Annotated in this window: 52 protein-coding genes and 1 tRNA gene (1 of these 53 running past the window's edge); 23 read left to right on the forward strand and 30 right to left on the reverse strand. The window is 70.5% G+C overall.

Features of this window, described 5'->3' with window-relative positions; genetic code table 11:
- The first annotated feature begins 1 nt into the window (after window position 1).
- The 5 genes from rfbB to MKK58_RS15580 all read left to right on the forward strand — a co-directional run bounded on the left by rfbB (window position 2) and on the right by MKK58_RS15580 (window position 3,583).
- Entirely contained in the window at window positions 2-1,057 is a 1,056-nt protein-coding gene (gene rfbB, locus MKK58_RS15560) for a dTDP-glucose 4,6-dehydratase (RefSeq protein WP_243912910.1), read from the forward strand.
- A 19-nt stretch (window positions 1,058-1,076) separates the two neighbouring features.
- Window positions 1,077-1,985, forward strand: a complete 909-nt coding sequence (gene rfbD, locus MKK58_RS15565; RefSeq protein ID WP_243912911.1) for a dTDP-4-dehydrorhamnose reductase — start codon at window positions 1,077-1,079, stop codon at window positions 1,983-1,985.
- Window positions 1,982-2,872 (forward strand): glucose-1-phosphate thymidylyltransferase RfbA, encoded by an 891-nt coding sequence (gene rfbA, locus MKK58_RS15570; RefSeq protein ID WP_238275829.1) that lies wholly within the window; start codon window positions 1,982-1,984, stop codon window positions 2,870-2,872. Before rfbD ends, rfbA begins: the two co-directional genes overlap by 4 nt.
- Before the next feature lie 126 nt (window positions 2,873-2,998).
- Window positions 2,999-3,316, forward strand: coding sequence for a hypothetical protein (locus MKK58_RS15575; protein WP_243912912.1), 318 nt, complete (start codon window positions 2,999-3,001; stop codon window positions 3,314-3,316).
- 193 nt (window positions 3,317-3,509) lie between these two features.
- Window positions 3,510-3,583, forward strand: a tRNA-Gln gene (locus tag MKK58_RS15580).
- 800 nt (window positions 3,584-4,383) lie between these two features.
- Here the strand turns inward: MKK58_RS15580 and MKK58_RS15585 are convergent.
- Both MKK58_RS15585 and MKK58_RS15590 read right to left on the reverse strand, forming a co-directional pair.
- Window positions 4,384-6,600, reverse strand: a complete 2,217-nt coding sequence (locus tag MKK58_RS15585; RefSeq protein ID WP_243912913.1) for a DUF4214 domain-containing protein — start codon at window positions 6,598-6,600, stop codon at window positions 4,384-4,386.
- A gap of 236 nt (window positions 6,601-6,836) precedes the next feature.
- On the reverse strand, window positions 6,837-7,088 hold the full coding sequence (locus MKK58_RS15590; RefSeq protein ID WP_243912914.1) for a hypothetical protein: 252 nt from the start codon (window positions 7,086-7,088) through the stop codon (window positions 6,837-6,839).
- Between the two features lie 399 nt (window positions 7,089-7,487).
- Between MKK58_RS15590 and MKK58_RS15595 the strand changes: the two genes are divergently transcribed.
- Window positions 7,488-9,350 (forward strand): tetratricopeptide repeat protein, encoded by a 1,863-nt coding sequence (locus tag MKK58_RS15595; protein WP_243912915.1) that lies wholly within the window; start codon window positions 7,488-7,490, stop codon window positions 9,348-9,350.
- Between the two features lie 9 nt (window positions 9,351-9,359).
- Here MKK58_RS15595 and MKK58_RS15600 read toward each other — a convergent pair whose 3' ends face one another.
- The 7 genes from MKK58_RS15600 to MKK58_RS15630 all read right to left on the reverse strand — a co-directional run bounded on the left by MKK58_RS15600 (window position 9,360) and on the right by MKK58_RS15630 (window position 15,992).
- Window positions 9,360-10,523: an AGE family epimerase/isomerase gene (locus tag MKK58_RS15600; protein ID WP_243912916.1), complete on the reverse strand. Its 1,164-nt coding sequence runs from the start codon at window positions 10,521-10,523 to the stop codon at window positions 9,360-9,362.
- Window positions 10,516-11,130, reverse strand: coding sequence for a D-glycero-alpha-D-manno-heptose-1,7-bisphosphate 7-phosphatase (locus MKK58_RS15605; RefSeq protein ID WP_243912917.1), 615 nt, complete (start codon window positions 11,128-11,130; stop codon window positions 10,516-10,518). The genes MKK58_RS15600 and MKK58_RS15605 overlap by 8 nt, the downstream gene beginning before the upstream one ends.
- Before the next feature lie 15 nt (window positions 11,131-11,145).
- Window positions 11,146-12,615 carry a PfkB family carbohydrate kinase gene (locus tag MKK58_RS15610; RefSeq protein WP_279578402.1) on the reverse strand — a complete coding sequence of 490 codons (1,470 nt, stop codon included), beginning with the start codon at window positions 12,613-12,615 and terminating at the stop codon, window positions 11,146-11,148.
- 533 nt (window positions 12,616-13,148) lie between these two features.
- Window positions 13,149-14,621 (reverse strand): radical SAM family RiPP maturation amino acid epimerase, encoded by a 1,473-nt coding sequence (locus tag MKK58_RS15615; protein WP_243912919.1) that lies wholly within the window; start codon window positions 14,619-14,621, stop codon window positions 13,149-13,151.
- Between the two features lie 35 nt (window positions 14,622-14,656).
- A complete protein-coding gene (locus tag MKK58_RS15620) occupies window positions 14,657-14,932 on the reverse strand; it encodes a Nif11-like leader peptide family RiPP precursor (protein ID WP_243912920.1) in 276 nt (91 codons plus the stop codon).
- 254 nt (window positions 14,933-15,186) lie between these two features.
- The gene (locus MKK58_RS15625; RefSeq protein ID WP_243912921.1) at window positions 15,187-15,462 is read right to left on the reverse strand and encodes a Nif11-like leader peptide family RiPP precursor; all 276 of its coding nucleotides are present in this window, start codon (window positions 15,460-15,462) and stop codon (window positions 15,187-15,189) included.
- Window positions 15,463-15,716: 254 nt separating this feature from the next.
- Entirely contained in the window at window positions 15,717-15,992 is a 276-nt protein-coding gene (locus tag MKK58_RS15630) for a Nif11-like leader peptide family RiPP precursor (protein ID WP_243912922.1), read from the reverse strand.
- Window positions 15,993-16,285: 293 nt separating this feature from the next.
- Here MKK58_RS15630 and MKK58_RS15635 point away from each other — a divergent pair, with 293 nt between their 5' ends.
- The 3 genes from MKK58_RS15635 to MKK58_RS15645 all read left to right on the forward strand — a co-directional run bounded on the left by MKK58_RS15635 (window position 16,286) and on the right by MKK58_RS15645 (window position 21,761).
- Window positions 16,286-18,454 carry an NHLP family bacteriocin export ABC transporter peptidase/permease/ATPase subunit gene (locus MKK58_RS15635; RefSeq protein ID WP_313899290.1) on the forward strand — a complete coding sequence of 723 codons (2,169 nt, stop codon included), beginning with the start codon at window positions 16,286-16,288 and terminating at the stop codon, window positions 18,452-18,454.
- On the forward strand, window positions 18,451-21,417 hold the full coding sequence (locus MKK58_RS15640; RefSeq protein ID WP_243912923.1) for an NHLP bacteriocin export ABC transporter permease/ATPase subunit: 2,967 nt from the start codon (window positions 18,451-18,453) through the stop codon (window positions 21,415-21,417). Before MKK58_RS15635 ends, MKK58_RS15640 begins: the two co-directional genes overlap by 4 nt.
- 152 nt (window positions 21,418-21,569) lie before the next feature.
- A complete protein-coding gene (locus MKK58_RS15645) occupies window positions 21,570-21,761 on the forward strand; it encodes a hypothetical protein (protein ID WP_243912924.1) in 192 nt (63 codons plus the stop codon).
- A 114-nt stretch (window positions 21,762-21,875) separates the two neighbouring features.
- Here the strand turns inward: MKK58_RS15645 and MKK58_RS15650 are convergent, their stop codons facing one another.
- Together MKK58_RS15650 and MKK58_RS15655 are read right to left on the reverse strand one after the other, a co-directional pair.
- Window positions 21,876-22,409, reverse strand: a complete 534-nt coding sequence (locus MKK58_RS15650) for a cyclic nucleotide-binding domain-containing protein (protein WP_243912925.1) — start codon at window positions 22,407-22,409, stop codon at window positions 21,876-21,878.
- Window positions 22,410-22,512: 103 nt separating this feature from the next.
- Entirely contained in the window at window positions 22,513-23,781 is a 1,269-nt protein-coding gene (locus MKK58_RS15655; protein ID WP_243912926.1) for an NHLP bacteriocin system secretion protein, read from the reverse strand.
- A gap of 490 nt (window positions 23,782-24,271) precedes the next feature.
- On the opposite strand from MKK58_RS15655, the gene MKK58_RS15660 reads away from it, so the two are divergent.
- From MKK58_RS15660 to glpD, 3 genes are all read left to right on the forward strand, one after another.
- Entirely contained in the window at window positions 24,272-24,721 is a 450-nt protein-coding gene (locus tag MKK58_RS15660; RefSeq protein WP_243912927.1) for a hypothetical protein, read from the forward strand.
- Window positions 24,722-24,873: 152 nt separating this feature from the next.
- Window positions 24,874-26,139, forward strand: coding sequence for a glutamate carboxypeptidase (locus MKK58_RS15665; RefSeq protein WP_243912928.1), 1,266 nt, complete (start codon window positions 24,874-24,876; stop codon window positions 26,137-26,139).
- A gap of 95 nt (window positions 26,140-26,234) precedes the next feature.
- Window positions 26,235-27,716 (forward strand): glycerol-3-phosphate dehydrogenase, encoded by a 1,482-nt coding sequence (glpD, locus tag MKK58_RS15670; RefSeq protein WP_243912929.1) that lies wholly within the window; start codon window positions 26,235-26,237, stop codon window positions 27,714-27,716.
- On the opposite strand, the gene MKK58_RS15675 is transcribed toward glpD, so the two are convergent.
- Window positions 27,713-28,159 carry an Rrf2 family transcriptional regulator gene (locus MKK58_RS15675; RefSeq protein WP_243912930.1) on the reverse strand — a complete coding sequence of 149 codons (447 nt, stop codon included), beginning with the start codon at window positions 28,157-28,159 and terminating at the stop codon, window positions 27,713-27,715. The two genes, glpD and MKK58_RS15675, sit on opposite strands and share 4 nt — an antisense overlap.
- A gap of 86 nt (window positions 28,160-28,245) precedes the next feature.
- Here MKK58_RS15675 and MKK58_RS15680 point away from each other — a divergent pair, with 86 nt between their 5' ends.
- From MKK58_RS15680 to MKK58_RS15690, 3 genes are all read left to right on the forward strand, one after another.
- The gene (locus MKK58_RS15680) at window positions 28,246-29,025 is read left to right on the forward strand and encodes a class I SAM-dependent methyltransferase (protein ID WP_243912931.1); all 780 of its coding nucleotides are present in this window, start codon (window positions 28,246-28,248) and stop codon (window positions 29,023-29,025) included.
- A gap of 172 nt (window positions 29,026-29,197) precedes the next feature.
- The gene (locus MKK58_RS15685) at window positions 29,198-30,508 is read left to right on the forward strand and encodes an MFS transporter (protein ID WP_243912962.1); all 1,311 of its coding nucleotides are present in this window, start codon (window positions 29,198-29,200) and stop codon (window positions 30,506-30,508) included.
- Between the two features lie 15 nt (window positions 30,509-30,523).
- Window positions 30,524-31,510 (forward strand): threonine/serine dehydratase, encoded by a 987-nt coding sequence (locus MKK58_RS15690; RefSeq protein WP_243912932.1) that lies wholly within the window; start codon window positions 30,524-30,526, stop codon window positions 31,508-31,510.
- Between the two features lie 9 nt (window positions 31,511-31,519).
- Here the strand turns inward: MKK58_RS15690 and MKK58_RS15695 are convergent, their stop codons facing one another.
- Window positions 31,520-32,194: a class I SAM-dependent methyltransferase gene (locus MKK58_RS15695; protein WP_243912933.1), complete on the reverse strand. Its 675-nt coding sequence runs from the start codon at window positions 32,192-32,194 to the stop codon at window positions 31,520-31,522.
- Window positions 32,195-32,568: 374 nt separating this feature from the next.
- Here MKK58_RS15695 and MKK58_RS15700 point away from each other — a divergent pair, with 374 nt between their 5' ends.
- Window positions 32,569-34,278: an IlvD/Edd family dehydratase gene (locus MKK58_RS15700; RefSeq protein ID WP_243912934.1), complete on the forward strand. Its 1,710-nt coding sequence runs from the start codon at window positions 32,569-32,571 to the stop codon at window positions 34,276-34,278.
- Between the two features lie 35 nt (window positions 34,279-34,313).
- Here MKK58_RS15700 and MKK58_RS15705 read toward each other — a convergent pair whose 3' ends face one another.
- The 8 genes from MKK58_RS15705 to MKK58_RS15735 form a co-directional block, all read right to left on the reverse strand.
- The gene (locus MKK58_RS15705; protein ID WP_243912935.1) at window positions 34,314-34,466 is read right to left on the reverse strand and encodes a hypothetical protein; all 153 of its coding nucleotides are present in this window, start codon (window positions 34,464-34,466) and stop codon (window positions 34,314-34,316) included.
- 208 nt (window positions 34,467-34,674) lie between these two features.
- The gene (locus tag MKK58_RS15710) at window positions 34,675-34,977 is read right to left on the reverse strand and encodes a hypothetical protein (RefSeq protein WP_243912964.1); all 303 of its coding nucleotides are present in this window, start codon (window positions 34,975-34,977) and stop codon (window positions 34,675-34,677) included.
- 69 nt (window positions 34,978-35,046) lie between these two features.
- Complete coding sequence (locus tag MKK58_RS15715) at window positions 35,047-37,359, reverse strand: TonB-dependent receptor family protein (RefSeq protein ID WP_243912936.1); 2,313 nt, start codon at window positions 37,357-37,359, stop codon at window positions 35,047-35,049.
- 44 nt (window positions 37,360-37,403) lie between these two features.
- Entirely contained in the window at window positions 37,404-37,778 is a 375-nt protein-coding gene (locus tag MKK58_RS15720) for a hypothetical protein (RefSeq protein ID WP_243912937.1), read from the reverse strand.
- Between the two features lie 121 nt (window positions 37,779-37,899).
- Window positions 37,900-39,321 (reverse strand): chromate efflux transporter, encoded by a 1,422-nt coding sequence (gene chrA / locus MKK58_RS15725; RefSeq protein ID WP_243912938.1) that lies wholly within the window; start codon window positions 39,319-39,321, stop codon window positions 37,900-37,902.
- 94 nt (window positions 39,322-39,415) lie between these two features.
- Entirely contained in the window at window positions 39,416-39,628 is a 213-nt protein-coding gene (locus MKK58_RS15730; protein ID WP_243912939.1) for a hypothetical protein, read from the reverse strand.
- Complete coding sequence (locus MKK58_RS26860) at window positions 39,628-39,759, reverse strand: hypothetical protein (RefSeq protein ID WP_279578403.1); 132 nt, start codon at window positions 39,757-39,759, stop codon at window positions 39,628-39,630. The genes MKK58_RS15730 and MKK58_RS26860 overlap by 1 nt, the downstream gene beginning before the upstream one ends.
- 127 nt (window positions 39,760-39,886) lie before the next feature.
- Window positions 39,887-40,336, reverse strand: coding sequence for a hypothetical protein (locus MKK58_RS15735; protein ID WP_243912940.1), 450 nt, complete (start codon window positions 40,334-40,336; stop codon window positions 39,887-39,889).
- Between the two features lie 104 nt (window positions 40,337-40,440).
- On the opposite strand from MKK58_RS15735, the gene MKK58_RS15740 reads away from it, so the two are divergent.
- The gene (locus MKK58_RS15740; protein WP_243912941.1) at window positions 40,441-41,541 is read left to right on the forward strand and encodes a UV damage endonuclease UvsE; all 1,101 of its coding nucleotides are present in this window, start codon (window positions 40,441-40,443) and stop codon (window positions 41,539-41,541) included.
- Between the two features lie 153 nt (window positions 41,542-41,694).
- On the opposite strand, the gene MKK58_RS15745 is transcribed toward MKK58_RS15740, so the two are convergent.
- The 3 genes from MKK58_RS15745 to MKK58_RS15755 all read right to left on the reverse strand — a co-directional run bounded on the left by MKK58_RS15745 (window position 41,695) and on the right by MKK58_RS15755 (window position 44,127).
- Window positions 41,695-42,168, reverse strand: coding sequence for a GNAT family N-acetyltransferase (locus tag MKK58_RS15745; protein ID WP_243912942.1), 474 nt, complete (start codon window positions 42,166-42,168; stop codon window positions 41,695-41,697).
- Window positions 42,169-42,403: 235 nt separating this feature from the next.
- Window positions 42,404-43,075 carry an aldolase gene (locus MKK58_RS15750; protein WP_243912943.1) on the reverse strand — a complete coding sequence of 224 codons (672 nt, stop codon included), beginning with the start codon at window positions 43,073-43,075 and terminating at the stop codon, window positions 42,404-42,406.
- Window positions 43,076-43,110: 35 nt separating this feature from the next.
- Window positions 43,111-44,127 (reverse strand): LacI family DNA-binding transcriptional regulator, encoded by a 1,017-nt coding sequence (locus MKK58_RS15755; protein WP_279578404.1) that lies wholly within the window; start codon window positions 44,125-44,127, stop codon window positions 43,111-43,113.
- 234 nt (window positions 44,128-44,361) lie between these two features.
- Between MKK58_RS15755 and MKK58_RS15760 the strand changes: the two genes are divergently transcribed.
- The 6 genes from MKK58_RS15760 (at window position 44,362) to MKK58_RS15785 (ending at window position 50,570) form a co-directional block, all read left to right on the forward strand.
- Window positions 44,362-45,678, forward strand: coding sequence for an MFS transporter (locus MKK58_RS15760; RefSeq protein ID WP_243912944.1), 1,317 nt, complete (start codon window positions 44,362-44,364; stop codon window positions 45,676-45,678).
- A 62-nt stretch (window positions 45,679-45,740) separates the two neighbouring features.
- A complete protein-coding gene (gene ltnD, locus MKK58_RS15765) occupies window positions 45,741-46,658 on the forward strand; it encodes an L-threonate dehydrogenase (protein ID WP_243912945.1) in 918 nt (305 codons plus the stop codon).
- Between the two features lie 11 nt (window positions 46,659-46,669).
- Window positions 46,670-47,467, forward strand: a complete 798-nt coding sequence (otnI, locus tag MKK58_RS15770) for a 2-oxo-tetronate isomerase (RefSeq protein ID WP_243912946.1) — start codon at window positions 46,670-46,672, stop codon at window positions 47,465-47,467.
- On the forward strand, window positions 47,464-48,753 hold the full coding sequence (gene otnK, locus MKK58_RS15775) for a 3-oxo-tetronate kinase (RefSeq protein ID WP_243912947.1): 1,290 nt from the start codon (window positions 47,464-47,466) through the stop codon (window positions 48,751-48,753). The genes otnI and otnK overlap by 4 nt, the downstream gene beginning before the upstream one ends.
- Before the next feature lie 26 nt (window positions 48,754-48,779).
- Entirely contained in the window at window positions 48,780-49,739 is a 960-nt protein-coding gene (denD, locus tag MKK58_RS15780) for a D-erythronate dehydrogenase (protein WP_243912948.1), read from the forward strand.
- A gap of 345 nt (window positions 49,740-50,084) precedes the next feature.
- Window positions 50,085-50,570 carry a hypothetical protein gene (locus tag MKK58_RS15785; RefSeq protein ID WP_238280557.1) on the forward strand — a complete coding sequence of 162 codons (486 nt, stop codon included), beginning with the start codon at window positions 50,085-50,087 and terminating at the stop codon, window positions 50,568-50,570.
- A 220-nt stretch (window positions 50,571-50,790) separates the two neighbouring features.
- Here the strand turns inward: MKK58_RS15785 and MKK58_RS15790 are convergent, their stop codons facing one another.
- The 6 genes in view from MKK58_RS15790 to MKK58_RS15815 are tightly spaced (at most 23 nt apart) and all read right to left on the reverse strand, a layout consistent with a single transcriptional unit that may run on beyond the window.
- Window positions 50,791-51,795 carry an aldo/keto reductase gene (locus MKK58_RS15790; protein ID WP_243912949.1) on the reverse strand — a complete coding sequence of 335 codons (1,005 nt, stop codon included), beginning with the start codon at window positions 51,793-51,795 and terminating at the stop codon, window positions 50,791-50,793.
- Window positions 51,796-51,818: 23 nt separating this feature from the next.
- Window positions 51,819-52,742 (reverse strand): acyltransferase domain-containing protein, encoded by a 924-nt coding sequence (locus tag MKK58_RS15795; protein ID WP_243912950.1) that lies wholly within the window; start codon window positions 52,740-52,742, stop codon window positions 51,819-51,821.
- Window positions 52,743-52,755: 13 nt separating this feature from the next.
- Entirely contained in the window at window positions 52,756-53,634 is an 879-nt protein-coding gene (mdcB, locus tag MKK58_RS15800; protein ID WP_243912951.1) for a triphosphoribosyl-dephospho-CoA synthase MdcB, read from the reverse strand.
- Window positions 53,635-53,637: 3 nt separating this feature from the next.
- Window positions 53,638-54,291 carry a malonate decarboxylase holo-[acyl-carrier-protein] synthase gene (gene mdcG / locus MKK58_RS15805; RefSeq protein WP_243912952.1) on the reverse strand — a complete coding sequence of 218 codons (654 nt, stop codon included), beginning with the start codon at window positions 54,289-54,291 and terminating at the stop codon, window positions 53,638-53,640.
- Entirely contained in the window at window positions 54,284-55,036 is a 753-nt protein-coding gene (gene mdcE, locus MKK58_RS15810) for a biotin-independent malonate decarboxylase subunit gamma (protein WP_243912953.1), read from the reverse strand. The genes mdcG and mdcE overlap by 8 nt, the downstream gene beginning before the upstream one ends.
- On the reverse strand, window positions 55,026-55,607 hold the 3' portion of the coding sequence (locus MKK58_RS15815) for a biotin-independent malonate decarboxylase subunit beta (protein ID WP_243912954.1). Its footprint extends 351 nt past the window's final position; the window shows 582 of its 933 coding nt (coding positions 352-933); its start codon lies off the right edge, out of view; it ends in the stop codon at window positions 55,026-55,028. Before MKK58_RS15815 ends, mdcE begins: the two co-directional genes overlap by 11 nt.

Genomic DNA, 55,607 nt, shown 5'->3' on the forward strand with positions numbered 1-55,607 from the left:
CTTGGTCACCGGCGGCTGCGGCTTCATCGGATCGGCACTGGTCCTGCACCTGGTGCAGGACCTCGGACACGAGGTGGCGACGCTGGACGCGCTGACCTACGCGGCCAACCCGATCTCGCTCCAGCCGCTGGCCGGCAACCCGAAGCACCGACTGGTCGAGGCCGACATCTGCGATCCGGGAGCCGTGCACGCCCTCTACGCCGCGTTCCGGCCCGACGCGGTGATGCACCTGGCCGCCGAGAGCCACGTCGACCGCTCGATCACCGATCCGGGCGCCTTCATCCGCACCAACGTGGTGGGCACCCAGGTGATGCTCGACGGGGCCCGCACCCACTGGGACGGGCTGACCGGCGAGGCCAAGGCGGGTTTTCGCTTCCTGCACGTCTCCACCGACGAGGTCTACGGCTCGCTGCCGCCGGACGGGTTCTTCACCGAGGAGAGCCGCTACGACCCGCGCTCGCCCTACTCGGCCTCGAAGGCGGCCTCCGACCACCTCGCCCGGGCCTGGCACGAGACCTACGGCCTGCCGGTGCTGGTGACGAACTGCTCGAACAATTACGGCCCGCGCCACTTCCCCGAAAAGCTCATCCCGCTGATGATCCTCAACGCGCTGGAGGGCAAGGCTCTGCCCGTCTACGGCGACGGCCTGAACGAGCGCGACTGGATCCATGTCGAGGACCACGCCCGCGGCCTCGTGGCGGTGCTGGAGAAGGGGCGGGTCGGCGAGACCTACCTCCTCGGCGGGCGCTCGGTGCGCAACAACCTCGCGGTGGTCAAGGCGCTCTGCGCCGCCTTCGACCGGTTGCGCCCCGAGCAGGCGCCGCACGACCGCCTGATCACCTACGTCACCGACCGGCCCGGCCACGACCGGCGCTACGCCATCGATCCCGGCAAGGCCGAGGCCGAGGTCGGCTGGCACCCGACCAAGGACTTCGAGCGGGCGCTGGAGGAGACGGTGCGCTGGTACCTCGACAACGAGGCCTGGTGGCGTCCGATCCGCGAGGGTCGCTACACCGGCGAGCGCCTCGGCCTCGGCCTAGCCCCCAAGGAGGCCTGAACCGCGGATGTCGGATCCCATGGACATCCTCATCCTCGGCGGGGCCGGCCAGGTCGGAACCGAGTTGCAGGCCCCCGGCCTCTGGGGGGCGAACGCGCGCCTCCACGCCCCGACCCGCGGCGAACTCGACATCACGGACGGGGCGGCGCTCGCGGCGGCCCTTGGCCAGCGCGCCTACGCGGCGGTGGTCAACACGGCCGCCTACACCGCCGTCGACAAGGCCGAGAGCGAGATCGCCGCCGCCTGGACCCTGAACGCGGTCGCACCGGCGCTGCTGGCCGCCGCCACCGCCAAGGCCGGCATCCCCCTCGTCCACGTCTCCACCGACTACGTCTTCGACGGGACCGGCACGGGTGCCTGCACCCCCGACATGCCGGTGAACCCAAGGAGCGTCTATGGCGCCAGCAAGGCGGCCGGCGAGATGGCGGTGCGCAGCGCCAACCCGCGCCACGCCATCATCCGCACCGCCTGGGTGGTGAGCCCGCACCGGGGCAACTTCGTCAAGACGATGCTGCGGCTCTCGGCCGAGCGCGACCGCCTCAGCGTGGTCGACGACCAGCACGGCAACCCGACCAGCGCGGGCGACCTCGCCGCGGGCCTGGCGGTCATCGCCCAGAGGCTCGGCACCGACCCGGGCGCGCCCACGGGCACGCACCACTTCGTCAACGCGGGCGCCACAACCTGGTGCGGCTTCGCGAAGCGTATCGTCGCGGCCGCCGCCCGGCGCGGGGGACGGGACATTCCCGTCGACCCGATCCCCACCAGCGCCTTCCCGACCCCGGCCCGGCGCCCGGCCAATTCGCAGCTCTCGACGCAGAGCCTAGCGCAAGCCTACGGCCTGACCCCCCGGCCCTGGACTGAGGCGCTGGAGGACATCCTCGACCGGCTGATCGGGCCCGTGCACCAGCCCAAGGAGACACAGGCATGAAGGGCATCGTTCTGGCCGGCGGCACGGGCACGCGCCTGCACCCGGCGACCCTGTCGATCAACAAGCAGCTGCTGCCGGTCTACGACAAGCCGATGATCTACTACCCGGTCTCGGTGCTGATGCTGGCGGGCATCCGCGAGATCCTGATCATCTCCTCACCCGAGCATCTGGACAACTACAAGCGCCTGTTCGGCACGGGCGAGCAGTTCGGGCTGTCCTTCACCTACGCGGTGCAGCCCCGGCCGGAGGGCCTCGCGCAGGCCTTCATCATCGGCGCCGAGTTCGTCGGCGACGACAGCGTCGCGCTGGTGCTCGGCGACAACCTGTTCTTCGGCAACGGCATGAGCGCGTTGCTCAAGCGCGCCCGCGAACGCACGACCGGCGCCACGGTGTTCGCCTACCACGTCGACAATCCGGCGGCCTACGGCGTCGTGACCCTGGACAAGGAGGGCCGCCCCCTGCGGCTCGTCGAGAAGCCGCCGGAGCCGGAGAGCCCCTGGGCGGTGACAGGGCTGTACTTCTACGACAACCAGGTGGTGGACATCGCTGCGGCCGTGAAGCCCTCGGCCCGGGGCGAACTCGAGATCACCAGCATCAACGAGGCCTATCTTGAGCGGGGCCAGCTCCACGTGGAGCGGATGAGCCGGGGCTATGCCTGGCTCGACACGGGCACGCACGACAGCCTGCTGGAGGCCTCCGAGTTCGTGCGCACCCTGCAGCACCGGCAGGGCCTGCAGGTGGCCTGCCTGGAAGAGATCGCCTACCTGCAGGGCTTCATCGGCCAGGAGCAGCTCATCGCCCGCGGCAAGCTCTTCGCCAAGACCGCCTACGGCCAGAACCTCCTCAAGCTCGCCAAGGAAGACCCCGAAACCCTCCTGTCGCGCTGACACGGGGTCACCCCGGGCCGGATCGTCTTCGGCGCCGGACGACCGGCCCTCGCGGGTCACCTTGGTTTCGCACGGCCGCCGTAGGGGGTCTCCCCGACGCGCGGCCGTTCGGCTATAGGACCGATCATGGACAACATCATCCGCCCGACCTTCGGCGCCCCGCGCCGACCGGAACAGCCCGATGCCCGGCGCGTCCAGGTCTTCACGCAGCGCGTCTACGGGGAGGCGAATGGCTGCCGGGTCTGCCTCGTCCACGACGCGGACGCTCCCGAGGGCGACGTCTACAAGGTCGTGGTGGGCTTCCTCTCCGACGACGAGGTCAGCACCGTGGCGATCCTGCCGGCGACGCCGGAAGGGGACACCGATTCCGAGATCGTGGCCCTGGCGATCCTGCGCACCCTCGCCATGCTCGAAACCGGCGCGACACCACCCGGCAGCGCCTGACACGTTCCGCGGATCGCCGGCCCCACGATGACCCGGCGAACCGCACGCGCCTCCTTCGGGAAAGCCACTTGCCTCCTCCGGGAAAGCCATGCTATCGCCCCTCCACCGGAACGGACCGGGGCCGATCCAGGCTGGTGCGATGCACCGATCGGACGGAAACAACCGGATCCATCCTCGAGCCACGCGAGGATTTTGGGGGATAGTTTAACGGTAGAACAGTGGACTCTGACTCCTCTAGTCCAGGTTCGAATCCTGGTCCCCCAGCCAATAAGTTTCGCCCGTTAAGTCAATGACTTAGCGGGCTTTTTCGTGCGCGCGATCTCGCGACATGGCGTTCACCCACGCCGCGATACGCTGTGTTTTGAAAGTTCGTTGCGACCCGGCGTAGGACGATCCACGCAACACGCATGAACACGGACAGGCTGTGGGGCGTCGGCAGTCCGAAGCCGATTCAGTCCGTGAAAGGCCCGCGCTCACCGGATTGGCAGACGCTGGAGGTGTAACTCCTCCGGCGCCGCCCCTGGGTCTCACGCGCAATTGCTCCCAAGGCTCTTTCCCGGGGCCGAAAGTGTCGGCGCCGTCTCAGCGCTGGGCGACTTCCAGGAACTGCGCCCCGGGTGAGGGCCATTCCGCCGACGGCCGACCGCGTCGAGGTTATACGTGCCCGCGTCCGGCTCCGGCCGAGGGAAGCGCCGCACGAGAAGACGGGGCTTGATCCCCTCGACGGCCGAGAGGGAAGGGTGCGGCCGGCGCGCGACTTTCTCCGGCGGGACATCGCGGAGGTCAACATGGAAGCGGATGTCGGATGCCCTGGACATCGGCGCTTGGCCTTGTCTTGCTCTGCCGTCTCATACCAGACCTCGACGATCTCCACTCATCGAGGTCTGCCCGCGCGACGGCACGGCGGCCTTCGTCCGCCGGACCTCCGGCAGACCGACTTATGGGGTCAGACTCAATGAGCTTTGTTACTACCCACTCTGCAAAGAAGCCCCAAGGTATCTTGTTATGATTAGCAAGTGAGAAAAGGTGTCGAGCCGCCGATTGATCGGCGGCTCGAAGCGCCTGAATCAGACCGCGACCCATCCCTGTTGTAGAACCGAAGCGAAATGATCTTGTGCCTCGAAGCTCTGGGTTATGGCTACCGCAACCTCGGCGCGTGACGTTCCATTGCTGAGCGCCGTCATGAAGCCGTCAAAACCAATACTGTCGGGATCGCGTCCGAGCGTGTTTTCGTAGAGCTGATCAATGAAATCGGCGTTGCTCAAACCGATGAATTTGGATTGATACTCGGTTGAGTCGATGAAGGCCTGGGCCGCCTGCGTCGTCGTCGCCCCGCCCTCTAGGAAGCTCTTGAAGTTCAAGACGCCCGCGGCATCGCCCGGACGGTCCAACAGACCGAAGTACATCCGACCGGCCGCAAAAGCTTCTGCATCGGGCACAAAGATCCCGTCCTCATCCACACTCAGGCCGGCAAAGTTCTCCGGCGACAGGGCGATGTTGGCCGCGATTTCCGCGCGGGAGTAGCCGGCGTTCAGAGCAGCGACGTGCGCGTCAAGGCCGCCCTGGTCGGGTGCCCGGCCCAGCGCCGTCTGGTAGATCTCGGTGACGAAGCTGGTATTGCTCTCCGCATTCACGTCGCCAAAGCGAGCGGTATACTCCGCGGAGTGCAGAATGACGTCGGCCACCTGTGCAACCGTGCCGCCGTTCTTCAGACCCTCCGTGAAGTCGATAAGACCAGTGCTGTCGACACTCCGGCCGAGCAGGCCGTCGAAGAGGGCCGCCACCTTCACGCCATTGCTATCGATGCCAGTCTGGACGCTGCCGTAGAGGTCGGGTTGGAAGCCGATGTTGACGTCGGTGAAGCGGAACTGCTCGATGCCCGTCAGGGTGTCGACGCCTTCGGCCCCACTGAAGATCGTGGTCGTGCCGCCCTGGAGGAGGAGCGTATCGGCGAAGCGGGTGGTGAACACGGCCGTGTCGAAGCCCGCGCCGCCGTCGATGGTGTCGTTTCCGCCATGACCCGTCAGCGTGTCGTTGCCGGCATTGCCGACGAGGACGTTCGCCGCCGCATTGCCGGTGATGCTGTCGTTGCCGCTGCCACCCGTCGCATTCTCTATGACGACGCCGTTGGCGATCGTGTAGCCGCCACCGATGAAGGCCGCGTAGCTCAGTACGCCGTAGCCGGTTACCGAGTAATCGAGGGTTGCCGCCGTCAGATCGAGGATCGCATCGCGGGCGCCCTCGTAGCGCATCTCGTCGGTGCCGCCCGTATCCCAGAGGCAGGCCCAGAAAGCCGTGTCGGGCTGGTAGATGATCGACTCGGGGACGCCGACCTCGTTCGGCTCGCCGCGAACGAAGGGATGGGGATCATTCGAGTCGGGCAGAACGTAGACGTTGTCGCCGTTCGCGTAGTTCGTATTGGCACCGTACATGTCCTGGATCGCCGCGATGTCATAAGCCATCGGAGTCGCAGCGAAACCGTGATCGAGGAAGTAATCGTCCGCGACCGGACGCTGCCGTGTGGCCACGACGTCGATGTGCCCCTGCTCGTCGAAGGAGTACCCGTGCAGATACGACATCACGGAGCCGAACATGTGGTTCAGCTCGAGGGTACCGAGGCTGCGCTGCCGGACAGCCGAGGTGTCATCGGCCGTGATGCCGGGGAAGAAGTCGGGATTGAAGGCGCCGGAACCCGGATCGTGCGGATGCTTCAGGCCCAAGCCGTGCCCGGTCTCATGGATGAAGGTCCGGTAGAAGTTTCCACCCGGCTCGAGGTTGTCGGGCGTCCATTGGCGTGTATTCACCGCCTCGAAATTGTAGGTGCCCTGGCTCTTGGCTGTCGTGCTGGTGCTCGGGAGGCTATGCGAAGCGGACACCGTGCCGCCGGCGGTTGCCTGATCCTCAAGGCGTTCGACGAAAAGCGCGGATTCCTGCGTATTCGTCCGAACGAAGTCGACGTTGGCGACGGCTTCCCAACCGAGCACCGCCTTTTCGTAAGCCGCTGTCTCGAAAGGACGCCAGGTATACGGCGTGTTGACCCCACGGGCCGCCTGCGCGGCGGTCTGGGTCAGGGACCCGAAGTAGTAAGGAATGACGACCGGCTGGCTGCCGCCGTCCGCGTTCACGTAATGGCGTCCGTTGTTGATGAATGCATCGATGAAGTCGTTGCCGGTCTCCGGCGAGAGAGCGGTCGCAGAGACGAAATTGGCCGCCAGGGGCGCGGGGGCAGGTTTGTTCGTCGGCAGGCCCAGGGTCGTAAGCGTAATGTCACTCTGATAAGCCATCTTGCAGCATCCCAGTTAGAAATTTGCGAAAAACTTATGGAATTGCATTCCGATACTGAGAAGACCCCTTCTCGAATCGATGAGGCATCCAAATCCCGCGACCGCCATCGTAAGGCGGCCGCACATCCATCGATCTCGAGACCGATGAGCAGCAAGCAACCAGAGGCATTTCGCGGGATCGCGCGTGCGTAGCCTCCCTAACCCTCCCGCTGATCCTGCGCCGACGAGAGTCGTTCTCACGACGCTGGAAGATCACCTATCGGTGTTGGATATTCATAGCGTTGCATCAGCCTGTGATTGCGACCCAAGTCAGCACACAAGCAGGCGAGGAAATCTTCTGCTTCCCCAAGCTTGACGAAAAGGAAACTAGCAGTCGGCGATAGATTGTCGAGCACAAAAGGCGAATTTTTTCGATTTCTTAGGATTGCAGAGATCGTTAACGGCGGGCCGACAAGATATTCAGCATTGCCTGCATCTTCGATCATCATTTGAGCGACACTCAGGCAGTGGCAGCCCATTGATCAATGAGGATCGATCGATCCGTACGCGCCGGCGAGACGGATTGATGACAAGCAGATCACCGACAGATACTTCGCAGCGCCGAAAATCTATCCAGAGATCCGATCGTCGAGGGTGAATTTTGAAAGGTCCAGCGCGATTGATGCGATATGGCGTTTGTTTTTCGACGGTCGGCGCTCCTATGCTCGCGGACATCGCACCGATCACGCGCAGGACGGACACCCGTCACATCGAGGGTCGGCATCTTTGAGTCAGGCTACGTTCAAGATTCTGTGAGCGCAAGTGGAACGCTTGAAAATTTAGGCAGGAAGATTGGCGTACGGTAGTTTTTCCAACGTCGAACGAACGTCCGCCGAGAGTACGATGCCATGACCCAGCGTCCTGTCGACGAGGCGCGCGCATTCCTTGAACGAGGGTTGCTGACGGAAGCCGTGGCGATACTGCGAGCCTTAGAACAGTGCACGGATCCAGATCCGGATGTTCTCGCGCTGCTCGGGGTTGCACGAGCCATGCAAGGTCAGCTTGTGGAGGCAGAGGGATACGTCCGCGCCGCTCTTCGCGTCGCTCCCCATGTCGCGAGCCTGCACTGCAACCTCGGCAACCTGCTGCGTGAGCAGGGGCGGTTCGGTGAGGCTGAAGCCTGCCTTCGGCAAGCACTCGCGTTGCGGCCGAACTACGTCGACGCGCGCAACAACCTGGGCGCGACGCAGCGCGCGCTCGGCCGCCTCGACGACGCGGAGGCGAGTTTCCGAGACGCGTTGCGCCTGCAGCCGAACCTCGCCTCGGCCCTGAAGAACCTCGGCGCCCTGCTCCTGACTCAGAAGCGATTTGCCGAAGCGGGCCCCGTCTGGGCTGCCCTGACGCGCCTTCAGCCGCTGGACCTGGATGGACAGGTCGCCCTCGCGCAGTGCCTGCGGGGCTGCGGTCGCCTCCCCCAAGCCGAAACCATTCTGAGCCGCGTGCTCGATGTCGCGCCCGCGCATGTGGCGGCACTGATCGAACAGGGGAGCACGCATTACGCATCCGGTCGATTCGACGAGGCCGGACGGTCCTGGCGATCGGCCGCTGCGCTGGACCCCCAGGCGGTCGAGGCGGCCCACGGCCTCGGGGTCCTCGCCGCACGGGCAGGCGATTACGCAGATGCGGAAACCCATTTGCGGAGGGCGATCACGCCCGAGGGCCCTTACCCGGAGGCCCTGAACTCGCTCGGCGACGTCCTGCGGAATCTCGGCCGGTTCGAGGAGGCCGAATCCCTGCTGCGGATGGCATTGGAGCTTCGTCCCGCCTACCCGGAGGCCCAGGTCAGCCTTGCGTTTCTTCTTCTGCAGACGGGGCGCCCATCCGAAGGCTGGGCCGCGTACGAGGCGCGCTGGCAGGTCGAGCCGTGGATCTCCCAGGCGCGTCACGCGCACCTCCCGCCGTGGTCGGGAGAAGCGATCGCGGGCAAGACCCTCCTCGTCCATGCCGAGCAGGGTCTCGGCGACACGCTGCAATTCGTTCGTTACATAAACGCGCTCCCGTCCGGCGCGCGGATTCTGCTTCAGGTCCAGGCTCCGCTCGTCCGGCTGCTCACCAGCCAGTTCGCGGGCCGAACCATCGACATCATCGGTCCGGAACACCGGGTCGACCACGCCGACTACCAGGTGCCGCTGCTCAGCCTCCCGCATCGCCTCGGCGGGGCGCCGGCCGATCTGACGGCCGGGTCCCGATCCCTGACCGCAGATCCGCAGAACGTTGCCGTCTGGCGGGCACGGCTCTCCGGTCTCCAGGGCCTGCGCGTCGGTCTGGTCTGGGCCGGCAATCCGACCCTGACGGCGGATGCCCGGCGCTCCATCGGCCTCGACGCGCTCGCGCCCCTCGGTGGAATCGCGGGACTCCGTCTCGTCTCCCTCCAATGGGGCGCAGGCCTTCGGGATGTCCCGGCCGGCCTCGACCTCTACGACGCGGCAGCGCACGTCTCGGATCTGGCCGATACCGCCGCCGCCATCGCCTGCCTCGATCTCGTCATCGGCGTCGATACCGCCGTGGCGCATCTCGCGGCGTCCCTGGGACGGCCGGTCTGGCTCCTGAACCGGCGCGACACCTGCTGGCGCTGGGGTCCGGACGAGGGTGCCAACGCCTGGTACCCCACGCTCCGCGAATATCGCCAGGTCCGCCAGGGCGAATGGAGCCCCGTCGTCGCGCGCGTCTGCGAGGACCTTCGAGACGCCGTTCGCCGGGGCGCGGTGTGACCCGGTGCTCTACCCGAGGAGGCCGGACAAGCTCCGGCTGCCGTACAGGATGGCGCTGGTGAGGTGATAGAGACTGCTCGCCTTGACGATCCGGGTGCCCCCTTCGCCGCCGGGCTCGATCCGCTCGCGCCACAACCCGCGCGGCTCGGACAGGAAGAAGCCTTGCAGGACACCGTAGGCGCGCAAGAGTTCGCCGACGTCGCGATCGGTTCGGCAGATCTCGGCCTTCAGGGCTTCCGCCTGTGGCCAGAGACTGTATCCCGCGTTGCGGATGGTCCCGTCGCTCCACACATCGTCCAGGATTTCGCACCGGCCGGCACCGCGACCGAACAGGCGCGTGAAGCCTCGGAGCGCTTCCGCAACCGCCGCGCATCGCGCCCGCCGGCCGGGATGGAGATCCGGCAGATCGGTGTAACGGGCGAGCAGCCAGATCCATTCCTGATGATGACCGGGCTCGACGATGAAACGGCCGGCTTCGAGGTGCGGCCGCCAGCTATCGTCGAAGTATTCCGGCAAGGCTCGCGCTCCGTCCTGGAACAGACGATCGAGCAGGAGGTCCACGATCTCGGATGCGCGCAGGAGAAAGAGCTCGTCCCGAAAGCTTTCGCCGGCGGCGAGCAGGGCTTCGAGCAGGTGCATGTGCGGGTTCTGCCGCCTCGGAAGCCGAGGGGGCAGTCCCTCCAGGAAACCGGCGCCCCCGGGATGCCGCAGGGATGTGTCGAGGACGCGAAGGAGGGCGTGGGCCTCGCCCCTCAGTCGCCCGGAGGGCTGTGCCGCGTGGGCGGATGCCAGCGCCAGCAGGACGAAAGCCTGATCGTACAGGTCGACGCGCGCGTCGATGACGGCGCCCCGCAGATCGCAGCGGGTTGCGTAGGCCCCCTCGGCCAGGGCGAAATTCGCGCGGATGGCCCGCAGCCCCAATTCGACGGCCTCATGGGCCATGGGCAGGCCCGCTATTGCCGCGTGGCTGAAGGCGTAGACCTGGCGCGCCGCCACCCGGAGGCGGCGAAAATCCGCGTCGCAGGTCAGGGTCACGGGGCAGAGGTGCTCATGGAAGCCGCCCCGATCCCAGTCCACGCCGTGGGTCAGCCAAAGCGGCCAGGCCTCGCCCCGAAGCCAGCGGTCGCTGGCCTCGACCGCCCGCCTCAGCGCTGCGCCGCACGGCTCAGTCAAGGGCTGCCACGCGCGTCCATGCCAGGATCAGATCGGTCGCGCCGGCGAGGTCGCCGGCGCTATGGGTCTCGGCCCCGGCCTCCCGCCCGCCGACCGCCCCGAGCAGGATCCGGTGTCCCACCCCGGCATCGCGGGCCGCGATCATGTCCGTCGCGCGGTCACCGACCATGATGCTGTTCGCCAGGTCGCTCGCGAACAGGTCTTCCGCCGCCCGGATCATGCCCGGACTGGGTTTCCGCCACCCGGCGGCCGGTCCCGTCTCCCAGGGCGCGGCCCCGCAGACGAGAACGGCGTCGAGATGGGCACCGCCGCCCGCCAGGAGGGCCTCGACGCGATCCTGGACGGCCTCCAGGGCGGCGGCGTCGAAGTATCCGCGGCCCAGTCCGCTCTGATTGGAGACCACGATCACCGGCCAACCCGCCCGGTTCATCGTCCGAATGGCATCGGATGCGCCGGGCAGAAGGGCCACGTCCGCCGGGCGCGCGACGTATCCGGTATCCCTGATGATCACGCCATCGCGGTCGAGGAACAGGGCGGGCGCTCCGGGTCGGAGGGGTCGGCTCCGGCGCCAGCCATTGAGCGCCCCGACACTCAGGATCGGTGCCACTTCGCGTCCCGTCCGCTAGCTCGACCGGATGCGTCGAATGATGGACGTCGTGCTGATCTCGGGGCGTCGTCCGATCAGGATGACCTGCCCGCCCTGCGCCTCGACGCTGGCGCGTCCGACGACATCCGCCATCGCGTAATCGGATCCCTTGAACAGGTAGTGCGGCGCGGCCGCCTCGATCACCCTCAGGGGGGTCGGCTCGTCGAACACGATCAGGGCGCTGACCGTCTCGAGGGCCGTGAGCATCACGGCTCGGGACGCGGCATCCATGATGGGGCGTGTCGCGCCCTTGAGGGTCCGGATCGAGGCATCGCTGTTCATCGCCACGACCAGACGGTCCACCTGCCCGGAAGCTTCCGCCAGCAGGGCGACATGCCCCGGATGGAGCAGATCGAAGCAGCCATTCGTCAATCCGACCGACAAACCGGCCCGCTTCCAGGCCTGAACGCGATCGACGAGCGCATCGAGACTCGGGATCACCTTGCTGGCCGGCGCCGTCCGCGCCGCGCCGCGGAGGCAGTCATCGACGTCCTGCCGCGTCGGTGCGGCGGTCCCCGGCCTCCCGACGACGACGGCGGCGGCGGCATTGGCCCATCGCACCGCCTGCCGCAGCTCGGCCCCGGCGCTGATCGCGACGGCGAGCGTCGACAGGATCGTGTCACCCGCGCCGGACACGTCCTTGACGGACCGGGCCAGGGCCGGAAGGCGCAGGTCCGTCTGCCCCGACCGGACGAGGTGCACGCCGGACGCGTGACGCTTGACCAGAACGTCGGCGATCCCCGTGCGCCGCGACAGCGCCCGGGCGGCGGCTTCGACCTCCCCGTCATCCTGGGGCACATCCGTCCCGATGGCGGTGCCGAGTTCCGCGAGATTCGGCGTGATCAGCGTCGCGCCGCGATATCGCTCGAACCGGTCGCCCTTCGGATCGACGAGCACGGCCATGCCGCGGTCGCGTGCCATCCCGATCAGATCCTGGATCGTCCGGTCCGAGAGCGCCCCCTTCCCGTAATCGGACAGGACGAGGACGCCGCATCCCGCCATCTCCGCCTGCGCGAGGTCCCTGAGCCGGGCTGCGACCTCGGGAGACGGGACGTCGGGCGTCTCCCGATCCACGCGTAAGAGGTGCGCGTGATGCGGGGAACTGACGAAGCGGGTCTTCAGCGTCGTCCGGCGGGCCGGGTCCCGGGCAAAGCGCGGGGCGATGCTGTCCCACGCTGCCAGCGCCTCCCGCAGGAGATCGGCCTCCGCGTCCTCGCCCACCAGCCCGACGAGCGTGCAGGCGCCGTCCAGGGCAGCGATGTTGACCGCGACATTCGCAGCCCCACCCGGCATCTGTTCCTCGGCATCCGACGACAGAATCATGGCAGACGCTTCGGGAGAAATCCGTTTCACTTGACCGTAGACGAAACGGTCGAGCATCAGATCTCCGACAACCAGAACGCGCCGGTCAGGGCGCACACCGCCGAATCTCGCCCCAGAACCCATAAAAACCCGATCTTTATAGATCTCAGAATTTCAAACCATGATTTTATTGCGATTTCGTCGTTCTATAGCTATCGACGCCTCGAAATCAGAAGACTCTTCCGCTCGTGCCTTCCAATGCCCCATTCGGAGATCCGTGCATCGAACCCGGAAGACGTACGCCGCGACGTTGCACGACCGCCCAAAGGCCCAAGTCCCTCGTCGCGTAATGGCGCCGACATGATGCCTGATCGATAGGGTGGTTCAAGCAGGAACTTTGCGCGCCCAACGTTCCGCACCGCGCGTGTCGCTGTCCTGGAACCTGCCGGTACGATGATGACCTGAGCCGTTCATGGCGAAAGCGCCGATGAGACTCGGGACGCGGCATCCAATACGTATTGATACGACGCTTGCCGGAGGAGGCCGACCACCCTGGGGGCCTGCGCGCGTCAACATCGATGCCGGTTGCCTTGAGCGATCCAGCGATCGCTCGGGCCGCGCGGTCGGCGACGAGGGACGGCCGCGATCAGACCCGTTGTGCTTCGTCGGAATGCACTCTAGGCCGCCGGCTGCTCCGCACGCGGCGGCATCGCCGCGACGCTGTCGAGGACGACCGTCTCTTCGAGGAGACCGCGATCGAACAGCTGCTGCACGAGGTTCGCCGCAACGAAGAGATCGCATCCTCCCTCGATCAGGGCGGCCCGGGCGCCGCCGGCCGTGTGGGCTCCGGCATGGATCAGTTCGCCGAGGCGCCGCTTCTCGCGCGAACCCGTGAAGGTGAACCGGGCCCCCCGCGAGACGAGTTCGAAACCGTCGTCGCCGGGCCGGTAGGCGAGATCCGCGCGGAAGCGAAGCCGGTGGTCCGGGCGCGGAGCCGACGGCATGTGGCGCGCGATCAGGTCTTCGATCCCTGTCCTGAAATCCGCCGCGGACGTGAAGGGGCGGGTCTCGTAGGTGCGATAGCCCTGCGGCCAGCGCTCGCTGGCGGGAACGGGCGTCACGAGCCGGAGCGTGCGGTCCACCATGTTGACGAGGAAGCCGCTGACGCAGGCGATCGTCGCGTCCGCCACGCGGCGCCGCGACTCCGATTCTGCGCGGATGGCCGGCGTCCGCTCGCGTGCACGCCCGGCGAAGGTCCGGGGCGTGTCGGATTCGGGATTCTGCAGTACGAGTTCGACGTTGAGCAGTTCATCGGCCGTGAAGGTGGCGTGAACGCGATCGAGGGTCTTCAGATTCAGGATCGAGAACCGGTCCGGCACGGACCCGTACGCATCCTGCAGGGCCAGGATACGGCGCGTGAGGACGATGTTCTTGAGCGGCGCGGCCGTGGTCGTCTGCGGAAGCGTGCCGGTCGCGCGCAGGAAATCTTCGATGAAGTCCGCATAGTCCGGGTTGTCGCACGGATCCGTGCCCCAGTAGCAGAAGCCCTGCTGCGCCGCTGGGCCGAACAGCGCGACGGAGGCCGCCAACATCTCCTGCCAGAGCTGGGCATTCTCGGCTGTGTAGCGGAAGTTGCCGCGGAACTGCTCCGCCGATATCCCGCAGAACCAGCACCCCATGGTGCAGCCGGCCGAGAGCTCGAAGGCCAGGATCGGGTGGGAGAGGCCGGAACCCGACGCACCGAGTTCGTTATTGCAGCGCCGGATCTGACGCTGCCGCCACGCGTCGAAAGCCGGGTTCTCGCGGGCACATCGGCCGAGTTCGCGATGCGTGTCGGCGTAGCTGCGCAGCGTTTTGGCGTGCTCGAACCACAGGCTGGCGAGGGGCCAGCGCCCGCCCCATTCCTCTGGGGCCAGTCCGGTAAAATCCGGGTGATAGAGCGGGAGGAGTTCGCGCGGATCGATCGTGATGCCGTACCGCGCGACGAGGGTGCCAGCCCCGATCTCGCCCGCGATCAGGCCGCGGCGAAACTCCGCGTCGCCCTTGAAGCGTTCGGACAGGCGCTTGAGCGCAGCGATCAGCCGCCGCTCCTCGCTGCTGCGGCCCGCCAGGGATGGCGCCGGGTTCCGAGCCGTCGAAACGAGTGGCATGCGCCCGCCGATCTCTCTCGGGGTCATCGACATCGTCAAAAGTGCACGAGGACGCCGCTTCCCCGAGGATCACCGATGAAGACCCAGAACGAGGCCCGACCGCCGGCGACCTGATCGAGCTCTTCTTCCGAGAGTTGCGACCCGTGCTCGGCGATGCGTCCCTCGACGTCCGCGAGCGTCAAGCCGTAACCCTTCGCTTGCGCGGCATCGACGATCGCGCCGAGATCCTTACCCTTCTCGGCGAATTGCCCGCGCAGGGATGCGTCCGCTCTGAGGTCGGCCGTGAATCGTTCAAGTTCCGATGCGCTCATGTCTGGGTCCTACCGATCACGATTCATTGCATCTCGAACACTGGGCAGGCTCAGCCTGTCCGGGTGGGGCGTCAGAGTCTTGAGCCGATGATCGCTCGAGCCCGACGGGTCGTGGGCCTTTCGGTAGCCCGGGGACCGGCCATCGCTCGCGACGCCGATCGATGCCTGAGACAAGATCCCGATGTCGGACGTCGCGCCGCGTCGTCCAAAACGCGGCACAGAAGCCGACCAGCCTCGTTGCGGACGAGGGACGCTCACCAGTGGACGTAGACCATGTTGTCGCCGCTTCTGATGATGATCGTGAAGGAAGAAGGCCGGCCGCCAGCGACCGTGTTGAGCTCTTCTTCGGACAGCTGCGAGTCATGCTCGGCGATACGCGCTTGCACATCGTCGACGGTGAAGTCGTAGCCCTTCGCCTGCGCGGCCTCGACGAGCGCGCCGAGATCTTTGCCGCTCCCGGCGAACTGCTCCTGTAGAGCAGTGTCCGCCTTCAGGTCGGTCGAGAATCGATCGAGTTCCGAAATGCTCACCCTAAGACCCCTTCTCGTTCAGACGATTCGATTTTGCTATCGAGGGCAATGGATAAAAGCAGGCGCTCCGCAATCGATACTACGTTTTCAATTGCAGACTTAATCCACCAGGACTCAGAACAACATTTCGATAAAAATCAATTGTCCGACAAGCCGAACTCAAGACCACCGCAATGGTGGCGCCCGCTTAATGCAGCTCGTGCAGACGCCTCATCCCGAGGTCCGTCCCTCCCGGATCAAGGCAGCAGACCCGGTCACCAGTGGATGAACACGCCGCCGCGGCCATCCATGATGAAGACCGTGCCCGCTCTGGCCCGCCCGCCCGAGACTGTCTCGAGTTCCGATTCAGAGAGTTCGCCGTCCTGCTCGGCGAGCCGCCCCCGCACGTCTTCGAGCGTAAAACCATAGCCGCTTGCCTGCGCGGACTCGACGATCGCGCCGAGATCATTGCTTTTCTCAGCGAACTGGTCTCGCAGCGCGCCGTCCGACTTCAGATCGGCCGAGAAACGATCGAGTTCCGAGGCGCTCATGTCGAAGCCTTTCCAGTCCAAACGCGACCGATCAGTCCAAAACCAGGCCAATCTGAGTGAGTCGCCGACGGTGGTCAAGCCGGCCGGGACAATAAAGTCGCCCCTCACGCGGAAAACTGTTTCTCGCCGGCGAACAAAGGGTTCCGCTGTTGCGGTTTGGACTGATCTCACCCTAACTTCGCCGCGCGCTCCTCAAACAACGGCGCGACGCGGAAGATGTCCCGGTTCACGGGGATTGTCGATCCGGGACCGCGACCCGCGAAGTCCGGTCCAGTCCCGGGGGGAAATCACATGTGTCTCGCTTGACAGAGTATTCGGGCTTCATGCGGATCAAGCGCACGCCGACAATCCTGCAGATGGAAGCGATCGAGTGCGGCGCCGCCTCGCTGGCGATCGTGCTCGCCCATCACGGCGCCTGGGTTCCGCTGGAACGCCTGCGGGTCGCCTGCGGCGTCTCCCGCGACGGCAGCAAGGCCAGCAACATCATCAAGGCGGCGCATCGGTTCGGCCTGTCGGCCAAGGGCTACCGGAAGGAGCCGGCCGCCCTGGCGACGATGCCGATGCCCTGCATCATCCACTGGAACTTCAATCACTTCGTCGTCCTCGAAGGAATCCGTCGCGGACGCGCCTACATCAACGATCCCGCCTCCGGCCGCCGCCAGACCGACCTCGGCGAACTCGATCTCGCCTTCACGGGCGTGGTGCTGAGCTTTCAGAAGACGCCGGACTTCGTGCGGATCGGCGGCCGCCCCAGGATGCTGTCCCCCCTGCTGGGCGGCCTCGGGCGCTCCAAGGCGGCGGTCGCCCTCCTGGCCGGGATCAGCCTCGCCCTCGTCGTCCCCGGCATCGTCATCCCGGCTTTCACCAAGATCTTCGTCGACGACATCCTGATCCAGTCCAAGACGTCCTGGCTCACGCCGCTGCTGATCGGGATGGGGGTGGCCGCGCTGTTCCGCGCGGTGGTCGCGGCCATCCAGCAATCGCTGCTGCTGCGCCTGCAGGCCAAGCTCGCGGTCGTCATGGTCAGCCGGTTTCTCTGGTTCGTCCTCGCGCTGCCCATCGAGTTCTTCACCCAGCGCCACGCCGGCGACATCGCCAGCCGGGTCGCGACGAATGAGCAGATCGCGACGCTGCTCGCCAACGGCATCGCGGCCAATGCCCTGAACCTGGTCTCGGTCGTCTTCTTCGCCGGCGCGATGGCGGTGTTCGACGCGCCCCTCGCGGCGGTCGGCATCGGCCTTTCCCTGTTGAACGTGGCCGTCCTCAAGGCCCTGTCGCGGCGGCGCACCGATCTCAGCCGGGGTCTCGCCCTGGAGCAGGGCAAGCTCGTGGGCAGCACGGTCAGCGCCGTCCGCTCGATCGAGACGCTCAAGGCGAGCGGCCTCGAGGACGACGCCTTCGCGCAATGGTCGGGCATTCAGGCGAAATCCCTCAACGCCGAGCAGGGCCTGGGCCTCTCCTCGGCGCTCCTCGACGTTCTGCCGGCGCTGCTGACGGGGCTGACCACGGCCGCGATCCTCGGTGTGGGCGGCCTGCGCGTGATCGAGGGATCGATGACGCTCGGCAGCCTCATCGCCTTCCAGTCGCTGATGGCAAGCTTCTCCGAGCCGATCACGGGGCTCGTCAACCAGGCTGGGAGCATCCAGACCATGGCGAGCGGGTTCGAGCGCCTGCAGGACGTGTTCGCCTATCCGGTGCCGGCTCCCCGGCCGGCGGAAGCCGCGCGCGATGTGCCGGCCAAGCTCGCCGGCCGCATCCGGCTCGAGGACGTGGCGTTCGGCTTCTCGCCCCTCGAACCGCCCCTGATCGAACAGGTCTCGATCGCGATCGAGCCTGGCACGCGGGTGGCGCTGGTGGGCTCCTCCGGCAGCGGAAAATCCACCCTCGGGCGCCTGATCTGCGGCCTGTACACGCCCTGGTCGGGCCGGGTCCTGATCGACGGCCTGCCGATCGCGGAGATTCCCGCCGCGGTCTTCGCGAATTCGGTGGCCTATGTCGACCAGGACATCTTCCTGTTCGAGGGGACCGCGCGCGACAACCTCACCCTGTGGGACAACACCGTGACGGACTCGGACCTCTCGCGGGCGCTGCGGGACGCGGCCATCCACGACGACATCGCGACGCGGGCGGGCAATTACGATTGCCGGGTGGCGGAAGGCGGCACGAATTTCAGCGGAGGCCAGCGGCAACGCATCGAGATCGCGCGCGCCCTCGTGTCGAACCCCTCGATCGTGCTGCTCGACGAGGCCACCGCCGCCCTCGATCCGGTCACCGAGACGCTGATCGACGACAACCTGCGGCGGCGCGGCTGCACCTGCGTCGTCATCGCCCACCGGCTCAGCACGATCCGCGACTGCGACGAGATCATCGTGCTGCACCAGGGCAGGGTCGTCGAGCGCGGGACCCACGAGGACCTGATCGCGCTGGGCGGGCGCTACGCCGAGCTGGTGGCCCTGCAATGACCGAGGAGGCGGCCACGCCGCACGTCTCCCACCCCGTCGCGGAGGATGCGGACACGGCCGCACGGCCGCGCATCCCCCTCGACGGACGGCGCCCGCGATGGCTCGACGAGAGCGTGGAGGCGCTCCAGGTCGTCGCCGGTCATGTCGACGTCTTCGCCGTCGGCGTCGCGGGTCAGGTCGATGCCGCCGCCGGCGGCGTGGGGGCCACGCGTGCGCGCCATCACCTCCTGCGCGCCGAGGCCGGGGAGGTCCTGTTCGGTTTTCCGAAGATCGAGGCGGACGCCGATGGCGCGCCCGGCGCGGGGATCGGCGCTTCCCGGGCGGAGGAGGTCCGGATCGTCGCGGTGGGCGGCCTCGGCGCCGAGGCCATCGCCCTCGGGCACGGTGAGGTCGGCGCCGAGGCCGTGTCGCGCTGGATCGGCCGGCTGGCCGGCGTGATCGCGGGACCGTATCCGAGCTGGGAGATCGCCGAGGCCGGGACCGGCGCGACGGACCTCGCCCCGGGCGAGCGGCTCCGGGGACCTGCGCGCGGGATCGTCTGGGTCGGCGTCCGCCGGGGCGCGGTGCGCCCGATGGATGTCGGGCCGCCCTGCGAGGCGGACGGGCCGTGGCTGCCGCTGACCGCCGGCCTGTGGATCGCGGCCGGCGGTGACGGCTGCACCCTCGTCGCCGACGGGGAGGCGCCGCGCGGCGCGGCGCTCGCCGCGGCGACCGGGCAGTTCCAGGCGCAGGCCCTCGCCTGCATCCGGCACCGGCTGGTCGCGGAGGCAGGCCAGCAGGCCGAGCGCCTGACCCGCCGCGACGCGCAGACGGCCGCGCGGGCCACCGGCCTGTTCGAGCGCCTCGCGGCCGTCGTTCCCGGGGCGCGCGCCCGCATGAAGGCGATCCCGACGGAGGTCGACGCGCCGATCTTCGCCGCCTGCCGCCTGGTCGCCGAGGCCCATCACGTCGTCCTGGCGCGGCCGCCGGCCACATCCTCGGACGCCTCGGACCTGGCGGCCGTCGCCGACATCGCGCGCGTTTCACGGCTGCGCGTCCGCCAGGTCCTGCTGCGGCACGACTGGTGGCGCCGGGACGGCGGGGCCCTGATCGGCTGGCTCGGCGAGGCGCGCCGGCCGGTCGCCCTGCTGCCGAAGGCGCGCCGCGGCTACGCCATGGTCGACCCGTCCACGGGCCTGCGCCGCCGGGTCGGCGCGGCCGAGGCCTCGGAGCTGTCGCCCCTCGCCGCGACCCTGTATCCGCCGCTGCCCTCGCACCCGCTGCGCCTGCGCGACCTGCTCGGCTTCGCGATCCGGCAGTCCCGAGGCGGCTACGGCCGCCTCGTGCTCGCGATCGCCGCGCTCGGCGCCCTCTCCTGGGTGACCCCGCTGATCACGCAGGCCATCGTCAGCTCGATCATTCCGCGCACCGAGCTCGATCAGCTCGCCTTCTGCGTGCTCGCCCTCGTCGTGACGGCCGTCGCGAGCGCCGGCGTGCAGCTCGTCGAGATGACGGTGATGCTCCGGATCGAGGGCCTGATCGACTGGAAGCTGCAGGCGGCCGTCTTCGATCGCGTGCTGCGCCTGCCGGCCGCGATCTTCCGCGACTTCACGGTCGGCGACTTCGTCGACCGGACCCTGGGCATCGATTCCGTCCGCCGCGTCCTCACGGGGCGAACGCTGCGCGGCCTCCTCTCGGGGCTGCTCTGCGGGTTCAGCCTCGCGCTGATGATCTACTACGACGGCAAGCTCGCCCTCGTGGCGATGGGCCTGATCGGCTTTCGCGCCGTCGTGATCGTCGCCACGTCCGGGCTGCGCCTCTATCACGAGGGACGCTACCTGGCGCTGCACGGGACGGTGAGCGGCCTCGTCCTCCAGCTCCTCGCCGGCGTCGGAAAGCTGCGGATCGCGGCGGCGACGCAGCGCGGGCTCGCCGTCTGGGGCGTGCTCTACGCCGCGCAGAAGCGCCAGTTCGTCGCCGCACGGCGGTTCGCGAACGCCTTGACCGTGTTCGAGGGGTCTTTCGCGGTGCTCGCCACCCTCGCGATCTTCGCCGCCTCGGTCTATCTGGAGAGTTCCCTGCAGCGGGATCTGGGCGCCTTCCTGGGCTTCTTCGCCGCGTTCGGACAGGCGATGGCCTCGGTGGGATCCTGGGCGGCCGGCGTCAGCGACGCGCTCGGGGCGATTCCCCACCTCACCCGGATCAGGCCCTTGATCGCCGCGAACGTGGAGATCTCCGAGGAGCGCAAGCCGCCGGGGGCCCTGTCCGGGGCGATCGAGCTCTCCCGCGTCACTTTCCGCTACGCGCCGAGCGGACCGCCCGTCCTGGACAATCTCACCCTCCGGATCGCGGCCGGCGAGTACGTCGCCCTGGTCGGCCCCTCGGGAAGCGGCAAGTCCTCGCTGTTCCGCCTGCTCCTGGGTTTCGAGCGGGCCGAGGCCGGCGCCGTCTTCTACGACGGCAAGGCGATCGACACCCTCGACGTCGGTGCGCTCCGGCGCCAGTTCGGCGTCGTCCTGCAGAACGGCGGGCTGACGAACGGCAGCATCTACGACAACATCTGCGGCGGCGCTCCGCTCCCCCTCGATCAGGTTCGGGAGGCGGCTCGCCTCGCCAGCCTCGAAGACGACCTCGCGGCCATGCCGATGGGGCTGCACACCCTCGTCTCGGAAGGGGTGAGCACCATCTCGGGCGGCCAGCGGCAGCGCATCATGATCGCGCGGGCCATCGCCCGGCGCCCGCGCATCATCCTGCTCGACGAGGCGACGAGTTCCCTCGACAACCGGTCCCAGGCCGTGGTGACCGCCGCCCTCGGTAACCTGAACGTCACCCGCATCGTGATCGCCCATCGGCTGAGTACCGTGCGCGAGGCCGATCGCATCATCGTCCTGGCCGACGGCAAGGTCGTCCAGTCGGGCTCGTTCGAGGCGCTGAGCCGCACGGCGGGCCCGTTCGCGGACCTGGCGCGGCGGCAGATGCTGTGACCCCCCTTCGACGGTGCCGCGAAGCGGCCCCGGATGCGGGACGGGCAGCGCGACCGGGTCCCGGTCATCCGGTGCGGTTCTGCACCGCGTTCCTTCACAGGTTCATCCATCGTCTGAACGCGGCCAATGCAGTGCACGCGATGGAGACGACCATGCTGAAGTTTCTCAACAAGGCCCTCGATCAGAAATCGGCCCGGAACGACAAGTCTTCGAGCGAAACTTTTTCAAGCAAGGACCAGAAGGTTTCGGCCCAGGACGAGAAGGCGCTCTCGGACGCCGAGCTGTCGCAGGTGGCCGGCGGCCGGATGCTCAACCCGCAGCCGCTGCCCCCGCGCCATCGGTAAGATCGCGTGGTCCGGCCCGGGCATCGCCCGGCGGACCGGCGCGGGCGCGGGGGATGCGGCGGCGGCCGCCCCTTGCGCCGTCCACGGATCGGCACCGCGCCCGGCGGTGCCCGGTCATTGCGGCGCGGCGCGCAGCAAGGCCAGCATCCGCTGAAACCGCTCGCCCGCGGCCGAGATCGTGTCGAGCACCGTCAGGTCGAGTTCGCCGGACGGCACGGTCCCGTCCGCCGGATCGCGGGGGTCGCCCGCGGCCATCGCCGCGCGCAGGCGGTCGGCGAGGAACACCGCGAGGGCGCGGTAGAAGCGGCCGGCGAAGCCCGCGTCGGCGGCAAGCTTCTCGGTCAGCATCGTCCTGTCGATCGCCAGGATGAGACTGGGCCTGGATGCGCGGATCGTGGCCGAGGTCGGGGCCGACTCGACGAGGGACATCTCGCCGATGATCTCGCCGACGCCCAGCCGGGCGATGCCGCCGGCCCTGCGCGTGCTGACGAGCAGTTCGCCCTCCAGCACGATCGCCACGAAATCGATGGCGTCGTCCTCCAGGATCACCACATCGCCGGGCGCGATCCGCCGGCGGAGGCCCGACCGGGCCATCCAGGCGATGTCGGCGTCGTTGAGCAGGCCGAACACGTAGAGGATCTTTCGCATCGTCGCTCGGCTCTCAGCATCGTTCGCCGCGGCCGTCCCCGGTTCGGCAGGACAAACGAGGCGCTAACAGGAATCCAAATAGCGTCGCGCCCGGCGACTCCGCTCAGTCGAGGATACCGGTGAACCGTTTGGCGAGCGGCAGAACCAGGTCGAGGGGCCGCTGCGATCGCGTCGTGATCTCGGCCTTCGTCAGGGTTCCGCTGGTGAGACGAACGACCGGCCCCGCACCGACCGCCCAGCGATAGCCGCTGACGGTCTTCTCGTCCTCGACCAGCCGGACGATCGCGGCGTAGGGCGCTCCCGCGCCGGAGAACTGCTTGACCAGACTGTCGTTCTGCAGCACCGCCAGCATGCCCTGCGGCGTGACCGGGAACTCCGAGATGCGCGCGACCGTGCCGATCATCGTGCCGAACTCCTCGCGCTTGACGGTGCTCGGCTCCAGGCGAACCTCCATGCCCGGCTTCACGCTCTTGCCGCGATCGGCGGGGATGTAGACGACCGCCTCCAGATCGGTTCCACCCGCCTGGATTCCGATGACGGCGGTGCCGACCCCCAGGACGGAACCGGGTGCGACCTTGATCTCGATCACCTGGCCGTCGATCGGGCTGAGAACCCGGGTGCTGAGCCCGAGCTCCTCGGTGGCGCGGGCGACCTGCCGGCGCGCCTCGTTGCGGCGATCCTCGCTGTCGCGGATCTCGCGCTCCCGCTGCGTCTCGAGGTCGGTCTTCTGGGCCTGGAGCTTCAGGATCTCGTTCTGAGCGTCCTTCCGGCGCTGTTCCGTGTCGGCGAGTTCGTGGCGTCGGTCCTCGACCGTGCGGCGCGTCGTGTAGCCCTTCGCCAGGAGCTTCGAGAGATTCTCCACGTCCTGCGTCAGGTAGCCGATGCGCTGATCGGCGGCCCGGATGACCTGCTGGAAGGCTTCCTCCAGCTTGGCGAAGTTGTTGGCTTTGGCGCTCAGTTCGGACCGGACCCGGGCGACGCGCTCGGCGTGCTCGCGCTCGCGCTCGTTCAGCACGTCCCCGGCGCTGCGCAGGGCCTGCTCGGCGTCGGTTCGCACGACGCGCGCGATGGGCTGATCCTTCGTCACCCGATCGTCGATCGCGACATCGATCGAGGCCAGCCGGCCCGTGGTCGCCGAGACCGCATCGACGACGCGCGCGCCGCTCCGGACCAGGATGCCCTCCGCGGGCGAGCGGGTCGGAATGCGCCCGACGACGCTCCAGGCGATCAAGGTGCCCAACATCAGAAAGACGACGCCGACCAGGATCCAGTCGAGGGGCCGGGTCACGTCGACGAGGTGGTCGAGCTGTTCGGGGGAGGCGGCACGCTCGATTGCGACGGCACGGAAGACCTTGTCCGAGGGTGTGCCCATGATCCTGTGCTCCGGGTCGAAGGATCAAGATGTGGCTCGGCGTGCGCCGCATTGACAGCAAGCCCGCATCCGCTCACCTGTTCTGGGCGGCGGCTCGCCTTCGAATCACTATAGACTTTGTTGAAGTCTGCCCACAACCGACTCGTGAAGCGGACGCTTCCGGAAGCAATCGCACAGGTCACGGGGCTCGGCGTCCCGGCGGAATGCGACTTGCGCCGGCGGCGGCGGATCGAGCAAGATTCGGCATGCGGGTCCGTCGAGAGACACGCGACCTCGGCGCGAGACAGGACCTCGATCGATGCGACCCGCGACGTCATGGGATCCCGAATTCGCCAGCGCCGCCCGGCCACGGGCATGGCCGATGGGCGAGCCGTCGGACGCTCGGGAGACCCGTCCTGCCGCGACGGAATCGATCCGGCGCCCGCGCCGAGTCGTGCGGGTGCGTGCCGGCGGCGGCCGGAGATGGGCCGCCATCGCGCTGGGATTTCTCATGGCGAGCGGGAGCGGCGCGGACGTCCGGGCCGGCGTGCTCGAGAAGGCGGATCTGGACCGCGTCGCCTCCGTCAAGGCGAGCTTTACCGCGACCGCCATCGACGTCGGCCAAGCGCTTCAGCGGGCGGATCTCTCGGGGCTCGATCGCGAGTGCATCCAGACGATCGCGCAGGATCTCAACCAGATGGGCCAGGAGCTGTCGGGCTATGAGAACCTGATGAAGATCGAGACCCAGTTGAACAGCTTCAGCGACGAGAGCACCACCCGCGACGTCGTGCTCTACGCCCTGGACAAGGCCTTGCTGGTCCTGTCCGCGCAGCGCAAGCGCCTGGCGCAGCCGCCGGACCACTGCGCGAATCTGCCGGTCTCGACCGGCAAGGCTCAGTCGGTGCTCCGCGTCATCGAAGGGACGATCGTGACGCTCCAGGCCATGCGCGCCCGTCTGTGATCGTCGATCGCGGCCCCGCCCGCCGCCGCTCGAGGCGGAACCCGGCTACGCCGAATTGATGCGCCGGGCTTTTCGGAGCATGCCTGCGCGATGCCCGAGGACGGCCGCCCCGGTGCGCTCGGCGGAATTCCGGAGCGCGGGGACGGCCATCGATGATCAGGATCGCCATGCGCACGCCCGCCCTTCTCGCCCTCGCACTCCTCGCCGCCCTCGCGCCGCACCCGGTCCTGTCCGCGCCGGACGCCACCGTGCTCGCGGCGGCCAAGGCGCAGGACGGGCCCTATCGTGACACCCTGAAGGGGCTGGTCGACATCGATACCGGCACCGGCGACGTGCCCGGTCTCACCCGGGTCGAGGCGATCCTGAAGGGACGCCTCGCGGCGGCGGGGCTCACGGTGGAGAGCCGGGCCGCCCCCGCCTTCGGCGGCAACACCCTGGTCGGCACGCGCACCGGCACGGGCACGCGCCGGATCATGATGCTGGTGCATTACGACACCGTGTTCGGCACGGGCGACGCGGCCAAGCGCCCCTACACCGAGCGCGACGGACGCGCCTACGGGCCGGGCGTCGCCGACGCGAAGGGCGGCGTCGCGATGATCCTGCACGTGCTGGCCGCCCTGGAGGCGCTGCGCTTCGAGGGCTACGGCACCCTCACGGTGGTGCTCAATCCGGACGAGGAGCGCGGTTCGCGCGGCTCGCGCGAGGAGATCGCCCGACTTGCCCGCGACCAGGACGTGGTCCTGTCCTTCGAGCCGTCCTTCGCCGAGGCCGGCGTCGACGCCGTCACGGTGGCGACGAAGGGCATCAACTACGCGAGCCTCACGGTGAAGGGCCGGGCCGCCCACGCCGGCGGCGCGCCGGAGGCCGGCCGCAACGCGGTGGTCGAACTCGCCCACCAGATCCTCCAGCTCCAGGACCTCGGCGATGCGGACAAGGGCACCAGCCTGCACTGGACCGTGATCCAGGGCGGCACCAAGCCGAACATCATCCCCGAGGCGGCGCGGGCGGAGGGCGACATGCGCTACTTCCTGCCCGCCGAGTACGACCGCGTGCTGGCGCAGGCCCGCCGGATCATCGGCACCCACCGCGTCCCCGACACGCAGGTGAGCTTCGATCTGGCCAAGGGCCGGCCGCCGCTGCCGCGCAACCCCGCGACCCAGGCGCTGGGCGAGCGCGCCCGGGCGATCTACGGCGAGATGGGCGCCGAACTGGCCCTTGCCGAGATCGGCGGCGGCACCGATGCGGGCTACGCCTTCCAGCCCGACAGCCCGGGCAAACCCGCCATCCTCGAATCCCTCGGCGTCGTCGGCGGCCACTATCACAGCGCGGACGAGTTCGCGGTGCTGGCCAGCATCACCCCGCGGCTCTACCTCGCGACCCGCCTGGTGATGGAGGCGTCGCGGGAGCCGGCGCGCTGATCCGGTCCTTGGGCGACGGGACGCCGGGCGCCGTCCCGCGCGACGGCGGCCCGTGGAGGCCCGGCACGGCGGCGACGCGAGAGAGGGACAGGCCCATGCGCACGTTCGACGTCGCCGTCATCGGCGGGGGAATCAACGGCTGCGGCATCGCGCGGGACGCGGCCGGACGGGGCTACGCGGTGATCCTCGCCGAACAGAACGACCTCGGCAGCGGCACCTCGGCCTGGTCGACGAAGCTGATCCACGGCGGCCTGCGCTACCTCGAGCACTACGAGTTCCGCCTCGTGCGCGAGGCTTTGGCCGAGCGCGAGGTGCTCTGGCGCATCGCGCCCCACATCGTGCGCCCGCTTCGCTTCATCCTGCCCCTGCATGCGGGCCTGCGGCCGGCCTGGCTGCTGCGCCTCGGGCTCTTCCTGTACGATCATCTCGGCGGCCGCAGGCGCCTGGCCGCCACCCGCCGGGTCGACCTGACGGGGCCGCTCGGCGCGTCCCTCAAGCCCGAGTTCCGGCGCGGCTTCGAGTATTCCGACGCCCGCGTGGACGACACCCGCCTCGTCGTCCTCAACGCCCGCGACGCGCGGGAAAGGGGGGCGGAGATCGCGGTGCGCACCCGCGTCGTGTCCGCCCGCCGCGTGGGCGACCTCTGGCACGTCGTGCTTCGCGACCTGCGCTCAGGCCGCGAGGAGACGGTGGCCGCCCGCTTCCTCGTCAACGCGGCGGGGCCGTGGGTCGACCGGGTGATCCAGGGTCCGATGGGCCGGAGCGAGGCCCGCCACGTGCGCCTCGTGCAGGGCTCGCACATCGTGGTGCGCAAGCTCTACGAGCACGACCGGGCCTTCATCTTCCAGAACGCGGACGGGCGGATCATCTTCGCCATTCCGTACGCGAACGACACCACCCTGGTCGGCACCACCGACCGGGACTTCTCGGGCGACCCGGCGGACGCGGCCATCACGGACGAGGAGACCGACTACCTCCTCGCGGCGGCCAGCGAATACTTCGCGCGAGCCCTGCGCCGGGCCGACATCGTCTGGACCTTCTCGGGCGTGCGCCCGCTCTACGACGACAAGGCGTCGAAGGCCCAGGAGGCGACCCGCGACTACGTCCTGCGGACGGAGGGGGCGGGGGGCCAGGCGCCCGTGCTGAACATCTTCGGCGGCAAGATCACGACCTACCGCCGGCTCGCCGAGGACGCCCTGGCGGAGATCGGCGCCCATCTCGGCGCGCGCGGCGGCTCCTGGACCGGGACGGCGCCCCTGCCGGGCGGCGATTTCCCGGTGGATGCCGTCGGCGACGTCGAGGACCGCCTCGCGCGTGCGGCCCCCGGCCTCGCGCCGGGCACCGTCCGCCGCATGGTCGCGGCCTACGGGACGGACGCCCTGCGCATCGCCGAGACGCTGGGTGACGACCTCGGCCACGGCCTGCACGCGGGCGAGCTGCGCTGGATGATGACGCAGGAATGGGCCCGCACCGCCGAGGACGTGCTCTGGCGCCGCTCCAAGCTCGGCCTCGCCTTCTCGGCCGAGGCCAGCGCAGCCCTCCAGTCCCGGATGGACGACCTTACCGCCGATGCCTAGGCGCTGGCCCCCTCGGAGGCGGCCCGGCAGCAGGCGTCGAAGCCGCGCGCCAGCTCGGCGAGGCTGACACGGCCCAGGCGCGCGACCAGCAGCGCCTCGGCGTCCCGCAGCGCGTCCTCCACGGCGGCGTTGACCACCCGCTCGACGGCGCAGTCCGGGTTCGGATGCGCGTTGCCGATCGCGAAGAGACGGGGGCCGCCGACCGCGCGGTGGATGTCGAGGAGCGAGACGGCCTCCAGGTCGGCCACGATCGCCCAGCCGCCGCCATGGCCCTTGTCGGAACGCACGTAGCCGGCCTCGCGCAGGCCCGCCATCGTCCGGCGCACGACCACGGGGTTGGTCCCGAGCATCCGGGCGATCGCGTCGGAGGTCATGGGTCCGTCGTGCCGCGCCATGTGGAGCAGCACGTGGAGCATTCGCGAGAGGCGGGTGTCGTGACGCACGGCCCGACCCTTCGCACGATGACCCGGATTGGCAAAGCCGCACGATCACGATACTTCTGATGTTGCATGATAAGGGAGGATCCGGGATGCGGGCATTCCAAGACCCCGAGCGTTGGGACACGGTCGCGCGGCACTACGAGGAGACGGCCCATCCCTTCACCGCCCGCTTCGCGGAGGACGCCCTCGCGCGGGTCCCCCTCGATGCGCGCAGCCGGGTGCTCGACGTGGCGGCCGGCACCGGCGCCCTGGCGCGGGCGGCCGCGCGGACCGGGGCCCAGGTGCTGGCGACGGATTTCTCGCCCGGGATGGTGGCCCGCATCGCGGCGGCGGGTCTGCCGAACGTCGAGGCCCGGGTGATGGACGGACAGGCCCTGGCGTTGCCCGACGGGGCCTTCGACGCGGTCTTCTCGATCTTCGGCGTGATCATGTTCCCCGACTGGCGCCGGGGCTTGTCCGAGATGGCGCGGGTGACCCGCCCCGGCGGGACCGGCGTCGTCGCGACGTGGCGGGACGAGGGCGCGGCGAGCTTCCTGCTGCTCGGCCGGATCCGCCGGACGCTGTTCCCCGAGCGCGCGGGCCTGCCGATGCCCGAGGCCGTGCGGGCGCTGAGCACGCCGCAGGATTTCGCGCGCGAACTCGTCGCCGCCGGCTACCGCGATCCCGAGATCGCGGTGGTCGTCCACGACTACGTGCTGGACGTCGCGGCGCTCGCCGACCCGGAGACCGTGTTCGGCCTGTCGCCGGACTGGACCGGCCTGGACGCGGCGGACCAGGCGGCGGTGGTCGTCGAGGCGCGCCGGATGGCCGGCGGCCAGGCGACCCTGCGCATCCCCTCGACCGCGCTGATCGCCGTCGCGCGCCGGTGAGGCGCCTCGCGCATCTGTCATCGAACCGGCGCCGCCGGTACCCGTTGTGCGCAACGGCCTGCGCGCCCCGGTGGACCGGGAGCTGGTAGACCGGGACCTGCGCGGGCGGATCGTTTCCGCCGACCGCGCCACCGCCCGGGCGCGCGTGACGGGCGCGCGCGAGGAGATGACGATGCACACGGACGGGACGACCGGGGCGCCGCCGCGCCTCGAACGCAAGGCGGTCGCCGCCGTGGTGCTCGGCAACGCCCTCGAATTCTACGACTTCACGATCTACGCCTTCTTCGCCAAACCCATCGGCGAGGCGTTCTTTCCGTCCCAGAACGCCACCGACAGCCTGCTCGCCTCCCTGGCCCTGTTCGGCATCGGCTACGTCATGCGGCCCATCGGCGGCATCCTCATCGGGGCCTTCGCCGACCGGGCGGGGCGCAAGCCCGCCATGCTGATCACCATCGCGCTGATGGCCGTCGGCATGGTGATGCTGGCGGCCGCCCCGGGCTACGAAACCCTGGGGGGCTGGTCGCAGGTCATCGTCATCGTGGGCCGGCTGATCCAGGGTCTGGCGCTCGGGGGCGAAGTCGGGCCCTCCACCGCCTACCTCCTGGAGGCCGCGCCCCCGAAGCACCGGGGCTTCGTGGCGAGCTGGCAGATCGCCAGCCAGGGCTGCGCCGCGCTGATCGCCGGCCTCGTCGCCTCGGTCCTGACCTATGCGGTGGGCGACGACGCCATGGCGAACTGGGGCTGGCGGGTGATGTTCGCGCTGGGCATCGGCGTCGTGCCGGTCGGCCTGATCATCCGCAGCCACCTGCCGGAGACGGCCGGCGCGGACGCCGATCCGGCCGCGGCCGAGTCGACCCTCGCGGTGGTCCGGCGCCTCGTGCGCGAGCACGGCCGGATGCTGGTCCTGACCTTCCTCATCATCGCGGCCTCCACCGTCTCGAACGCGGTGGGCACCAACATGCCGGTCTACGCCCAGGCCACCCTCGGACTGACCGAGACGGTCTCCACCGCCGTGCCGATCGCCCTCGGGCTCGCCTCCATCGTCTTTCCGCTGCTCGGCGGCTGGCTCGCCGACCGGTTCGGCCGGCGCGCGGTGATGATCTGGCCCCGCGCCCTCATCGTGGTGCTGACCGTGCCGGCCTTCGCCTGGCTCGTGCGCGACCCGACCGGCCCCTCGGTCTATGCCGTGACCTTCCTGCTCTCGGCCCTCTCCTCGATCAACGCGGCGGCGATCATCGTGGCGATCCCCGAATCCCTGCCGCGGGCGGTGCGCAGCGCGGGCCTCTCCATCGTCTACGCCTTCTCGGTCTCGGTCTTCGGCGGCAGCACGAACTACGTCGTGAACAAGCTCATCGCCCTGTCGGGCGACAAGCTGGCCCCGGCCTACTACCTCGTGGCCTTCAGCATCGTGGGCACGCTCGCGGCCTTCCTCATGCCGGAAACCCGGGGCAGGGACCTCGAGGCGGACGCGCCGGCGCGCTAAAGCCGGGAGGGAACGATGACGGCCGAATTCGGAATGCACGACATCCGTGACGCGGCCGAGCGCCTCGCGGGGCGGGTGGTCCACACCCCCGTGCTGCACGCGCCCATGCTCGACGCCCTGACCGGGTGCCGGGTGCTCGTGAAGGCCGAGTCGCTCCAGCGCACGGGGTCGTTCAAGTTCCGGGGCGCCCTCAACGCGATGCTGCAGCTCGGGGACGGCGCGCGGACGCGGGGCGTGATCACCTATTCGGCCGGCAACCATGGCCACGCGGTGGCGGCGGCGGCGCGGGAGGCCGGCTGCCCGGCGGTGATCGTGCTGCCCACCACCGCCCCGGCGATCAAGGTGGAGAACTGCCGCTGGTGGGGCGCCGAAATCGTGCTCTACGATCCAGCCGTGCAGGACCGCGAGGGTGTCTGCCGCGCCATCGCGGAGCCGCGCGGGCTGCACCTCGTGCCGCCGTTCGACGACATCGCCGTCATGGCCGGGCAGGGGACCGCCGGCCTCGAATTCACCGCGCAGCTCGACGCCATCGGGGCACGGCCGGACGCGTTCCTCGTCTGCTGCAGCGGCGGGGGTCTCGCCGCCGGCGCCGCCACGGCGATCCGGGCGCGGTTCCCGGAGGCGGCCTGTCACGTCGTCGAGCCGGCCGGGCTCGACAAGATGGCTCGCTCCCTCGCCTCCGGCGTGCCGGAGCGCAGGCCGGCGGAGCCCGCCACCCTGATGGACGGGATCGCGGGTCCGGTGGCGGGCGCCCGGCCCCTGGCCGTGCTGCGGCGTCTCGGTGCCACGGGACTGACGGTGACGGACGACGCGGCCCTGGCGGCGATGGCGGCCGCCTTCCGCTTCCTCAAGCTCGTCCTCGAACCGGGGGGTGCGGCCGCCCTCGCGGCGGTCCTGGCCGACCCGGGGCGCTTCGCCGGCCGGACGGTCGCCGTCATCGGCACGGGCGGCAACGTCGACGCGGACCTGTTCGCCCGGGCCCTCCTGCCGCCCCGGTCGTGAGGGCCGGTCTCAGGCGGCCCGGCCCGTGAGGATGCAGGCCCGCAGGGGCTGGACGAGGACGAACCGGCCTTGGTCGTCGCGGCCGGCCGCCGCCAGGAAGGCCGCCTCGATGGCCGCGCGGCGCTCCGCGATGGCCCCCGCCCGCGCCGGATCGGTCGCCAGGACGCGCGCCAGGAACGGGTCGAGGCCCCCGAAGGTCTCGGAGCGCGCGAAGGTGAGGTCGCGCTCGCAGGCGAGTTCCCCGGCGGTGACGAGGGCGTCGAGGGTGGCCTGCGCCGCCCGGCGAACCGCGGTCTCGTCCTCCACCGGCCGGAGCGCGGCAAAGAAGCTGCCCTCCGCCAGCGGCTCGACGACGACGATGCGGCCCCCGGGCCGAACGACCCGCACCGCCTCGCGCAGGGCCGCGCCGGCCTCCGGCATGTGGTGGAGCGTGTTGAGGAACACCGCCCCGTCGAAGGCGGCCTCGGCGAAGGGCAGATGCGCGCCGGAGGCGACCGCGAACTCCGCGCCGGGGACCGCCCCGGCGGCCTGCGTGATCGCGCCCGGGTTGGGGTCGATCCCCGTGACGCGCGCGCCCTCCCCGGCGAGCGCCCCCGCGAGGGCTCCGGGCCCGCAGCCGATATCGATGAGGCGCCGCCCGGGCAGCGGCGCGAAGGCCTCGCGGATCAGCGTCAGGGCATCCATGATTCGAGGCCTTTCGGGCGGACGCGGCGGCGCGCGCGGACATCCCGCGAGTGTCCATCAGGACGCGGCCCATGACGAGATCCCAGGATGATCCGGTTTCTAGCTGATTGCTTCGGTCGGTCGCGACGTGCTCCCTCTCCTGGAAGGAGAGGGTTGGGGTGAGGTGGGTGACCTTTCCGGATGGGGCACGCCCCTCACCCCAACCCTCTCCCACACGGGAGAGGGGGCCCGTTCCGACCAGACCGACCGAAGCGATCAACCGGCAGCGGCATGCGATTCGCGGCGCCCCCCGGGAGCCGCGGACCTTGTCCGGACCGGGCGTCTCCCGCAGAACGCGAACGGAGCCGGGCGAACCGGCCGCTCAAGGAAACGCCATGTCGGACGAACCGCACGGACTCGATCGGGGCCTGACCAACTACGGCGACCGCGACTTCGCGCGCTTCCTGCGCCGCTCGTTCGCCCGCTCGATGGGGATCTCGCCGGACCTTCTCGCCAGGCCCGTCGTCGGCATCGCCATGACGCCGTCCGACTTCAACAACTGCCACCGCACCATGCCGGAGCTGGTCGAGGCGGTCTCGCGCGGGGTGCTGGCGGCCGGTGCCCTGCCGCGCGCCTTTCCCACCGTGTCGCTCGGCGAGGTTTTCCTCAACCCGACCAGCATGATGTACCGCAACCTCATGGCCATGGACACCGAGGAGATGATTCTCGCCCAGCCCATGGACGCGGTCGTGCTGATCGGCGGCTGCGACAAGACCGTGCCGGCCCAGCTCATGGGGGCGGCCTCGGCCGACCTGCCGGCGATCCAGCTCGTGACCGGGCCGATGTCCACCGGGCGCCATCGCGGGGAGCGCCTCGGCGCCTGCACCGATTGCCGGGGGTACTGGGCTCGCCACCGGGCCGGCAGCATCGACGCCGCGGAGATCGCCGAGGTCGAGGGCCGGCTCTCGGTCACCGCCGGCACCTGCGCGGTGATGGGCACGGCCTCCACCATGGCCTGCATCGCGGAGGCGCTGGGGATGTCGCTGCCCGGCACCGCCGCGATCCCGGCGGTGCATGCCGACCGCCTCGTGGCGGCCGAGGCGAGCGGCCGGGCCGCCGTGCAGCTGATCGCGACGAAGATCCGCCCGAGCCAGGTCATCACCGAGAATTCGGTCGAGAACGCGATCCGGGTGCTGATGGCGCTCTCCGGCTCCACCAACGCCATCGTGCACCTCGCCGCCATCGCGGGGCGCCTCGGCATCCGCATATCCCCCGAGCGCTTCAACCAGATCTCGGACGAGACGCCGGTGCTGGTCGACCTGAAGCCGGTCGGCCAGGGCTACATGGAGGATTTCCACGCCGCCGGCGGCATGGGGGCGCTCCTGCGCGAACTCCGCCCGCTACTCCACCTCGACACGCGGGACATCGAGGGCCGGACCCTGGCCGAGCGCCTCGACGAACCGGGCGGGTGGGTGGACCGCGCGGTGATCCGGCCCTTTTCCGACCCGGTCTCGCCCGTGGGCGGCCTCGTCGCGCTGTCGGGGAGCCTCGCGCCGGACGGGGCGATCTTCAAGCGCGCGGCGGCGACGCCGGAGCTCTTCGAATCGGAGGGGCGTGCGGTGGTGTTCACGGGCCTGGAAGATCTGAGCCGGCGCATCGACGATCCCGATCTCGACGTGGAAGCGGACGACATCCTCGTCCTGCAGAATGCCGGGCCGCACGCGGCGGGCATGCCCGAGGCCGGCTACCTGCCGATCCCGAAGAAGCTCGCCCGGGCCGGCGTGAAGGACATGGTGCGAATCTCGGACGCGCGGATGTCGGGCACGGCCTTCGGCGCGATCGTGCTGCACGTGGCCCCGGAGGCGGCGGTCGGCGGCCAGCTGGCGGCGGTGCGCGACGGCGACCGCATCCGCCTCTCGATCCGGGACAAGCGGGTGGACCTGCTGGTGGCGCCCGAGGAGGTCGCCCGGCGCATGGCCGGCTTCACGCCGCCGCCGATGCCCGAGCGGGGCTACAAGGCCCTCTACCGCCGCACCGTCACGCAGGCGCCGGAGGGCTGCGACTTCGACTTCCTGACGCACCGGGGCGCGCCGCGCACGCCCTGATGGGCGCGCCGCGCACGCCCTGGTGGGCGTGCGCCCTAAAGGTAGTGGCGGAACACCACGTGGTCGTCGCTCGGGCGCTGGATCGTGGAATCGGCCTGGGCGTCGGCGGCCCGGCAGGTCGTCGACGCGACGGGGGCGACCATCGCCAGGAGGCTCAGGAGCCAGCGGAAGGGCCTTGCTGCCATCATGGGATCGCCTCGCCGGATCGGGGAACGGAGGAGGGTGCCGTGACCTGCGATCGCCCGGTGCCGGTGATCGCCTGCGGGCTTCGCCCGTCCTCTCATCCGCGATTCGTGCGGGCTTGGCTGTGCTCGGACGCACGTGGCTCCGGTGGTGGCCGAACAGATGCGGCCGGTCCGGGCCCCGGCTGGCGAGGCCCGGACCGGCCGCCGGGGCCTACCGGCCGATGGAGGGGCCGCCGGCCGCGCCCCCGGTGCCGGGCGGGCCGCTGGTGGGCGTGCCGCCGATGTTGACGCCGGGGGTGCTGCCGGGAACGGCGGCCGGGCTCGGATTGCCCGGCACGCTCGGGGCGGGGCGCAGGCCCGCATCCGTGTCGCGCGGGGTGGTGCCGGGGCCGGAGGCCGGGGCTGCGACGCCGGTGTTGCCGGCGCCGCCGGTCGGCGCCAGCGTCTGGGCGGCGGCGGGTGCCGCCAGGCTCACCGTGAGCGCGAGGGCCGCGGCGAGGTGTGTGCGCGTCATGAGGGGGTTTCCGTGCGGTTGCTGGGTGCTGACGCAACACCCCGCGCCCGGTTAAGTTCGTAGCGGCCCCTAGAACGCGAGCTTCATCCCCGCGACCACGTTGCGCGGGGCGCCCGCGTAGACCGATCCCGTCGTGGCCGCGAGGGCGGCGGCCCCGTTCTGGAGCCCGGTGGCGGCGCTGAGGCTGTTGGCGAGGTTCTGGGCGGAGGCGGCGTAGGTGGTGTCGAGGAGGTTGCGCACCTCCACGTAGAGGGTGAAGCGCCGGGCGTAGCCGCCCGTCAGTTCGGTCGCGTAGTGGAGGTTGGCGTTGAGGATCGTGTAGCCCGGCGCCCGCAACTGGTTGGCATTGTCGAGGAAGAAGCCGTCCTGCACGATCGCCTCGAGGTAGCCGCCGAGGCCGGCCAGCGGCCCGGTCGGTTGGTCGTAGCCCACCCGCGCGAGGAGCTGGTGCGCCGGCACGCCTGGAATCACCTTGCCGGCGCGGTCGAAAAGCTGCGTGAACGCCCCGGCGCTGAGCTGCTCGACGTAGCGCGTGTAGGTCTGGTCGTCGAAGGTGTAGGCGAGCACGCCGCGCCAGCCCGGCGCGAAAGCCCAGTCGGCCCCGACCTCGAGACCGCGATGCTCGGAGGCCGGCGCGTTGAAGGTGTAGCTCTGTAGCCCCGCGCCGGGCGATTGCGAGACGAGCTCGTTGCGGAAGGTCTCGTGGAAGCCGGTGAGGCTGAGGCGCAGGGTCTCGCTGGGGGTCCAGTCGAAGCCGAGGTCGAAACCGAGGTTCTCCTGGGTCCGCAATCCGGTGTTGTTGCCCGGCAGGCCGGCGGCGGTGACGAACAGGTTGCTCGCGGCCGGCGTCGTGTAGCCCGTCGCGACCCGGCCCCGGAACGCCCATTCGAGGCTCGGGCGGTAGACCAGGGCGGCCTCCGGCGCCACGTTGAGGAAGCTCCGGTCCGCGTCCGCCACGCTCGTCCCGCGCCCGGCCGCCGAATAGGTGTAGGCGAAGTTGCGCCCCGTGATGCGGGTGTTCTCCGCACTGATGCCGAGCACGCCCGTCCACTGGTCCGACAGCGCCACCTCGTTGCGGGCCCGGCCGCCGAAGTTCGACTGGACCGCCGCCTGCTCGCCGATCAGCGCGCCGAGCGCCGGCCCGGTGCCCAGCGCCCGGTTGAAGGTGGTGATGTGATTGTCGATGGTGTTGTAGGCCAGGGCCGCGTAGCCGACCGCCGGCAGGCCCATCAGGTCGTAGCGCCGGGTCAGGTCCGTCAGCAGGTTCCAGGACGGATACGACCCGCGCGAAGAGGTGGTGTAGAAGGGCTGGTCGAAGTTGCGCTCGTCGAAGCCGACCTGCGCGCGCCAGGTCGTCTGCGCGTCGATGTCGTGCTCGAGGCGTGCCGCCACGATGGTGCGCCGGTCGTTGCGCCCGAAATCCGCCTGCGCCGCCGTGACCGGCACGGTCGCCCCGAAGGCGCCGTTGCGCAGGAAGTTCGTCAGGGTACAGCCGGGGGCGGCCGTGGCGGCGATGCCGCAGCCGCGCTGGTAGGGGTTGATCCGGAACTGGTCGAGGGATGAACGCGCCGGCAGATTGGCCTGCACTTCGTTGTTGATGACCTTCAGGGTCAGGCGCGTGTCCGGGCTCGGTGTGTAGCTCGCCAGCAGATTCACCGTCTGGGTGTCGTAGGACGAATGGCCCTGGTAGCCGTTGGCGCGGGCGTCGCTCGCGAACAGGCTGATCTCGAACGGGCCGCTGACGCCGCCCACGGTGAAGTAGTTGCTGAGGTAGCCGAAGCTGCCCGCATCGGTGCCGATCTCGTAGCCGTCGATCTCGCGGCCGGTGCGGGTGCGGAAGGCGAGCGCTCCACCGGTGGCATAGTTGCCGAACAGGGCCGATTGCGGCCCGCGGAACACGTCGATGCGGCTGTAGGCGCGCGGGTCCACGAGGTCGAAGCGGGCGGCGCCGTCGGGCTGGGTCAGGACGAACCCGTCCTCCAGCACGACGGTGTTCTTGGTGACCCCGGTGGAGCGGGCGTTGTTGCCCCGGATCGAGATCACGACGTCGCGCGCGCCGTTGCCCTGGCGCACGGTGACGCCCGGACTGTTGACGAGCACCGAGCCGATATTGACCGCCGGCCGGTCCGCGATGGTGCCGGCGCGCCCGACCGAGTCGACCACCTGACCGACCGGGTTCTCGATCACGCTCGGGGCCGAGCCCGGCGGGGCCGAGACGCCGAAGGCGGCGACGGAGCGGGCGCTCCCGTCGCCGGTGACGGAGAGTTCGGCCAGGGTCACGTCCCCGGCAGGCGCGTCGGGGGTCTGCGCCTGCGCCGGCACGGCGGCGAGCAGCAGCAGGAGCGGGGCGAGGCGCGGCTCGACCCGGGAAACGGGGAACATGGCGGGAATCCGTGGTCTGAGAGATCGGGGGGCGGAGCGATCGATCAGACGACGGGAGGCGCGCGCGCGCTGGCGCTGATGCCGGGCGGTGCCCGGGGGGCCGCGGCGATCTCGGGGGGCCAGACGATCGTCCGAGCCGGGCGGACCGGCCAGAGGATCGCGGTGGCCACGAGGAGCGGCGCGTCGAGGGGGGCGACCGCGTGCGCGGCCGTGCAGCAGGCGAGGTGGAGATGGACCGGGGCCGCCGGCTGGGCCGGCCCTTCGGCCGCGCCGGTCTCCTGAAGGCAGAGGCTATGGGCCGGGTCCATCGACCGGTATCCGACCAGGCCGCCGAGCACGCTCTGCAGGGCGAGCGCGTAGAGCGCGGCCACGGCGATGACCGCGCGGCAGGCCGCCAGATCGGACCGCGTGATGCGCATGACCCGAGCGCCTAGGGCGGCGCTCCGGGCCCCGTCAATGCGCGGGCGCGGCGCGTGGCGATCATTCCCGGCCGCTGTGTCGAAAACAGCGCTGTCGGGGCGCCGGCACCTCGTTGCCCGCTCAGGCCCAGCCGAGGGCCCGCAGCCCCAGCCCGGCCGCCGCGCAGGCCGCCAGGGTCGGGATCACGCCGAGGCGGAACCGGAACAGGGCCGCGAGGGCGGCCAGCGCCAGGACGAGGGCCCACGGGTTCAGGCTCGCGGGCACCGGCCAGTCGAACCGCAGCGGCCCGGCCGCGACGGTGCGGGTCTCGGCGAACAGGGTGTGGAGGGCGAACCAGACCGCGAGGTTGAGGATCACCCCCGCCACCGCCGCGGTGATGGCCGAGAGCGCCCCCGCCAGGGCCCGGTTGCCGCGCAGGCGCTCCACGTAGGGCGCGCCGAGGAAGATCCAGAGGAAGCAGGGCGCGAAGGTCACCCAGGTGGTGAGGAGGCCGCCGAGGGTGCCGGCCAGGAGCGGGGGCAGGGGCCCCGGGTTCCGGAAGGCGGCCATGAAGCCCACGAACTGCGTGACCATGATGAGCGGACCCGGCGTCGTCTCGGCCATCCCGAGCCCGTCCAGCATCTCGCCCGGCCGGAGCCAGCCGAACTGATCCACCGCCGCCTGCGCCACGTAGGCCAGGACCGCGTAGGCCCCCCCGAAGGTCACCATCGCCATCTGGGAGAAGAACAGCGCGATCTGCGCGAACACCGCTCCGGGACCGAGGAGCGCCAGGACGAGGGCCACCGGCGCCAGCCAGAGCCCGCCCCAGACCGCGAGCACCCGGAGGACGTGGCCGTGCCCGGCCCGGACGTCCGACACGGCGTCGTCGCCGAGGAGATAGGCCCCGTCGGCAGGCGCCGCGCCCGCCGCCGCATGCCCGCCGGCCGCGAAGTGCGGCAGCCCGGCCCGCGCACCGAGCCAGCCGATGGCGCCGGCCCCGAGGACGATGAGGGGGAAGGGCACACCGAAGAGGAAGATGGCCGCGAAGGAGGCCGCCGCCACGGCCCGCAGGGCGCCGTTGCCGAGCGCCTTGCGACCGATGCGCAGCACCGCCTGGGCGACGATGGCGAGGACCGCCGCCTTCAGGCCGAAGAACAGGCCCGCCACCGGACCGACCGCACCGTAGAGGGCGTAGACCCAGCTCAGGCCCATGATGGCCAGGAGCCCCGGCAGCACGAACAGCCCGCCCGCCAGGACGCCGCCCCGGGTGCCGTGCAGGAGCCAGCCCACATAGGTGGCGAGTTGCTGCGCCTCCGGCCCCGGCAGCAGGGTGCAGAAGTTGAGGGCGTGCAGGAAGCGCCGCTCGGAGATCCAGCGCCGCTCCTCCACGAGGATGCGGTGCATCACGGCGATCTGCCCGGCCGGCCCGCCGAAGGAGAGGGCGGCGATGCGCCCCCAGACCGGCAGCGCCTCGGACAGGGAGGGCAGGGGCGGGGGCAAGGCGGGAGACGAGGCGAGAGGCAAGTCGGGGGGCGAGGGCGGGGGCGTTCCTGGTCCGGCCATCGCGGGGGTCTCGCCTCGGGCCATACCGGCCGGTCTCGGGAGGCGAGGCGTCGTCGATGCCCGGGCCGGCGTCAAGCCTCCCGGCGGGCCGGCCTCAGGGCGCCTTGGCGGGCGGGAAGGCAGTTCCGGGGCAATTGGCGGCCAGGCCGGTCTCGCCGACCCGGTCGGGCGCGCAGGCGGGGATCGCCGGCCGGCCTCCGTTCTCGATGCGGGCCTCCTGCAGACGCTCGAACTTCCAGAGGCCGAGCCCGACCACGACCAGGATCGCCAGGAAGGCGGCGCCCGCCAGCGGCAGCCAGCGCGGCATCAGCGGGCGCTCGCGCCGGCTTCGGGCACCGCCTGGGTGTGGGCCGTATCGCCGTGCTTGACGAAGGTGAACAGGATCAGCCCCGCCAGGAGGGCGACGACGGCGATGAAGACGGGAAACAGGCGACGCATCGGAGGAAGACCACACTGATCGGACGGACCGCCGAAATCTCGCGGCCGGAAGCGGGTAACGCGCGGACCGGCCCCGGGGTCGCAGAACCCGACATCACGAATTCGGCGGCGGGCGGGGAACGCCCCGTCAGCCGCGCGACCCGACCCGCTGACCGGCCTCGCCGTAGCCGAGCCGCGCGCCCGCGCGATTGACGATCCCGAAGCGCAGCACCGCCTGCTCCAGGTAGTCGATGGCCGCGATCAGGGCGCGCCGCGCCGGCTCGACGGCCTCCGGCTCGTCCTCGGGCAGAGTCTCGGCGAAATTGACGGCCGCGATCAGCACCCGATCGCGCTCGTCCTCGATCCGGCGGTCACGCTCGACCCGGCCCCGGACGTCGGCATCGAAGGCGGCCAGAACCGCGAAGGGAAAGTCGTCGCGGCGGGTGCCGCTCGGATAGGCCAGGGCGAGGCGGCGCCCGCGCTCGGCCGCGTTCCGGACCAGTTCCGCGAGCTTGGCCTCCGCGAGATTGGTGTTCGCGGGCTTGGTGCCGGGAGTCTCAGTGCCCGGGATTTTGGTGCCCGGGATTTCGGCGTCCATCGCGGTCTCTCGTGCCGCCGGACGGCCCGGCGCCGGGGCAACGCGCCCGTGCCGGGGACCGGTTCCGGCCGCGCACCAATCGCGCCCGGCCGCGTTGTCGCTGCATGAGCGCCCCCACATCGACGTCCACCGCCTTCGGACCCCGCCTCGGCTTCTGCTGCAAGTTCATCCTCGAACCCACCCCCGAGCCCTTCAAGACCCTGAAGGCCGCCCGCGAGGCGACCCTGCAGATGAACCTCACCCACGCCACCATGGCGCACCTGAAGACGCTGGCGCCGGCCGCGCGCCGGGCCAAGATCGAGGGCCTCGTGCGCCACAACCTCGGCGCCCTGGAGCGCCAGGTGGCCTGGGTCGCGGCCCGCCCGCCGATCGAGCGCCTGCTGCGGATCGCCAGCAACGTCCTGCCCGGCTACACCCACGCGGTGGCGCAGGACGTCTACGCCGAGCCCGAGATGCGCCGCCTCGTGGAAGAGGGCCTCGCCCGGATCGGCGACATCGCCCGGGCGGGGGCGGTGCGCCTGAGCTTCCATCCCGGCCCGTTCTGCGTCATCGCCTCGCAGAACCCGAACGCCCAGCGCAACGGCATCGAGGAACTCGAGCACCACGCCGAACTCATGGCGATGCTCGGCTACGGACGCGGCTGGCATCCGCATGGGGCCCACATCAACATCCATGTCGGCGCCCGCGACCCCGGCATCGAAGGCTTCCGCGCCAGCCTGCCCAAACTCTCGCAGACCGCCCGCGACCTCCTCACCGTCGAGAACGACGAGAATTTCTTTGGATTGGACACGGTGCTGGGTCTCGCCGACGTCGTGCCGGTGGTGCTCGACCTGCACCACCACTGGGTCGAGAGCCAGGGGGAATACATCGCGCCCGACGATCCCCGCATCGCCCGGGTGCGCGACTCCTGGCGCGGGGTGCGGCCGGTCGCCCATATCAGCGTCTCGCGCGAGGCCCTGCTGGAGGGACACGACCCCGGCGCCCTGCCGGATTTCACCACCCTCACCGAGGCCGGCCACAACTGGCGGGATCTGGCCGCCCATTCGGACATGATGTGGAACCGGGCCGTGAACGCCCTGGTGGCCCGCCACATGGCCTGGGCGGATTTCGAGATCGAGGCCAAGTCCAAGAACCTCGCCTCGGCCGGCATGGCCGCCGAGATCGCCGCGGCACTGCCGGGGGCGCAGATCGAGGTCGCTGCCTGAGGGCTCCTGCAGCGTCGTCCGTGTGAAGCCTCGCTCCCCCTGGCTTGGGGAGCCGGCTGCGATGCCCCCGAGCGCGGCGAGGCGGCCGCCCGATCTTCGGCAGCGACGGATCGGGATTGCCGGCGAGACGGAGGATGCAGACCGACAGCAAGCTCAAGAGCGATCGCGTCGAGCATCGAGTTTCTTTGTCAGAACGATATACGGGGCAGCGTATCCGGTGACGCTGTAGCCTGCGACTTCGTAGAAGTTTTTGGCCGGATTGCCCTCGAACACGTGGAGTTCGGCAACCTCGCATCCCGAGCGTACTGCGTCCTCCTCAAAGCGTGCCAGCAACAAACGTCCGATTGCGCATCGACGGTAATCCGGCTTCACGTGGATAGAGGCCAGTGTGGCGGTCAGGGATGTTGTCTCCCAGAACATGTACCCGACCTTTTCGTCACCGACCGCCGCAACCACCGCATGCGGCAGGCAACGCACCCATTGTTCGAGGTGTCGATGCATCGCCGACTGCCACGCCTGAACGTTCTGTGGCTCGTAGTCCGCGATGTAGGCGCGTTCGAGCTGGAAGATCAGCGGAAGGTCGGCTGGCTCCCCCGGCAACAGACGGATGCCCTGACAGTCGTCCATGTCCCGACTTCCTTGGTTGTCTGGTATGCAATCGTTTCGCCTCCAAGCAAACCATCTGCGGCCCTCCCGGCCCGGACGTTCGGAACCCGGGACATCGAGCGTCGCTCCGGCGCGCCCCGGCGATCCGGCAACTCGGATCGAAGAGGCGGCCGGAATGGGTATTCTCGGCGCGACGCGGCCCCCACCCCTGCCCCCCACAAGGGGGAACGCCTCGATGGAACGCTGCCGGCGCGCCTCAATGCCCGTGGTCGTGCCCGTCATGGTCCGGCAGGGTCAGACCGAAATGGCTCACCAGGTCCTGCACCTGGGCCGGGCTGAGGTGGCGCGGGTTGAGGTTGCGGAGCAGCAGGTAGAGCTTGGCCGTCTCCTCCAGTTCCTCGGTGGCGAAGACCGCGTTCTCCAGGGTGGTGCCGGCCACCACCGGGCCGTGGTTGGCGAGCAGCACCGAGGCGTAGCGGCCGGCGAGGCCTCGGATCGCGTCCGCCACCGCCGGGTCGCCGGGCCGGTAGTAGGGCACCAGGGCGGTCGCCCCGGCCCGCATGAGGTAATAGGGCGTCAGCGGCGGCAGCACCGCCTTCGGGTCGATCTCGGGCAGCATCGACACCGCCACCGCGTGGGTCGAGTGCAGGTGGACGATGGCGCGGGCCTCCGCGCGGCTCTCGTAGAGGGCCGCGTGCAGCGGGATCTCCTTCGTCGGCGCATGCCCCGAGACCAGGGCGCCGTTCGCGTCGAGGCGCGCGATCGTGGCCGGGTCGAGGAAGCCCAGCGAGGCGTTGGTGGGCGTCACCAGCCAGCCGCCGTCGTCGAGGCGGAGCGAGATGTTGCCCGAGGAGCCCGGCGTCAGGCCGCGCTCGAACAGCGAGCGGCCGAACCGGCAGATCTGTTCGCGAAGCTTCGAGTCGCTCATGGCGGTCCTTCAGGTCACCGGAGGCGGGGACGGTCTCAGGCGGTGGCGCCCGCGATCAATTCGTAGCCGAGATCGACGGTCTCGGCCGGGCCGTCGGCGGCGAGGCGCTCGACGGCGACCGCGCCGATCTCCAGGCGCGGCGTGCGGATGGTGGTGAGCGGCTGGGGCATCGCGGCGGCGATGTCGAGGGCGTTGAAGCCGAACAGGGCGAGGCGCCCCGGCACCGCGACCCCCTCCGCGAGGCAGTGGAAGTAGCCGCCGAGCGCCATGTCGTCGTTGGAGAAATAGACCGCGTCGAGGTCGGGCCGGCGGGCGACGAGCCGCCCCAGGGCCGCGCGCCCGGCCGCCGCCGAGGAGGGGCCGGGCGCGATCTCGGTCTCCGCCAGGGGGTGCCCGGCTGCGCGCAAGGTCTCGCGGAACCCGGCGAGGCGCTTGGCCGCGCGCAGGTCCCGCGTGATGTCGTGGCCGACATAGCCGATGCGGCGGTAGCCCCGCGCCAGCAGGTGCCGGGCGCTGTCGCAGCCGACGCCCCGGTTGGAGAAGCCCACCACGATGTCGAGGCCGTCCCCGTCCGTGTCGATCATCTCGACGATGCGGATGCCGGAGGCCCGCAGACGCGCGAGCGCACCTGCCGTGTGCTCGAGGCCGGTGACGATGAGGCCGGCCGGGCGCCAGGAAAGGAGGGCGCCGATCAGGGCCTCCTCGCGCTCGGGGTCGTAGTCCGAGACCCCGATCACGCTCTGGAAGCCGTCGCGGTCGAGGGCCGCGTTGGCGCCGCGCAGCAGGTCCGGGAACACGATGTTGGTGAGCGACGGGATGATGATGCCGACGAGCTTGGCCCCCGCCGTGGAGCCGGAGCCCGCCAGCATGCCGGCAAGCCGGTTCGGCACGTAGCCGAGGCGGGCCACGGCCTCAGCCACCCGGTCCTGCGTGCGCTTCGAGAACGAGCCCTGGTTGCGCAGGACCCGCGAGACCGTGCTCTCGCCCACACCCGCCGCGCGGGCGACGTCGGACAGGGTCACGAGCCGGCGCTCGGGCTCATGCACGTTCATCGCTGGGTCCGTCCTGGGTTGGGGCTCGGGAGACTTCGGAGCGGGAAAGGCCGGAGCCGAAGACCCCCATAGGAAGATCCCCATAGCAAGGTTAGCCTGCCACAACAATCAGATTGGCAGCGCTGCCAAACCCTGTTATCCGAGATGCAAGCGCTGCCAAAACGAGTCGCGCCACGACAAGAATCTGCAACGTCAGAACGGCCCACCGCGCAGCGGGCGCCGACAGGAGGAAACATGAGCGTGCAAGCCGCCAGCGCGCGGGGCATCGATGCGCCCGCAGGGGACTTCGTCGAACAGACCTACCGCAAAGTCTTCTGGCGGCTCGTGCCGTTCCTGATGCTCTGCTACGTGGTCGCCTATCTCGACCGCGTGAACGTGGGCTTCGCCAAGCTCCAGATGTCCCAGGAGCTGGGCTTCAGCGAGACCGTCTACGGGCTGGGCGCCGGCCTGTTCTTCATCGGCTACTTCCTGTTCGAGGTGCCCTCGAACGTCATCCTGCACCGGGTCGGCGCCCGGGTCTGGATCGCCCGCATCATGATCACCTGGGGCATCATCTCCGCCGGGTTCATGTTCGTGAACTCGGCCACCTCGTTCTACATCATGCGCTTCCTGCTGGGGCTTGCGGAAGCCGGCTTCTACCCGGGCGTGATCCTCTACACGACGACCTGGTTCCCGGCGCATCGCCGCGCCCGGGTGATCGCGGTGTTCATGTCGGCAATTCCCGTCTCGGGCATCTTCGGCAACCCGCTCTCGGGCTGGATCATGGACGCCTTCCACGGCACGTCCGGCCTCTCGGGCTGGCAGTGGATGTTCCTGATCGAGGCCGTGCCGGCGGTGCTGGTGGGCCTCGCCGTGTTCTTCTACCTCGACAACCGCCCGTCCGAGGCCAAGTGGCTGAATCCGGCCGAGCAGCAGGTCATCGAGCGCGACATCGCCGCCGACGGCGCCGGCAAGGAGGCGAGCCCGCACTCCATCGCCACCGTGTTCCGCAACGGCCGGATCTGGTTCATGAGCCTGATCTACTTCGCCTTCGTCACCGGCCAGTACGGCCTGACCTTCTGGATGCCCACCATCGTCAAGGCGTCCGGCATCCAGGGCAACCTGAACATCGGCCTCGTCAGCGCGATCCCGTTCCTGTTCGCGGTGTTCGTGATGATCTTCTTCGGCCGCAGCGCCGACCGGATGCGCGAGCGCCGTTGGCACCTCATCATCCCGGCGCTCTGCGGCGCGGTGGGCTTCGTGGTCGCCGCCAGCACGGGCAGCACCGTGGTCGCCATCGCGGCCCTCGCCGTGGCGGCCGGCGGCGTCCTCACCTGCGCGCCGCTGTTCTGGTCGCTGCCCACCGCGTTCTTGAGCGGCGCGGGGGCGGCCGCCGGCATCGCGCTGATCAACTCGGTGGGCAACCTCGCGGGCTTTGCCAGCCCCTACGTGATCGGGGCCCTGCGGGATTCCACCGGCAGCACCGCCGCCGGCATGTACGCGCTGGCCGGCATGCTGGTGATCGGCGCGGTCTGCGTGTTCGTCACCCCGAAGCACGTGGTCAACCGCTGAGGCGGACGGCCGGCGGGCCGGACCCGCCGGCTCCTTCCATCACAGGATTTCCGTAGGTCCCCATGAGCACCAACACTCAGACATCGCGCGCGGCCGTGATCGGCCTCGGCTCCATGGGCGCCGGCATGGCCGGTTCGCTCCTCCGGGCCGGCTTCCAGGTTTCGGCCTGCGACGTGAACCCGGAGGCCGTCACGCGCTTTGCCGCGAACGGCGGACAGGCGGCGGCGAACCCGGCGGCGGCGGCGGAGGGCGCCGACGTGGTGGTCTGCGTCGTCGTCAACGCCGCCCAGACCGAGGCCGTGCTGTTCGGCCCCGGCGGCGCCGCCGAGACCATGCGGGCGGGCGCGGTCTTCGTCTCCTCCGCCACCATGGACCCGGCCATCGCCCGGCGCCTCGCCGCGCGCCTGGAGGAGACGGGGCGCCATTACCTCGACGCGCCGATGAGCGGGGGCGCCGCCCGCGCGGCCACGGGCGAACTCACCTTCCTGGCCTCCGGCACCAAGGCGGCCTTCGACGCGGCCCGCCCGGCGCTCACCGCCATGGCGGGCAAGCTCTACGAGCTCGGCGACGCGGCCGGGCAGGGCGCGGCCTTCAAGATGATCAACCAGCTGCTCGCCGGCGTGCACATCGCCGCCGCCAGCGAAGCGATGAGCTTTGCCGCCAAGCAGGGCCTCGATCTGCGTAAAGTCTACGAGGTCATCACGGCGTCCGCCGGCAATTCCTGGATGTTCGAGAACCGCATGCCACACGTGCTGGAGGGCGATTACAGCCCGAAGAGCGCGGTCGACATCTTCGTCAAGGATCTGGGCATCGTGCAGGACATGGCGCGGGCGGAGAAGTACCCCGTGCCGGTGGCGGCCGCCGCCCTGCAGATGTTCCTGATGGCCTCGGGCTCCGGCATGGGCCGGGACGACGACGCCTCGGTGGCCCGCCTCTACGCGCAGGTGGCCGGCGTCACCCTGCCGTCGCCCAAGGCCTGAGGGAGGAACCGATGCCGCACTTTGCCGCCAACCTCACGCTGATGTTCACGGAACACGCCTTCCTCGACCGCTTCGCGGCGGCCGCGGAGGCCGGCTTTACCGCCGTCGAGTTCCTGTTCCCCTACGACCACCCGCCGCAGGCCATCGCCGAGCGCCTGGCCCGGCACGGCCTGACCCAGGCCCTGTTCAACCTGCCGCCGGGTGACTGGGCGGCGGGCGAGCGCGGTCTGGCCGCGCTTCCCGACCGATTCGCGGAACTCCAGGCGGGCGTCGAGACCGGCCTGACCTACGCCAAGGCCACCGGCGTCGCCCGGCTCCACCTCATGGCCGGCATGGCGGATGCCGCCGACCCCGACGCGCAGACCGCCTATCGCCGGGCCGTGGCCTGGACCGCCGAGCGCCTGGGCCGCGAAGGCCTCGACCTCGTGCTGGAGCCGATCAACGCCCGCAACATGCCGGGCTACTTCCTCGACGACTTCGACGCGGCGGCAGCCCTGATCCGGGATCTGGCCCTGCCGAACCTCAAGCTCCAGTTCGACCTCTACCACTGCCAGATCCTGCACGGGGACGTGACCATGCGGCTGCGAGACCTGATGCCCCTGGTGGGCCATGTCCAGACCGCGAGCGTACCCGCCCGGCACGAGCCCGGCACCGGCGAGATGAACGACGCCTTCCTCTTCGCCGAACTCGACCGGCTCGGCTACGCGGGCTTCGTCGGCTGCGAGTACAACCCGGCCGCCGGCACGGAGGCGGGCCTGGGCTGGTTCGCGCCCTACCGCGCGTCGCAGGGCCGGGAGATCACCCGATGAGCCTCGCCCTCGGATCGGTGGCCGACGACTATACCGGCGCCTCGGACCTCGCCAACACCCTAACCAAGGGCGGCCTGCGCACGGTGCAGACCATCGGCATCCCCGCCGCCGACCTCGATCTGGCCGGCGTCGACGCCGTGGTGGTGGCCCTGAAGAGCCGCTCGATTCCCGCCGCCGAAGCGGTGGAGCGTTCGCGCGCGGCCGACACGTGGCTGCGCGGGCGGGGTGCGGCCCACGTCCTGTTCAAGATCTGCTCGACCTTCGACTCCACCGACGCGGGCAATATCGGCCCCGTGATGGACGCCCTGCGGGCCGATGCCGGCGAGGCCATCGCCCTCGTCACCCCCGCCTTTCCGGAGACCGGGCGGACCGTCTACCAGGGCCACCTCTTCGTCGGCGCGGTGCCGCTGAACGAGAGCCCCCTCAAGGACCATCCCCTGAACCCGATGCGGGACGCCAACCTCGTGCGGGTGCTCGCCCGCCAGAGCGCGGCGGCCGTCGGCCTGGTGGATTGCGCCACCGTCGCGCGGGGCCCCGAAGCCGTGGCCGCGCGCCTCGACGCGCTTGCCGCCGACGGCATGGGCGCGGCCATCGCGGACGCCGTCGTCGAGACCGACCTCGAAACCCTCGGAGCGGCGGCCCTTCGCCACCGCGTCTCCGTGGGCGCCTCCGGCCTCGGCCTCGGCCTCGCCCGCGCACTGGTCGCGGCCGGACGGGCCTCGGCCCCCGACAGCGCGGCCGATCTCGGCGCGCCGGTCGGCGGCCTCGCCGCCTGCCTGGCCGGTAGCTGCTCGCAGGCGACGCTCGGCCAGATCGCGGCAGCCGAGGCCCTGATGCCGGTGCGCCGCCTCGACCCCGAGCGGGTGCTCGCCGGGGATTCCGAGATCGAGGCCGCGCTCGCCTGGGCCGGCGAACATATCGGCGCCGGCCCCTTCCTCATCGCCAGCAGCGCCGCGCCCGAGACGGTGCGCGCCCTCCAGGCCCGCCACGGCGGCGACCGGGTCGGCCACGCGCTCGAGGACGCGCTCGCCCGCATCGCGGAAGGCCTGGTGGCGCGGGGCGTGCGCCGCCTCGTGGTGGCGGGCGGCGAGACCTCCGGCGCGGTCGTCGACCGGCTCGGGCTGAAGGCCTTCCGCCTCGGCCCCGAGATCGCCGCCGGGGTGCCGGTGCTGCGCACGCTGGGGCACGGGGCAGGCGGCCCGAGCGATCCCATGCTGCTCGCCCTCAAATCCGGCAATTTCGGCGGCCCCGACTTCTTCTCCCGCGCCCTCGACCTGATGCGCTGAACGCCACCCACGGAGACGGACGACCCATGCACGCTCTCATCCTCGGCGCCGCCGGCATGATCGGCCAGCGCCTCGCCGACGCCCTCGCCACGCAGGGCGACGCCCGCAGCCTCACCCTGGTGGACGTGGTGGAGCCGACCGCGCCGGCGGGCTTCACCGGCCCCGTCGTCACGGCCGCCGCCGACCTCTCCGTGCCCGGTGCGGCGGAAGCCGCGCTGATCGGCCGGCCGGACGTGATCTTCCACCTCGCGGCCATCGTCTCGGGGGAGGCCGAGGCCGATTTGGAGAAGGGCTACCGGGTCAACCTCGACGCGACCCGCCTGCTCCTCGACGCGATCCGACACGCCCACGCGGCGGAAGGCTACCGGCCGCGCGTGGTCTTCACCTCGTCGCTGGCCGTGTTCGGGCCGCCGCTGCCGGGGGTCATCCCCGACGACATGATCCTGACGCCGGCCACCTCCTACGGCACGCAGAAGGCCATGGGCGAGTTGCTGCTGGCCGACTACAGCCGGCGCGGCTTCCTCGACGGCATCGGCCTGCGTCTGCCCACCATCTGCGTGCGGCCGGGCAAGCCGAACAAGGCCGCCTCCGGGTTCTTCTCGGGCATCATCCGCGAGCCGCTGGCCGGCCAGGAGGCGATCCTGCCGGTGCCCGACACCGTGCGTCACTGGTTCGCCAGCCCGCGCTCGGCCACCGAATATCTCCTGCACGCCGCCCGCATCGACCTCGGCGCCCTGGGTCTGCGCCGCAGCCTGACCATGCCGGGCCTCTCGGCCACCGTGGCCGACGAGATCGAGGCCCTGCGCCGGGTCGCCGGCGACGCCGCCGTGGCGCTGATCCGGCGCGCGCCGGACCCGGCGATCCAGGCCATCGTCGAGACCTGGCCGGAGGCCTTCGACACCCGCCGCGCTCTCAACCTCGGCTTCAAGGCCGACGCCAGCTTCGACGCGCTGGTGGAACTGCACATCGCCGAGACGCGGGCTTGAGCGAAAGGGGCTCGGCGCGGATGGCCCGTCCCCTCCCTTTGCGGGGAGGGGACGGGGTCTGAATCCAATCAGCTTGACCGTGCGAAGGGCTATTCCAGGCTGGGCAGCGCTAATTGGCCGACGTTCCAGGACCGGACATTCAGCTTTGCGCCGATGTGGCTCACGCCTGTGATTTCCCGTTGAACAGGAGTTTCACAGAGGCTGTGGAACCGAAAAACGCGGGCCAAACACGGCGATCGATCGCCGCGCACCAGAAATGCGCGTCCATGTGAATTATGTTGCGGATTGCGTTTGACTCGCGCGCACAGGCCACGGAAAAATCCCGCGTTGCTGCGAGGAAATTCCATGCGTTTGTTCTGTACCGCCGTTGCGCTCACGCTGTCGTTCGCGGCACCTGCCTGGGCCAGGAATTTCGCATTCCCTCCATCCAATCCGACAGCCACCGTTTCAATTCCCGATACGTGGAAGACCGAAGCCGTCGAGTACGGGTTCGAAGCCAGATCGCCTGACAACGATGTCTACCTCTCCATCGAAACGGCCTCTGCGAAAGCCATGAACAAGATGCTCGCCGACAACATGGCGTGGATGAAGCGCAACAAGATCAGCGTCACGGGAAAACCGAAGGAGAACGACGTCAATCTGGGTGGGCTCCAGGGCAAGATGCAGGTCTTTCCGGCCAAGGACGAGAACGGCGAGACGCAGGTTATGCTGATCTATGCCGAATCAGACCAGCGCCTCATTTTCATCACGCTGTGGGCATCGGAAGACGAGCAGAAGTCGAACGACAAAGACATCAATACGATCATGAACAGCATCAAGACGATTCAGTAGGTGTCCTGCGGCGACAGAACTGTAAGCCTACGCGGAGGGGTCGGTCTCCTACGGTTTCCGGGTGATGGCTTCGGTCAGCCGCGACGTGCTCCCTCTCCTTCGGGAGAGGGTTGGGGTGAGGTGTGATCCATCTCCGGAAAGGGCACACACCTCACCCTGTCCCTCTCCTGAAGGAGAGGGGACCCGCGCCAGAACCCGAACGATTCAGCCGGAAACCGTATCACCCCACCACCCGCCCCTCGATCGGGTAGGCCGGGTCGTTGTAGCCCGGCGTCGAGGGGTGGCCGGTGACGACGTGGGCGTCGACCAGGGCCTCGTCCTCGGCCGTGAAGGTGTAGCCGAGAGCGCCCAGATACTCGGCCCACTGCGCCTCCGTGCGCGGCCCGGCGATGACCGCGGTGACGAGGCGGTTGGCCAGCACCCAGTTCACCGCGAACTGCCCCGCCGTCAGGCCGCGCGCCGCCGCGTGCGCCTGGAAGGTGCGGGCGATCCTCAGGGATTCCGGCCGCCACTCGGTCTGCATCATGCGGGTGTCCTGGCGGCCGGCCCGGGTGCCCTCGGGGGCGGGAGCGTCGGGGTCGTACTTGGCGGTGAGGACGCCGCGCGCCAGGGGCGAGTAGGGCACCACCCCGAGGCCGTAATGGGCGCAGGCCGGCAGGTGCTCGGTCTCGGGCATCCGGTTGAGGGCGTTGTAGTAGGGCTGGCTCACCACGGGCCGGTCGATGCCGAGTTCGTCGCACAGGCGGCAGATCTCGGCCACCCGCCAGGCCCGGTAGTTCGAGACGCCGAAGTAGCGGATCTTGCCCTGGCGCACGAGGTGCGCGATGGCGCCGACCGTCTCGGAGAGCGGCGTGGCGTGGTCCTCCTTGTGGAGGTAGGTGATGTCGATGACGTCGGTGCCGAGGCGCTTCAGGCTGGCCTCGGTGGCGCGCAGCACGTGGGCGCGCGACAGGCCGCGGTCGTTGGGCCCCGGCCCCATCGGGTTGGCGAGCTTGGTGGCGAGCACCCAGGCCTCGCGGTCGCGGGCAATCGCCCGGCCCACCACCTCCTCGGAGCGGCCCTCGTTGTAGGCGTTGGCGGTGTCGAGGAAGTTGATGCCGGCGTCCCGGGCGCTGTCGATGATGCGGCCGGCGGTGCCTTCGTCGGTGGGGCCGCCGAACATCATGGTGCCGAGGCAGAGCGGCGAGACCTTGAGGCCCGAGCGGCCGAGAGTGCGGTACTGCATCGTGGCATGTCCTCCGGGGGCGTTCAGGCCCCGTTCCTGATCCATTGCACCAGACCGGCGGCGGTCCGGAAGTCCTCCAGGGCATGAACCCGCGCTTCCGGCAGGGCCGCGCGGGCCATGGTGGCGAGGGCGTGGCCGGGGCCGAGCTCCAGCACTTGGGTCGCGCCGAACTCGCGCACGCCCTCCAGGCAGGCGGCCCAGTCCAGGGTGTGCGAGATCTGCGCGGCGAGCTTGGCCAACCCCGCCTCCGGCCGGAACACCGCCGCCCCGTCGAGGCCGCTGAGGAGGCGCGGGCTCGGGCGCGGCGGGGTCGCCAAGGGCGCCGCCTCGAGGTGGTCCCGGAAGGCCTCGGAGGCCCGCGCGAGGAGCGGCGTGTGCGAGGGAATGTGGACGGGCAGGCGCACCGCCCGCGCCGCGCCCGCCGCCAGGGCCTCGGCGCAGAGGGCGTCTAGCGCCGCGACGGCGCCGCCCACCACCACGCTGTCGGTGGCGTTGCGGATCGCCGGATGGCAGGCATGGGCCTCGGCCATGGCGAAGGCCCGCGCGGCGGGCAGGCCGCGCAGGCCGGCGAGGCCGTAGCCGGGGCCGGCCGCCGCATCCATCGCCTCGGCGCGGGCGGCGGCGAGCCGCAGCACCGTCTCGGGCGCGAACAGGCCGGCGCAGCCGAAGGCCGCGAGATCGCCGATGCTGTAGCCCACCACCACGCAGCGGGCGGGCCGCGCCGCCCGCACCAGGGTCCAGGCACTGAGCCCGGCGACGCAGCACAGGATCTGCCCGGTGCGGTTGGCGTGCAGGTCCGCCCCCGCGTGCACGAGGTCGCGGGGGTCGCGGCCGAGGAGGGGGGTCGCGGCCGCGAAGACGCCCTCCGCCTCCGGCAGATCGGCGGTGAGTTCGAACATCTTAGGGTGCTGGCCGCCCTGGCCGGAGAGCAGGACCGCGAGGGTCAAGAGCGTTCCGGGGTCATGACCGCTCCCAGGCGTCGACGAACAGCGTCATGGCGAGGAGGTCGGCCGCCCCGCCGGGGCTGAGGCGCCGGGCGACGAAGGCCCGGTGCAGGTCTTCCGCCCGCGCGAACCAATCGTCCTGCGCGATCCCGCCCTCGGCGAGGAAGCGGGCGGCTTCCCCCCGCGCGAAGGCATACCCCTCCGGCCCACCGCGATGCAGGAGGTTGGTGTCCTCGAGGGTCGCGACGAGGGCGAGGCAGGCCTCCACCCGCGCGGCTTGCGGCGCCCCGGGGCGGGCGGCACGGGCCCGGCGCAGGGCGGGCAGGCCGGTGCCGTAGAGGCTCGGAAACCCGGCCGCCGCCTCGGCCGGCGCGCCCCCGACCCCGTGGCGCCGCCGCGCCCGCGCGCCCGGCGCGTGCAGCAGTTCGGGACCGTCCAGGATGGCGTCGGCGTAGCGCGCGCGGACATGGGCGCCGAGACCGCCGGCCGGGGGGCGAGGCCCGAGGGCGCCGGCGGCGGCGCTGAGGAGACCGAGGCCGAAGATGGCGCCCCGGTGGGTGTTCACGCCCCCCGTGGCCGCCCGCATCGCGGATTCCGCCGCCAGACCGATGCGGCGCAGCTGCGCCATCCCGGCCCCGGCGGCCCCGGCGGCGGCGAGGTCCGCGAAGAAGGGCTCCAGGGCGGCGGCACTCGCCCGGAAGGTGCTCGCATCCATGTCCGCATGGCTGCCGTTGTCCACGTGGCTGACGAGGCCGGGCTTGGGATAGGTGGCGAGCTCGCGCTGCAGGCAGCGCGTGGCGAGGCGCGCGATCCGCTCCGCCGGACGGGCGTCCCGTGCGGGCGCCCGTGTCTCCGTCAGGAGGGCGGGGACTGGACGGGCTGCGGGCAGCGGCATGGCTCAGGCCGCCAGCGGCAGGGCGTCGAGGGCCGAGACCGGCCGGAGTTCCAGCCGGTCCAGGCCCTTGGCCAGGACCGCGTCGTCGGGTCCGGCCGCGTGCCATTCGCGCCAGTTCACCGCGAAACCGTCGGGCAGGGCGATCTCGCCGTCGAGGTTCATCGGCGCCCCCGCCGCGATTCCGGCAAGGCCGTCGCGGAAGGCCCGGTCGACCGGGCCGGGCCAGAGGAGGTCGAGATCGGAGGTGGCCGAGAGGTAGGGCAGATCTGTGAGCGCCTGCCAGAGCAGGCCGCCGAACACGCGGGGCATGCGGCCATACGCGGCCCCGTGCGCCAGGAGCGCGTCGAGGGTCGGGTGCCACGCGGCGGGCGCGGTTGCGCGCGCCTGCGCCAAGGTCACGCCGGAATGCGGACGCACCGCCCCGGGCGGCAGCGCGAGACCGATGCGGCGCTTGCCGAGGCTGGGCGGCAGCGGCAGCCCGGCCGGAACCAGGGCGGCATCCTCGCCGGGCACGCGGCGGCGCACGATCACGGGCCAGCCGCGCGCGGCCCAATCGGCGAGGTGGGGAATCCCGTCGAGGTCGGGCCGCGCCGCCAGCAGCGCATCCCACGCGGCGGGCGCCACCGTGAGCAGGTCGTGGCGCGCGAGATCACGCACCCCGCGCCTCGCCCACCACCATGCCCTGCGCCTCGCGCACCACCCGGGCGGCGATGTCGCGGGCGACCGGACGCCCGCCCCGCGCGAGGCCCAGGGCGTCGCGGGTGTCGTCCGCCGGGCTCTCCGCGATCAGGGCGCCGACCTGGGGACCGAGGGGCTTGTCCGGGTCGAGGACCACCTGCACGGCGCCGGTCTGGACCATGTTGTCGAGGCCGGGGGCGAAGACCGGGGTCGAGCGGGCCATGGCCTGGAGCGTCTCCAGGGGCAGCTTGGTGACGCGGGCGACCGAGGGCAGGTCCATCACGCTCGGATGGGCGCCGGGGAGCGCCGCGAGCACGCGGGTGGCCAGCGCGGTGGCGATGAAGGCGCCGGCGGCGCTGTGGCCGTAGAGCAGGCCGATCGTCGGGTGCCCTTGCGCGTCCGCCAGCAGGAGCGCCTTGGCGAGATGCGCGAGGTACTCGTTGAGGCCGAGGAGTTCGTCGCGCCGGCTCATGCGCTGGCTGTCGGAATCGATGAGGACGAGGATGGGCGTGGCGCCGCCCGCCCGCACCACGTCGAGGACGCGGCCCGCGAGGTGGCAGGCGCCCTCGATCCCGAGGGCCGTGTCGCCGTCGATGCCGATCACGGCGAGGCGCCCGCCGTTCAGGGGCCCGTCGCCGGTGATGAGGCCGTCCGCCAGCGTGACGGCGTGCCCCTCCGGGAAGAGCGAGGCCAGGATGGCGTCGTGGGGCATCTTATCGGGCATGGTGCGGCCCCTCCGGCAGGCGGTCGAGCAGGGCGTCGAAGGCCTCGGTGGTCAGGCCCGGCACGGCGGTGGGGTCGTCGACGCCCAGCCGCCCCCAGATCTCGGTGGCGTCGGCGCAGTCGCCGAAGCGGTCGAGGCGGGCCTCCAGCCGGGCCTGCTCGGCTTGAAGCGTCGCGAGATCGAAGGCCGGGGCGGCCGGAATCGCCGCCAGCGCCGCGGCGCGAAAGGCCCCGATCGTGTCGTCCACGAAGGCGTCGGCCGCGCCCAGCAGGCGCCGGTGCTTGCCGCCCATGGTGCGCCAGACCAGGGCCCGGTCGCGGGAGTCGAATTCCTCGGCGCCCCGGTTGGTCTCGATCACCTCGGGCCCGGAGACGCTGAGACGCCCGCCCTCGGAGATAACGAGGCGCGAACAGGTGCCGGCGACGAGGCCGCCGCCGCCGTAGCAGCCGGCCCGGCCGCCGATGAGGCCGATCACCGGGATGCCGGCGGCCCGCGCGATCGCGATCGCCCGCATGATCTCAGCGATCGCCGTCTCGCCCGCATTGGCCTCCTGCAGGCGCACGCCGCCGGT

Origin of the sequence: Methylobacterium sp. J-078 (assembly GCF_022829285.1) — a bacterium.
In the GTDB taxonomy this organism is placed as follows: domain Bacteria; phylum Pseudomonadota; class Alphaproteobacteria; order Rhizobiales; family Beijerinckiaceae; genus Methylobacterium.

Bases quoted from the DNA above. Each gene is read 5' to 3' on its own strand.
- MKK58_RS26860 (WP_279578403.1), bottom strand. From the start codon at position 39,759: ATGCGTCGCCTGTTTCCCGTCTTCATCGCCGTCGTCGCCCTCCTGGCG.
- MKK58_RS15615 (WP_243912919.1), bottom strand. From the start codon at position 14,621: ATGCCACTCGTTTCGACGGCTCGGAACCCGGCGCCATCCCTGGCGGGC.
- denD (WP_243912948.1), top strand. From the start codon at position 48,780: ATGCACGCTCTCATCCTCGGCGCCGCCGGCATGATCGGCCAGCGCCTC.
- MKK58_RS15620 (WP_243912920.1), bottom strand. From the start codon at position 14,932: ATGAGCGCATCGGAACTTGAACGATTCACGGCCGACCTCAGAGCGGAC.
- MKK58_RS15690 (WP_243912932.1), top strand. From the start codon at position 30,524: ATGACGGCCGAATTCGGAATGCACGACATCCGTGACGCGGCCGAGCGC.
- MKK58_RS15685 (WP_243912962.1), top strand. From the start codon at position 29,198: ATGCACACGGACGGGACGACCGGGGCGCCGCCGCGCCTCGAACGCAAG.
- MKK58_RS15585 (WP_243912913.1), bottom strand. From the start codon at position 6,600: ATGGCTTATCAGAGTGACATTACGCTTACGACCCTGGGCCTGCCGACG.
- MKK58_RS15680 (WP_243912931.1), top strand. From the start codon at position 28,246: ATGCGGGCATTCCAAGACCCCGAGCGTTGGGACACGGTCGCGCGGCAC.
- MKK58_RS15735 (WP_243912940.1), bottom strand. From the start codon at position 40,336: ATGGACGCCGAAATCCCGGGCACCAAAATCCCGGGCACTGAGACTCCC.
- MKK58_RS15610 (WP_279578402.1), bottom strand. From the start codon at position 12,615: ATGGGTTCTGGGGCGAGATTCGGCGGTGTGCGCCCTGACCGGCGCGTT.
- MKK58_RS15665 (WP_243912928.1), top strand. From the start codon at position 24,874: ATGATCAGGATCGCCATGCGCACGCCCGCCCTTCTCGCCCTCGCACTC.
- MKK58_RS15650 (WP_243912925.1), bottom strand. From the start codon at position 22,409: ATGCGAAAGATCCTCTACGTGTTCGGCCTGCTCAACGACGCCGACATC.
- MKK58_RS15575 (WP_243912912.1), top strand. From the start codon at position 2,999: ATGGACAACATCATCCGCCCGACCTTCGGCGCCCCGCGCCGACCGGAA.
- MKK58_RS15720 (WP_243912937.1), bottom strand. From the start codon at position 37,778: ATGCGCATCACGCGGTCCGATCTGGCGGCCTGCCGCGCGGTCATCGCC.
- MKK58_RS15760 (WP_243912944.1), top strand. From the start codon at position 44,362: ATGAGCGTGCAAGCCGCCAGCGCGCGGGGCATCGATGCGCCCGCAGGG.
- MKK58_RS15790 (WP_243912949.1), bottom strand. From the start codon at position 51,795: ATGCAGTACCGCACTCTCGGCCGCTCGGGCCTCAAGGTCTCGCCGCTC.
- MKK58_RS15730 (WP_243912939.1), bottom strand. From the start codon at position 39,628: ATGCCGCGCTGGCTGCCGCTGGCGGGCGCCGCCTTCCTGGCGATCCTG.
- MKK58_RS15705 (WP_243912935.1), bottom strand. From the start codon at position 34,466: ATGATGGCAGCAAGGCCCTTCCGCTGGCTCCTGAGCCTCCTGGCGATG.
- MKK58_RS15640 (WP_243912923.1), top strand. From the start codon at position 18,451: ATGACCGAGGAGGCGGCCACGCCGCACGTCTCCCACCCCGTCGCGGAG.
- otnI (WP_243912946.1), top strand. From the start codon at position 46,670: ATGCCGCACTTTGCCGCCAACCTCACGCTGATGTTCACGGAACACGCC.
- MKK58_RS15750 (WP_243912943.1), bottom strand. From the start codon at position 43,075: ATGAGCGACTCGAAGCTTCGCGAACAGATCTGCCGGTTCGGCCGCTCG.
- MKK58_RS15630 (WP_243912922.1), bottom strand. From the start codon at position 15,992: ATGAGCGCCTCGGAACTCGATCGTTTCTCGGCCGATCTGAAGTCGGAC.
- MKK58_RS15700 (WP_243912934.1), top strand. From the start codon at position 32,569: ATGTCGGACGAACCGCACGGACTCGATCGGGGCCTGACCAACTACGGC.
- rfbD (WP_243912911.1), top strand. From the start codon at position 1,077: ATGGACATCCTCATCCTCGGCGGGGCCGGCCAGGTCGGAACCGAGTTG.
- MKK58_RS15655 (WP_243912926.1), bottom strand. From the start codon at position 23,781: ATGGGCACACCCTCGGACAAGGTCTTCCGTGCCGTCGCAATCGAGCGT.
- mdcB (WP_243912951.1), bottom strand. From the start codon at position 53,634: ATGCCGCTGCCCGCAGCCCGTCCAGTCCCCGCCCTCCTGACGGAGACA.
- MKK58_RS15715 (WP_243912936.1), bottom strand. From the start codon at position 37,359: ATGTTCCCCGTTTCCCGGGTCGAGCCGCGCCTCGCCCCGCTCCTGCTG.
- rfbA (WP_238275829.1), top strand. From the start codon at position 1,982: ATGAAGGGCATCGTTCTGGCCGGCGGCACGGGCACGCGCCTGCACCCG.
- mdcE (WP_243912953.1), bottom strand. From the start codon at position 55,036: ATGCCCGATAAGATGCCCCACGACGCCATCCTGGCCTCGCTCTTCCCG.
- MKK58_RS15710 (WP_243912964.1), bottom strand. From the start codon at position 34,977: ATGACGCGCACACACCTCGCCGCGGCCCTCGCGCTCACGGTGAGCCTG.
- MKK58_RS15755 (WP_279578404.1), bottom strand. From the start codon at position 44,127: ATGAACGTGCATGAGCCCGAGCGCCGGCTCGTGACCCTGTCCGACGTC.
- MKK58_RS15695 (WP_243912933.1), bottom strand. From the start codon at position 32,194: ATGGATGCCCTGACGCTGATCCGCGAGGCCTTCGCGCCGCTGCCCGGG.
- otnK (WP_243912947.1), top strand. From the start codon at position 47,464: ATGAGCCTCGCCCTCGGATCGGTGGCCGACGACTATACCGGCGCCTCG.
- MKK58_RS15745 (WP_243912942.1), bottom strand. From the start codon at position 42,168: ATGGACGACTGTCAGGGCATCCGTCTGTTGCCGGGGGAGCCAGCCGAC.
- MKK58_RS15590 (WP_243912914.1), bottom strand. From the start codon at position 7,088: ATGATGATCGAAGATGCAGGCAATGCTGAATATCTTGTCGGCCCGCCG.
- glpD (WP_243912929.1), top strand. From the start codon at position 26,235: ATGCGCACGTTCGACGTCGCCGTCATCGGCGGGGGAATCAACGGCTGC.
- chrA (WP_243912938.1), bottom strand. From the start codon at position 39,321: ATGGCCGGACCAGGAACGCCCCCGCCCTCGCCCCCCGACTTGCCTCTC.
- MKK58_RS15645 (WP_243912924.1), top strand. From the start codon at position 21,570: ATGCTGAAGTTTCTCAACAAGGCCCTCGATCAGAAATCGGCCCGGAAC.
- MKK58_RS15785 (WP_238280557.1), top strand. From the start codon at position 50,085: ATGCGTTTGTTCTGTACCGCCGTTGCGCTCACGCTGTCGTTCGCGGCA.
- MKK58_RS15740 (WP_243912941.1), top strand. From the start codon at position 40,441: ATGAGCGCCCCCACATCGACGTCCACCGCCTTCGGACCCCGCCTCGGC.
- MKK58_RS15660 (WP_243912927.1), top strand. From the start codon at position 24,272: ATGGCGAGCGGGAGCGGCGCGGACGTCCGGGCCGGCGTGCTCGAGAAG.
- MKK58_RS15595 (WP_243912915.1), top strand. From the start codon at position 7,488: ATGACCCAGCGTCCTGTCGACGAGGCGCGCGCATTCCTTGAACGAGGG.
- ltnD (WP_243912945.1), top strand. From the start codon at position 45,741: ATGAGCACCAACACTCAGACATCGCGCGCGGCCGTGATCGGCCTCGGC.